The sequence below is a fragment of the Spirosoma flavus genome, from assembly GCF_054778555.1.
In genome coordinates, this window is record NZ_BAAGZL010000002.1 from 1,268,774 (window position 1) to 1,326,444 (window position 57,671).

The following is a 57,671-nucleotide window of genomic DNA, read 5'->3' on the forward strand; positions in this document are numbered from 1 at the left end:
GCATTCCATCTTGAGTTTGGCGGTGTGATACGTTGTCAAACGGGCTTCATAAACCTCAAGTGGTTGCACTTTTACAGTTGTGCATTTCCAAGAAAAGGCGTAGCCAGAAACACCACTCGTGCAACCGCCAAATTTTTAGGGCTAGGGCTGGGGGTGTGCACATAATTGCATTTTTGTGTGTGCGAAAAACCTGAAGATGTGTACGGTCGCAAAAGCAGGCGTTATGTTGTATTATTCCGCTCGTGAAACCGCTATAGCTATTTATTTTTTTGCTACGATTTTTATAAAGAGTTTAACGTCGTCCAAAATTGCATCACCAGACTGATAAAAGAGCTTTTCTGATCCATAATCGATACCCCAATCGGTTCGATCAATGATCAGCGTGCCATTCAACTCGACTGTTCCGTCCATTCCGTCCTTAAAATGCATTCTGGCTGGAAAAGTAACGGCCTTCGTGATCCCTTCAATGGTCAGATTCCCTGTAACTTTTATATTCCCTTCATTAACTCTTATACTTCCATCATTTGGAACTTTTGTATTTCCTGTTTCAACCTTCGTAATGGCGAATGTAGAAACAGGAAATTTTTTGATGTCAAAAAATGGGGGTAATTGATTGAGTGAACGTTGATCAACAAAATTTTCAATTGTAGTCATGTCGACTTCAACTGCACCGCCCACCAGATTACGTTTGTCGATCAACAATTCTCCTTTTACTATATCGACATCCCCTGTATGGGAACCATCACCAAGAAACGTAGTACCTTCCCATCCACCAAGTAGCCTAGCCCCTTTCCAGACGACAACACTTTGCTTCGTATCTATGGTATATTTTTTCTGCCCCTCTTTATTATAAAAGTCCGTGATGGTCTTTCCATCATACCGATACACGCCGGTCGCATCGCCAAACCAAATACTTCCGTCGTTATCTTCCAAAAGCCCCAGAAAAACCTTTCCTGACCTAATTTCGGTTACTGTGGGATTATTGCTATACAGGGTCTTTGCATCATAACGGGAAAGCGCCTGGACCGTCCCATTAGCAGGATTTACCGGGCCAGTAGTCCAGATGTTACCTTTTTTATCTTGTATGATCGCATAAGCACCTTTCTCCGATACTTTAGTAAAGGTACTACCGTCATAACGATAGAGGCCACCGGGTCGACGGTCTCCTTTAAAGCCATTGTAACCGCTGAGCCAAATAGTGCCTTTTCTATCCTCCATTATGGCCCAAACGCCGAGAAAGGGGTCGCCTTTATGGGTTAACGTAGTAAATTTTTTCCCGTCATAAACAAAGGCGTCGCCCCTTGTGCCAACCCACAATTTCCCTATTTTATCTTCAAGGATTGTATTAATTTCATTATTCCAATGCCCTTCTTTATAAAAAAGCGGGGCGTTCGGAGAGGTAAAATTTCGAAACGATTTCCCATCGTAACGGCTCAGACCATTTCCAGTACCGAACCAAATAATACCGGCTTTATCTTCATAAATAGAGCTGACTGTATTATGAGCAAGTCCCTCCGTAGTAGTGAAATGTTGAATGGATTTCCCGTTGTCATAATAAACGCCTGAATCCGTAGAAGCGAACCAACTATTTCCTCGTCGATCTTCCAGAACATCTTGAAATTTGTGCTGACCTAGTTTACTGGTAAGATTAGTAAACGATTTTTCCCCGGCCCTGGAAGGGTCGTATCGAAACACATCACCAAATGATGCGTTGTTGGGGCCAGCGATCAAAATGGTGCCATTTCTGCCTTTTTTTATATTACGAACCATTATGTTAGGCCCTATGTCCTTAACTTCGAACTTGATACTATCTTTTGGTGCGCTTGTTTGGTTTTGCCCACAAGAAGTGCAAAAAACAAACAGTAAGAACAGAGCATATACGCGGAAGTAGTTCATCCTTTTTCTTTTTTTATACCAACGAATTTCAACCACTGCGGTGGTCCGCAAACCTACCCGTCTTTGTGCTGAGATGTGTTGGTGGGCTAGTAAAAGAATGTTAACGACACGTAAAAGTTACGTTTACAGACTGCTGTGAACTTTTGCCTTTAAGCGGGTGGGCATATTAAATGAATATGTTGCCTATACAACGGCCTCACAGAAATGCTTTCCAAGTTGATACGATAGAAGCTAGATATATCTACTTCTTAAATGGGCTGTTGGCCCGTGAATCATGGATTAGTACAAATATCAAGCTCTACCAGCAATAGTAGACCGTCGTCTCGGAATGAACGATGCTCAACCGGTCGAAATACCTTCAATGACCGCGGAGGGCAGCCCTTGCCTTCGTATTTTCAGCGCCTAGAAAGTAATTAAAAGTATCTGTTCGCTTAGTACAGCTACGGCACGACCGCCGTTGCGGACCCGGCCATTTTGCCCACTTTCGGTTAACGATATACACAATCCAAGTCTTCAAATTTAGGCGACCTAATGCGCGTTTCACTTAGTTGTTGTAAAGGGGCATTATTGTTTTATTCGGCTTCGTTAAACTAGCTGGCCTTCGAACGGACAGGAAAATCTCATCGCTTTAAGCCGGAAAATGCCGGTTGATCAATGCATTTGTTACTTTATTGACGAGGAACTGTAGTTTAGCATGCTAGCAATTCTTAAACGACTGCATCATGTTACGCGAAGATCTAATCGAATTCCCCCAACTTTCTCACCACGCCTTTCAACATTCTTTAGACCGCGACGCCGGCAGTATCCTTAAAGGCATTGACAAGTTCAAGTCTATTATTGGCACTATCAATTCCTACTTCGAACACGCCCAGCATTATTATAATAGCTCATCCTGCGCACGCGTTAGCGAAACGCAGTATCCCTCACTCTATCGGGCCTATACCAAAATGGCACGAGTGCTCGACGTGCCCAAATTGCCCGACCTCTACATCGAAACTATCGACGAAATTAATGCCTTCGCCAGCGGGATCGACCGGTATAGTATCAATATCAACTCAGGCCTGCTGGATATTTTGACCGAACGCGAAGCCTTAGCGATTATCGGCCATGAACTGGGACACGTCAAATGCGACCACATGTTTTATAATACGTTTACGTATTTTCTGCGCTACTTCGGCTCCTCGCTCATGAGCATGATTCCAGCGCCCTTCAACAGCGCCCTCGACATCAGCGTGCAACTGGCTCTACTCGAATGGAGCCGCCGGGCCGAGTTCTCCGCCGATCGGGCCGCCCTGCTCACCACTCAGGACGTAGGCGCTGTCAGCGAAGCGTTGAGTAAAATCGCGGGCTATTCGAAAACCTTAAGCGACCCAATCAGTGTAGAAGCCATTAAGCAGCAGGCCGAAACGTTTGAAGAATACGTCGATGACAACTGGATGGCCAAACTGATTAAGGTTCAGTCGATGCTACGTCAAACGCACCCATATACTGTGTTGCGGGTGAAAGAGATTCTGGCCTGGTCGGAGTCGGAGCAGTACAAAGCTATCTTGGCGGGTAATTATCTGAAGCGTGGTGAGCAGCCCGCTCCAACGCTACTGCCCGATTCCTATGCTCCAGCCGAACCGACGGCGGCTCAGAAAGCGGCTTCGGCTGCCTCAGCCCTTGGCTCATCGCTGTCGTCGGGGCTGAAAGGGTTTGGTGGTTTTGGTAAGAAATAAGTCTTATTCGGCCGTTCATCGGCCTGGGCTGGCTAGTTTTTACTGGACAAAAAGCTAGTCAGTCCCTATTTGTTAAGCCTGGACGTACCTCCTGAAGGCATTTGCTCGGTTAAATATTTCCAATAACGTTTGGGCATATGCTGGAGCTGAAGCCGTTTATTTTTTCGGGCCTCAATGGTCACGCTCTTAAAGTAACGACGCCACAACTCCTGATAAAATTCTTCACTCTCATCACTGATTGACACAAGTCCAGAAGCAGGACGGCCAGCCTGAACATCGATGGCTACCGGACTCACCGTCTCTAAATCATAGTAAATACCGTACCGGCGCCTGGCATCGTAGATTAACCAACGTTGATCGGCATACCGACTTTCAAAGTGAGGGCTGATCAAAGGCAACACATCGCAATCCGGTTCAACGACGGCAAAGTACACCTGATCAGTAGTACGCTTAAACCGAACGAAGGCTTCCATTCGATGCGCTTCCCGTTTCACCCGCTTTGCCGCTTGGGTTACGGCCCAAACCGCCGGGTGAGCATAGTCTTCTTCTACATTCTGCGGATTATCGAAGACGTGACGTACAAAACCATACATGAGTTCTTCACACCGGTCGATTTCGGACAGGTAGGTTTTGTATAATCGGTTCATGCCTTCGGCGGACAATCGCTTTTGTAAGCCTACCAGCACCCGCTCGGCTTTTGCTTCATCCGTAGTGACTCGATACGTAGACCCAAACAACAACCCGGTACCTGATTCCTGGTTAGTAAATACTACGTCCGCTAGTTTGTCATTATAGATGTCAAAGATAGCCGTTAACCAACCGGCATACGTACCGTCGTACACTACGTTCGTCATCCGATCAGAACAAGCTTAATTGGGTTGAAAAATTGGCTCTGTATTTGCTCTCTTGCGCATTCAGGATCAACTGCTTAAGCTTTGAAGAGGTATAATCGGGCTGCGAGGTAAATGGCCGACTGAACGCCAGAAAGTAACGGGCCCGGTTATAGGCGATGCCCATTTTTTGGAGATGCTCCGCTTGCAATCGTCTAAACCGGCGAGCCGCCACAATTTTCTGCGCACTTTGAAAGCCAATACCTGGAATACGTTTAATCAGCTCAATGTCAGCTGTATTGATGTCCACAGGAAACTGATCTAAGTTTCGCAAAGCCCAACCCAGTTTAGGGTCCACATCCAGGTCCAGATTGGGTTGAGTAGAGCCGACCAGCTCATTAAATCCGAAGCCATAATAACGTAGCAGCCAGTCGGCCTGGTAGAGCCGGTTTTCCCGGATAATGGGAACGGGTGTACCCAGGGAAGGGAGTCGATTGTCATCGCTGATCGGTACGTAGCCCGAATAGTAAACCCGCTTCAAGGCCAATTGACTATAGAACTGATTGGCCATACCCAGAATGTCCAGATCGGTTTCGTTGGTCGCGCCAATTACCATCTGCGTGCTCTGACCAGCAGGAGCAAAAACAGGTGCTTTGGGATTACTCTTTTTTTCTTCCTTATGGCCAGCAATCTCGGCTTTCAGGTACGTCATGGGACGTATTACATCCTGGTGGTTCTTGTCGGGTGCCAGTAACTTCAGGCTTTGTTCGGTTGGCATTTCCACGTTGACGCTCAAGCGATCAGCATACGTACCGGCTTCCTTAATCAACTCGTCACTGGCTCCCGGAATGGCTTTGAGATGGATATACCCGTTAAAATTCTGCTCTTTGCGCAGCTTTTTAGCGATCCGCACCAGGCGCTCCATGGTGTAATCGGGACTGTCGAAAATTCCCGAACTTAAAAACAAGCCTTCAATGTAGTTCCGGCGGTAGAAATTGATCGTTAGATCGACTACCTCTTCAACCGTAAAAGCGGCCCGCTTTACGTCATTGCTTTTGCGACTCACGCAGTAGGCGCAGTCGAAAATACAATGATTGGTCAGCAGGATTTTAAGGAGCGATACGCACCGCCCATCTTCGGTAAAGGCGTGGCAAATGCCGTACCCTTTCGAATCGCCCAGCCCTTTATCTTTATTGCTTCGTTTGCTCTGTCCAGACGAACAGGACACATCGTATTTTGCTGCATCAGATAGGATTTCCAGCTTCTCCATCACGCGCTCATTCACCATCTGAATCTGTAGTTGATTGGCAATAAAAATACGATGATGCTACGTGCCATCAAAGGCAAAAAAGACAATAAAGACAACTTTATCCTGACGTTATCTCAGTACTACGTTGGTAAGGTACACAAGAAGACAGGTTGAAAAGATTTAAAACCTTTTACGGCAAAAAGCGTACATGAGACAGCTTTTTATTTGTAACTACCATTCACCAATAGATTGCCGTCTTCAGTAACAGAGTAGCTTTCCACATCCTGGAATTCTTTAACATCATAGCTTGCCTCTGGCTCAAGTGTATACTTTTGCTTAAACGTTTCTTCGGCCTGCTGCCGGGTTTGATTCACGAAAACGGCGCAATATTGATAGGGTTCTTTCCGGTAGACGATCAGAATAACCGGACTTGGACTGGGTAAATAGGATGCGATTTGATTTTGCATAATTGAGGTCATCTATAGATTGGTACGTCAGAAAACCCGCTGTTTTTCGCCTTTGTTTACTAGAAATACTGAATTGTTACCCTGTACGCCAGGACCGCAGCAGAACCCGCAAAGACAGCGTTTTGGTGGTCCACTGCCTCAACGTGACTCAATGTAGACCAGCTTACTGTTTTCCGTATAAAGGCGGTTACCCTTCGGCTGAACAAGCATCTTGCGATTGATCACATCTTTATGCGATCGGCTAACATTGCACACCACCTTTGCAAGGCCGTATCTTTGAGGAAACAATACTAAATCTACTTCTATAGTGCTCTGGCGATGGTTATTGTGCTTCATAGCACTCATTCTCATGAGTCCGTTGGGCTTATTAGCCCAACCGTCAGACGTATCGTTTCAGCACTATACTACCCAGGAAGGCTTATCGAATGATCAGGTTACGGCGATTTTGAAAGACCGACGCGGGTTTATGTGGTTTGGTACCTTTAACGGCCTGAACCGCTTCGATGGCGTAAAATTCACGATCTATAAACGTAATGAAGGCAAAGACGGCCTGCCCGGCAACTACATCGTATCCGACGGATTGGCTCAGGATCAGGACGGATTTATCTGGGTTTCTACCAATCGGGGCCTTTGCCGGTACGATCCCCAAACTGACCGACTTCAGGCTATTCCGCTCCCACAACAGCGCGATCAGGTTGCCGACAACGACTTTGTTTCGCCCGTGCGTTTCGATCGGGCGGGTATGGGATGGTTTGCGTCGGTAGATCACATTTATCGTTTGGAGCCCCGGACCCGACAACTCACCGCGTTTCCGGCGCCAACAATTCACCCCGGTACGTTTCCTATACCCTATCCTGACCAGCATGGAAACATATGGGTGTGGCACTGGGGAGTTATCTACCGTCTTGATCCGGCAAATCGTACGTATACTTCGTTCGTAGGGGCGGAAGCGCAGCAACCAGTAGAAAGGCTGACCGAACAGAACGGGCACGTTTATGCCCTTATGAAACAGGGCGAGGTACGTCAGTATAACCCGGCCACCGATCGTTTCAACCTATTTGTTACCCATTCACAAGCCAGTACAGAACTGGTAGAAGACCGCTTACCCGATGGGCGACTCTTACTCTGGCTGGGGGGCTATAATCGACTCACGGCCTACGTGCCAGCCACGAAACAGTTTACCGAATTCACGCACGTAGCCAATGATCCGTTGAGTTATCCGGGCGGGACGGTCGGCATTATGTGGGCTGATCGACAAACCGGCATCATCTGGATAGGCACTTCGGAAGGTATTGCGAAAATAGATCCAGTTGCCCTGAAATTTAGTCGTAAATGGTTACCCAATCCGTCGTCAGGGCCGGCAGAACCTGTGGAAATAGTTCGTCAGGATTATCAAAAGAATGATACGTACTGGGTTTTAGGTCATCAAAGGCTTTATCAGTGGAATCGCTTGTCAGGTTCATTAACCCCGATACCGAAAGAGCCAGATCTGCCTAATAGTCTATACTACGACATGATTCAGGACAAACGAGGACGGCTGTGGCTTGGCATGCAGGGGGGAGTCGCGATTTATGACCCTGCTACGTTGCAATGGCAGGTTCGTCGTGATATTGGCTCTAAAGAACGACAGGCCAACCTAACCGTGCCAACCCTTTGCCTGGGTACCGACGGTCGCATCTGGGTGGGCACTACGTCCCAGGGTCTATTTTGGTATGACCCAGCTACGAATCAGTTTCAACGCTGGTTGGCGACAGGGCCGAATCAATTGCCGACGAGTATTAGCCTACTCCAGACCGACCATCGCGGGTGGGTTTGGGCGCAAACAGGAGTGGGTCTGTTTCGACTGAATCCAGCTACGGGGCAAACGAAACGGATACACTTGCGCGGGGGCGAAAAAAACGTTCAACCGTCTGATCAGATACACAGTACGTTTTATGTCGACAGGCAGGGGCAGCCCTGGATCTCAGGAATTGACTTTCTGGTTCAGACCGATACGAGCGGCCAGATCCAGCAAACCTATACGTTGGCGAACGGTCTGCTCGCCGATCATGTATTCAGTATTGCCGAAGATCAGCGAGGGCATATTTGGCTGGCCAGCGATGAGCAACTGCATGAACTAGACCCCAGAACAAAGCGGTTTCGGTATTACAATGAAGCCAATGGTCTGTTTTCCAATACCCTCTACAAAGCGATCAGCATGGATCGGCAAGGAACACTTTTCGCCGGATTCAAAGGGGCTTTTGCGTACTGGAAACCCGAAAATCTTCGGCAGAATAACGTAGCGCCCCCGGTAGTAATTACCCATATTCGGGTCAATAATCGACCACGAACAGTAGCTTCCTCGATTCAACTTGAGCCGCAGGAAACAACACTGGCCATCGACTTTGCGGCTCTCAATTTTAGTCAGCCCGAAAAAAATCGCTACGCCTACCAACTCGTGGGTTTTGATAGTGACTGGCTCACAACCAACGAGCGCACCACGACGTACACTAACCTTGAACCGGGCAGTTATACGTTTCGGGTAAAGGCGGCCAATAACGACGGCGTCTGGAATGAAACGGGTGCTACGTTGGCGATTCGGGTCGTGACGCCTTATTGGAAGACGACCTGGTTTCGGTTTCTCTTGATTCTGATCGTCTTAGGAATTCTCTATGCCATTTATCAGAATCGCGAAGGGCAGCGGCTGCATCTCGAACGCATCCGTGATCGAATTGCGACCGATCTGCACGACGATATGGGCTCAACGCTCAGCAGCATTCGTATTTTTAGCGACGTAGTACAACAACAGATTGCGCCCACAACGCCCGAGGCCGTGCCCATTCTGCAACGTATCAGCAATAGCGCCACTACGTTGTCGGAGTCGATGCAGGACATTATCTGGACCATTCAGACGAAACATGACCGGCTGGAGGACGTAGTGACCCGAATGCGCGAATTTGGCTTGAAAATGGCTGAGGCAAAAGGCATTACGTTCCGAATGAACGTATCGGATCAGTTCGAAAAAACCCGTTTGAACGTAGAGCAGCGACGTAATCTGTACCTTATTTTCAAGGAAAGTATTAATAACGCGGTGAAGTACGCCGAACCTTCGCGGATTGATGTTAGCCTGAGTATCAACGCGGGAAAGCAATTGCATCTGACGATAAAAGATGACGGACGAGGATTCGATCCGGCCACTGTTCAGCCGGGAAATGGCTTGCCTAATTTACAGAAACGGGCTCGTGAAATCGGGGGAAATCTGGTGCTGACCGCTAAACCGGGGGCCGGAACGGCGATAGAATTGCTTACAAAATTATGACTGACACCATCAAAATAGTCTATTACGAAGATAATCGCGACCTGCGCGAAGGTATATCTTTTCTGCTTCAGGCCACGCCAGGCCTGGAATTACTGGGCGCATTTGCCAACTGCCGGAACCTGACCGACGAGATGCGGTCACTACGTCCTGACGTAGTGCTGATGGACATTGACTTACCCGGTATTACGGGCATTGAGGCCGTGCCCATTGTAAAAGCGACTTCGCCCCAAACGCAGGTGCTGATGTTGACGGTGTTCGACAACGAAGAGAAAATTTTTCAGGCCATTCGGAACGGAGCCAGCGGTTACCTGCTGAAACATACCCCGCCCTCGGAGATTATTGCCGCCATTTTTGATGTTCACCGGGGTGGTTCCCCCATGACCGCGAACGTGGCCCGGCAGGTGCTACGTTTCTTCCAGCAGCAAAACGCCCTGCCGAATGATGTTCCCTCAACCAACGTAGCAACGCCCGCGTCGCGCCCCACCGCTGACGAGTACAAACTCTCGACCCGTGAACTGGATATCGTGAAGGGTTTGGTAGCCGGCTACAGTTATAAACTCATTGCCGATGAACTTCATATCAGCATTGACACCGTTCGGTCGCACATTCGCCACATCTACGACAAATTGCAAGTCAACTCCAAAACCGAAGCCATCCTGAAAGCCATGCGGGAGGGTTTGGTGTGATTTTGCGTGTTGTACCCCAAATTCTTTAAATAGCTAATGCTATAGGGGCTTGTCTTTCGTCGCGTAGCGACCTAATGTTTGTAGAAAAACGGCCACCATACCTTTTTTCTACAAACATTGGGTCGCTATGCGACGGGAATTGGCACCCTTCAATTCATGTAAGATTAGCCTGAGGAGAACCTTGTCTAAGGACAAACAAAGTCCTCTTCAGGACCGGGGTTGCGGGCGAATTAGAGGTTTTGATTTACGTACAATCCATAAAATCACATCTTCTGGGACGCTTTGCAGGCTCTTTTCACATGTTTGTGCGATTGATGGGCGTTCGGTAGACGGCCAACTTTGTAGCCACTAATGAACGCTACAAAATGAAACGTCAACTTTCCTCCAACAACCGCATGGCCAACCTATTTACCCCCTCCGGCGTAGATCTGTTATTGATTGGCTTCCTCTACCTGTTCAGCGTTAGTCTGCTGGCTTCCGCTGCCTTAGCCCAACAATCCAGTCGCACTAAAGTGCTCGGTTCAGTACGTGATGTCGCTGGAAAACCGGTTGAATTTGCCACCATACTTCTGGTAAAAGCAACTACGTCATCACCGGCTACCAGCCAATCGACTGCTACGTCTCCGTTGGTAAAAGGGGCTGTAGCCGATGTCAACGGGCAGTACGTAGTTGATAATATCGCACCGGGAACGTATCAGATTGCCGCCCAACTGGTTGGCTACCAGAAAACAACGTCTGCACCCTTTACGGTAGTGGCCGATCAGCCGGAGGTGAACGTAGCACCCATTACGTTACCCCAATCGGAGCAAACACTCGGCGAAGTAACGGTTGCCGCGAAAAAGCCTTTTATCGAACAGTTGCCGGATAAAACGGTGATCAACGTAGCAAACAGCATCGTTTCGGCAGGGGGCACGGCGCTGGAAGTGTTGGAAAAAGCCCCCGGCGTATTTGTTGATAATCAGAATGATCGCATTACGCTCAAAGGTCGCGAGGGAACGCTGGTCATGATCGACGGAAAGCCGACTTACCTATCGGCGCAGGAAGTTGTGAATCTGCTACGTAACACACCATCAAACGGCATTGAAAGTATTGAGCTCGTAACAAATCCATCGGCTCGGTATGATGCGGCTGGAAATGCGGGCATTATCAACATCCGACTCAAACGAGGGAGCCGGAAAGAGGGCACGAACGGTAGTGCTACGTTGGGCGCGGGTTATGGCCGATTTCCGAAAGCCTCGGCGGGAGTAACGCTTAATCACCGGGCGGGAGGATGGAATTTATTTGGCAATTACAACTACGATTATCGCGAATCGTTCGGTTCAGTCGATGCGCTGCGGACGTTTGGTTCCGGCGATTCGCTGACCACGGTAAATAACCTTGGCTATCGGCCCAGTACGGCTCGAAACCATACGTTTAAAGTCGGTGCTGACTATGCGTTGAGTAAACGCACTACGTTTGGTGTGATGGCGAACGGCCTGTTCAGCAACAGTCAGGCGACGATTGATAATAAAAATCTTGTCTACAATGCGAAAGGTCAGCTGGAACAGACGTTAACCATGATTAATGCGTCATCCCGGGAGACAAAACGGGTGGCAATCAATGCGAATGCCAAACATACATTCGATTCATTGGGGCGCGAGTTGACCGCTGATCTGGATTATTCACGCGTAAACATTCAGCCCCAGGATAACATGCGGACGCGCTATCTGGGAGCTGGTGGCGAAGAAACACAACCCGAACTCGTACAGCGTAATCTGCCGCCATCGACCGTAACGATCCGGGCCGCCAAAGCCGATTATGTGCATCCGCTACGTAGTGGTGGACAACTGGAAGCAGGTGGTAAAGTTTCGTACGTAACGTCGGATAATGACGTTCGCTTCGAGACACGTACCGAAACTGGCTACGTACCCGATCCGCAACGTACCAATCATTTTCTGTACGACGAAACCATCACTGCGGGCTATCTCAACGCAAATCGCGACTGGGGAAAATGGTCGCTACAGGCTGGGTTGCGGGCCGAGCACACGCGTTCGCTAGGCAATTCCGTTACGTTGAGTAAAGTTGTCGATCGCAATTATCTGAACCTGTTTCCAAGCGCATTTTTGACGTACAAAATCAATGAAGATCACCAATGGCGCGCGTCCTACAGCCGACGTATCGACCGGCCAAATTACCAGGATTTGAACCCGTTTGTGTACGTAATGGACCCATACACGTATTATCAAGGGAATCCATTTTTACGTCCGCAGTATACCAATGCGTTTCAGGTGGGCTATACGTATAAGAATGAAACGAACATCAGCCTGAGCTACAACCACACCACCGATGTTATTACGGGTGTTAATGAGCAGCAGGAACGGATCATGCGGGTAACCACCGTAAATCTGGCGGCTCTCGACAACATCAACCTGAGTGTCAGCCTGCCGATTAAGCCAACCAAATGGTGGACGCTTCAGCCCAGCGCCAACGTATTCTGGAATGCCTACAACGCGGAGTTTGCCGGGCAACGACTCGATTATCGGCAGTTATCGGCGAACGTAACGCTGAACCAAAGTTTCATACTCCCCCACGGCCTAACCGCTGAACTATCAGGCTTCTACAATTCGCCGTTGGTCTATGGCATGATGCATATCCGGGGGATGGGCCAGTTGAGCGTGGGCGTTCAGAAAAGTTTGTGGAACAAAGCGGCCAGCCTGCGGCTGAACGTGAGCGACGTACTACACACGATGCGGTCGGGCGGCACGATGAACTTTGCGACAACCAACTTAAGCTTCGTCAATCAGTGGGAGAGCCGGGTGGCGCGGCTCACGTTTACTTACAATTTCGGCAATCGGACTATGAAGTCTTCCCGCCAACGTCGTTCGGGTGTTGAGGAGGAGCAGAACCGTATTGGCGGAGGCTCCAATTAACGCCGACCACAACGCTTTACTGTTCATTCGCATGTTCTGCTCACTTTTATTTACTGACGTAGCATACCTCTTTCTTCTTTTTTAAAATTCTCTAAAACAACAAATTACAATGAAACCATTACTCAAATCAACCTCATACATCGCGTTGTTTGTACTCTTATTTTCGGCCTGTAGCAAACCGGCAGAAGCGGTTGTTGATCCCGACCGGCAATCTCCTCCCGCACCGGGTGTCGGCGGTAAATGGAGTTATGGTACGTTCTCGCCCAGCAGTTTCTGGGGCACCGACGGCAGCTATCACGGAGCCGCTTCTGAGCAGGCCATGGCTTTCCATTTCACAGCCGACGGTACGTACGAACTGTATGTAATGAACGTAGCAACGTACTACGGCTGCCGCACAGGAGCGTATACGTACTGGAAAGGGAAAGCCAAGTTCAACGAAGACGACAAATCGATCCGGCTAACTCCGGCGCAGGGTACTCAACGGGGTGAATACAGTTGCTATCCTGGCAAAAACTTCAAGCGGGATGCGTCGGACAGCGAGCGAACGAAGGCGCATCAAACACTTCACTACGCTATTGAAACCGATTCGAAAGGTCAGCCTGCGCTACGTCTTTACTTCGGTGACACCGATCAACAAGGGGTACGACTGACAACGGCTAGCTGGTAAGTATTTCAACTTACCATCATTTATTAATCGACTATCTCTTAAGGCCTTACCTTACAGGTCCGTAAGAGACAGGCGACTCATATAATTCTTTTTTTATCAAATCTTACGATGAAATACCTGCTTACCATTCTGTTTTTAGCGCCTTTTTTTGTCCATGCTCAGACCGTTAGTAATCTTGTTTTAACCACGCCCAACTCGACAACACCAGGACGGTTTAACGTATTGGTTGGCCTCAGTGCAGGCAGAGACCTCTCCACAGCTGTTGAGAATGTATTCATGGGCAATGCAGCAGGTGAGTTAACGACCTCTGGCTCCCACAATGTGTTTGTTGGCGTGCGGGCTGGCAGTGAGAATACGACCGGACAGGGTAATACGTTGCTGGGTTACTACGCGGGTCGATATAGCACAACAGCCAATGCCAATTGCTACGTCGGCGGTTTCGCGGGTGAGCGAACCACAACTGGGGCTGGTAATACGTACGTTGGTTATTATGCCGGCAATTCCAACACGACGGGTAGCTCAAACTCCTTTTTTGGCTCTAATAGTGGGCAGGGTACTACCAGTGGTGTTTACAATACATTCATTGGCAATTCTGCCGGTCGGCTCAATACTACGGGCGGGGCCAATGTGTTCATGGGCTATTATGCTGGTGGCGAAAATACGACCGGGTATCAGAACGTTTTGATTGGCCAGGGTGCTGGCGAGATCATTACAACGGGTTACCAGAATGTCATGCTCGGCAGTAATTGTAGTCCGACAAGCAGCACGATTCATGATGCAGTAGCTATTGGTACGAATGCGCGGGTGGCCTTGGACAACGCCATCGTACTCGGCGATCCGACCAATACCAGCATCGCGGTGGGTATCGGTACGGATTCACCCCAGTTTCCCCTTGATGTGCGCGGCACGATTAACCTGCGCAACAATGGCCGCATCAAGTTTGCTCACTTATCGAATCCCTTGTTTCAGGGCACGACCGATCAGTTTTTGACCGTAAATGAACAAGGTGAAACCGTACTGGCTAAGCATCGTCTACGGATCGAAGACGTCAATCAGTGGAGTGATAAAGTGTTTTCCAGATCCTACACTTTACGCCCATTGGCTTCTGTTGCTTCGTATATCCGGGAGCACGGCCATTTGCCGGGTGTACCTTCGGCGGATGAAGTGGTGAAGGAAGGCGTTGATTTGGTTAGGATGAACGCTACGTTGCTGGAAAAGGTGGAAGAATTGACCTTGTATAGTATTGAGCAACATAAAGCGAATCAGCAGCAACAAAAAGAGATTGACGAACTAAAGCTATTGGTTAAAAAGCTAATTGAAAACAGGTAATAAGTCCTGTTTAGATTGCTTCTTCTCATAAAAGGCTCCACTAGGACATTTGGCGAAACGGCGAATCTGTGGTTTATCGGGGCAGCAGCGGCTAGCCGTCCGTGCCATAGCTTTTTTTAATGGTATTTCCACAGGAGTTAATTTGGCTACGACAATCACAAATTCGACTACGTCTGAGTAATGGCTAAGGCCGACCTTTGTCTTAACCAAAACACAACAGCATTATGATTTTAGTAACCGGAGCTACCGGCCAACTGGGCACCACAGTTATCAACCAGTTACTGCAAAAAATACCAGTCAGTCAGATTGCTGCCTTCGTGCGGGATGAAACTAAAGCCGTAAATCTGATTAAACAGGGTGTTACCACACACATAGGTACCTACGACGACACCCAGAGCCTTGACCGCGCTATGCAAGGAATAGAAACAGTCCTGTTGATTGCTGGTACAGACGAAGAAAACCGAGTTCGCCAGCACAAGCATGTAGTCGATGCAGCCAAGAAAGCTCGTGTAGAACGAATTGCTTACACGAGCCGGGCACTGAGAGATCCGGCAACGCTGGTCAACCGATTGATGGATGGCCACTTTCAGACCGAGGACTATATCAAAGCCAGTGGACTGCCCTACACGCTGTTTCAGAATATTCTGTATATGGATGCTATTCCTCAGTTTGTGGGCGGTGACGCCGTTTTCGAGCGGGGTATCTACTTGCCAGCTGGACAGGGAAGGGTTGCCCTGGCACTACGTAGCGAGATGGGTGAAGCGATGGCAAATGCCCTGACTACGACCACGGAAGGTAACCTAACGTATCAGCTCACCGGCAGCGAGTCTTATTCGTTTTATGACGTAGCGACTGCCCTAACTACCCTATCAGGTAAGTCGGTAACGTATACGCCAGCAGAACTAGCCCCATTTGAGGCTCAACTTATCGGACGCGGTTTGTCGGATGTCGTAGCCCGGCGAATCACCGGGTTTATAACTGATATTGCCAATGGTCAGGAAGACATTATCAGTCCTGACCTGGAAAAGCTGCTTGGTCGAAAGCCGACGGCACTTAACGAAGGGCTAAACTCGTTATTTAAGCTGTAACATGGGTTATCTGGCTTCACGTAGAAAAATCCAGGTACTGCGCTTATTGACTTATGCCAACTGAACCGATCCTCAGAATAGATAGCATATTCGCTTATCATCAATTGGCTGGCCTTCCTAAACCATGCCACCCGCTCATTAGCGTTGTTCGGTTTGAAGACATCAGGCCACGGGGAATTGATGCCCCAAAAAGCATTGTTAACAACTTCTATTCAATCGCGCTAAAAAGGAATTTTAACGGTCGACTGAAATACGGGCAACAGCCATATGATTTCGACGATGGTGTAATGGTCTTTTTAGCACCCGGTCAAGTGTTAACCGTTACAGCTGACGAGGCCCATGAGCATACAGGTTGGCTGTTAATGATGCACGCTGATTTTTTGTGGCATACACCCCTGGCTAAAACGATTCGGCAGTATGACTATTTTGACTATTCAGTTCATGAAGCTCTCTTTTTGTCTGAAAAGGAGGAGTCAGTGATTGATGGCATCATCCAGCAAATTCAGCAGGAATATCAGGCTCCCATCGATAAGTTCAGTCAGAACATCATCATTGCTCAACTCGATGTGCTGCTCAATTATGCCGAGCGGTTTTACCAGCGGCAGTTTGTTACCCGTAGGCCCATCAACCATGAGTTTATCGACCGATTTGAAGTTCTACTAGAGGCTTATTTTGAGGGTGATCAGTTGATTCAATCGGGCTTGCCAACGGTGGGCTATCTGGCAGAACAACTCCATTTGTCTCCGACCTATCTAAGTAGTTTGCTAAAAACACTGACCGGGCAAAACACCCAGCAACATATTCATGAAAAGCTGATTGGGAAGGCCAAAGAAATGCTGTCTACGACTAGCTTGTCAATTAGTGAAATTGCTTACAAACTGGGTTTTGAGCACCCACAATCGTTCAGCAAGTTATTTAAGTTGAAGACAGATTCCTCTCCAATCGCATTTCGACAATCATTCAATTAAGCTAGCTTTGAGTATGTTGACGAATCAGATATACTATTAGTCAATAGATAACCCTTTATAGACCCTTCAAACATTCAGGTTCTCATAAATCCATCCTACTTGAAACGAACAAGCGTCCATGTGTCTGCTGCATAATTTGGGCGTTTAAAGAGAAAGTATACACGTTATTTTTAATCCCCTTTCCTTCTAAAATCCCTAATGGTTTTTCCATCATAGCGAAACACATCACTGGTAGCCCCCAAAGCGCCAAACCAAATACTTCCATCGTTCGCTTCCATTAGTCCACAAAGCATTCCCGGCCCTTCTATTGACATTATTTCAGTTACAGCTGGCTTTTCATTGTACAGCGATTTTTGATCGTACCGTGAAAGTGTCCAGACATTTCCATTAGGAGGATGTACACTACCCGTAGTCCAGATGTTACCTTTTTTATCTTCGATTATAGCTGAAGCACCTCTCTTCGATACCAATGTATACGTACTGCCGTCATAGCGCTAAAGACCATCATTATCACCGCAGCAAAACTAAATGCTTCTACCCCATCGGCTGTAAATCACCTGTAATAGAAAAGTAACGAAATGTAAATGCAGCCGCTTCGGCGCAGGGCGGCCTGTGCCGTTCGATTTATGGACTGCTATGGATTTTTGCTCCTAAGAAGTAAGATATATTGTACAACTGCCTCACAAAATCGCTCCTATGCTGAAGCGATAAGTGGCCGCTTGATGATTGTCAGATGTAGTTCTAATAAGCCTATCCACTTAAGGCTTATCTTGCTGCCATGAAATCGATTTTTCCCGCCATCTATTCGACGCTTTCCCCGCATGCCCTGGCGGATTTCCTCACTGAGCGCTATTCACTAGACTCTGTTCATTGCACCTTTCTGGTTCGAGGGGTGGGTGATACCTATTTAGTCGACTCCGCCCAGGGGCGCTTTATTCTTCGGATCTACCGCTCCACTCACCGAAGCCTGTCCCACGTCAAGGCGGAAGTAGCCTTGCTGCTGGCTCTCAAGCAAGCAGGCGTATCCGTGTCTTATCCCATTGCGGATCGGATGGGAGAGTCGATTCAACAACTGGACGCAGTGGAAGGCTCACGCTGTGCGGTGCTCTTTAGTTATGCCCCCGGCCAGCCAGCGAGATTACTGAGCAACAGCCAGCTTCGCTCGCTGGGTCATGAAATGGCGCGCTTTCACCAAGTGTCATCCACCATCATATTGCCTGGAGAGCGCTGGACTTTTGATTTAGATACCACCTTGTTCCAGCCACTGGACCGATTAGAATCCGCCTTTGGCGACGATCAGGAAAGTTACCTCTTCTTGCAGCAAGCCGCCCGCCAAGTCGAAACGAAGATAGGTCAGGTAGACACATCAGGATTCTTGAGGGGCTATTGCCATTTTGACCTGCTGCCTAAAAACATGCATTTTGAGGGGGATTCGGTTACCATTTTTGACTTTGATTTTATGGGCTACGGTTGGTTGGTGAATGATCTGGTTTCGTTTTGGCAATACCTGGCCCTGGAGGTTTATGCTGGCAGGATGACGTCGTCAGCCTTTGAGGAGGCCTTCGCTATTTTTCTTGAGAGCTATCAAACCGGCCATCCGATTAGTGAGCAGGAGTTAGCATTGGTTCCTTACCTGAGTCTAGGCTTTTGGCTTTTTTACATGGGCTTTCACACGACCCATGACCAGTTTTACAGTTATGTCCATGGGGCCCAATTGAAGGTCTATACCGGTTTCTTAAGGCATTTGGCGGGAGCTTATTGGGCCTAGCCAACTTAAGAGTACAGGGTAAAACTGGCTGATCCAGTTAGGCTATTGCTAAATTCTCAAAAAAAGCTCCCAGCGTGAGACAATGAGGCCTTCATATACCTGTTCCACAATTGTGGAGAGTGGCTGTAATACACCCCAGATCGCTTCCATAGTCACAGATTAAAAGACACGAATAAGTTGTCTGGATGTAGAACCAGTGCCTAGGTAGTGATTTGGTGCCAATCTTTTTTCACTAACCATTTCTCCAGATTGTAAGCCGTCGCTGGATAGGGATTGATCAACTAAGGTAGTTATTTCCATCTCCTCAGATTGGGGCATATGGTGATAATGGCGAGTCGTCAGCTTTAAGTTTTTTTATTGTCTATTTTCTAGACTTAACTCAATCACCAGTTGTTTGAGGGCCTCGTTTTCTGATTTAATCGACTGCACTTCGGGTGCAGTGGCTCCTAAGTCGTATCCCCCGGTATTCGTTTTTTACAGGCTTCTAAGAACTCTTTACTGCTTCGGCGTTCCGATCCAGCGGTAATAAATAGGGGTATTGAGGGCTTCTCGTCGACAGATTTCGGCTACGAACTACTTACCCTACAAGCCTTCGGAGACAATGCGGATCTTTTCTTCAGTGGTGTACTGCCGTCGAGTTTACCGTTGAATGTTTTTAATGAATATCGCCGGTTTGCGATCAGAGGAAGTTGCTTGAGCCGTTCTGTTATGTTTAGATAGGTTTTTTTAGTTGAATTGGAAATAGCTAAGGTGGCTTGGTGAAACAATTTATTGGATTGTCTCTTCCATTTTTATCCAATTTGATTTGACGACGTACACTAGTCATTAAACGAGAATCTTCCCGTTTTTTGTCCGTTAAAAATCCCGTTACCGGAAAGTTAAACGCAGAGTTACCCGGAACTGAAAGGCGGGGTTTCAGGTGTATAGGGCCTGAAAACAAAAAAACCAGCCGGGTGAGGGCTGGTTTTATGTGTTAGACAGTGGCCTAGTGACCGATACGGGAATCGAACCCGTGTTACCGCCGTGAAAGGGCGATGTCCTAACCGCTAGACGAATCGGCCGTCTTGTGTACAAGACCCAACGTTTTAGCTTGTAAGCCGCTGCGTTGGCGAAACGTGGTGCAAAGGTACTGTTATGTTTTTATAATGCAATATCCCACTGCAAATTTTTAGCAAAAAAAGGGTTGCTACCTGTTTTCCTGCTATTTTTGAGAAGATTAGCTTTTCACCGTTTTCTCCTTCATGAAATCTGTTTTCCTCTGTATGAGTCTCATTGCCGCTACGTTAGCAGCGGCTGCTCAAACAACTCCTTCATCAACCAGCTCTTCATCCGGTTCCGTCGATTCACCTGAAAAATTTCTTGGCTATACCATCGGCGAACGCTTTACGCCCCATTATCGCGTGCTGGCTTATGCCGAACAAGTTGCCCGGCAGCGTTCTAATCGGGTAAAACTTCTGCCCTATGGCACTACTCACGAAGGCCGCCAACTGATGGTGGTTGCTGTAGGCTCGGAAGCTAACATGGCCCGGCTCGAAGAAATTCGAACGAACAATTTGAAACGTATCGGTCTGCTTGATGGAACGCCAACCTCAGCAACCCAACCGCCCATTGCCTGGCTCAGCTACAATGTGCACGGCAATGAAGCTGTTAGCTCAGAGGCTTTTATGGAAGTTTTATATCGACTGCTGAGTCCGACAGATGCCGTATCGCAGAAAATTATTAATTCAACCGTCGTTCTGCTCGACCCCGGATTAAACCCTGATGGCCACGATCGCTACGTGAATTGGTACAATCAGATGGTAGGACGTAGCGCGGACCCAACCCCGTCGGCCCGCGAGCATAACGAACCCTGGCCCGGAGGTCGCTATACGCACTACCTGTTCGACCCTAACCGTGACTGGGCGTGGCAAACGCAGGAAATCACCCAGCAACGAATGACCCTCTATCAGCAATGGATGCCACATCTCCATGGTGATTTTCACGAAATGGGCGTTGAAAGTCCGTATTATTTTGCACCATCGGCCAAGCCTTATCACGAAGATATTACGCCTTTCCAGCGGAAATTTCAACAGACCATCGGTGAGTATTGCAGCCGCTATTTCGACCGCAACGGCTGGCTCTACTACACTCGCGAACGGTTCGATTTATTTTACCCAAGTTACGGCGATACCTATCCAACTTACAACGGTGCCATTGGCATGACCTTCGAGCAGGGCGGCAGCGGACGAGCCGGACTGGCCATCGAGAAAGCCGACGGTGATACGTTAACCCTTCGCCAACGTATCGACCACCATTATGCGGCCAGCATTGCTACGTTAGAATCAGTAGCTGACCGACCAGCTGAAATCGTGAAAGAATTTGGGCAGTTTTTCGATAAAGCACGTAACACGCCTATTGGTACGTATAAGAGCTACGTTATCAAGTGGCCAAAAGACGATAACGGCGGACGAGTGAAAGCGCTTCTTCAGTTGCTGGAACGTAACAAAATTCGCTACGGGTATGCCGGCAAATCTCTGAACGCGCCCGGCTTCAATTACAATACGCAGAAGAATGATAAGAGCGTAGCTGTAGCCGCTGAAGACGTGGTTATCAGCGCCTATCAGCCCAAATCGACGCTTTTAAAAATACTGTTCGAGCAGAATTCTGCCCTCGAAGACTCTGCTACGTATGATATTACGGCCTGGTCATTGCCGTATGCGTTTGGGCTGCAAACCTATGGGCTTACTACCCGACTGGAGCCATCCAGCACGATGTCGGTTCCGACCACACCAACTTCGACAACCACAGCGGCTTCATCCAGAGCGTATGCCTATCTGATTAAATGGAAATCGTTACCAGCCGCTCAGACGCTGGCATCCCTGTTGAAGCAGAAAATCAGAGTGCGGGCTGCCGAAAAACCCTTCGAACTGGATGGTAAAACCTATCCGTCAGGCACGTTAATTGTGCCGCGCGCGGGCAACGAACGACTCGGCGACCGGTTCGATACAATTGTGAAGAAGATCGCTACGATGACCGGTTCCGGTTTCGAACCGGTTCAAACGGGCTTCGTCGCCAAAGGTTCGGATTTCGGGTCTGATTTTGTAACGGGTCTGAAAGCGCCCCGTGTGGCACTGGTTATGGGCGATGGCACCCCTCCCCCATCGGCGGGCGAAGTGTGGCATTTCTTCGATCAGGAATTGAACTACCCCATTACGTTGGTCGATGGCAATGCACTGGGTAACGTAGAATGGAACAAGCTCGACGTACTAATTTTGCCTACGAATTATAACTACGCCCGCTTTCTGAACGACCGGGTTCTGTCGTCGTTACGTGAGTGGATTCGGGCAGGCGGAAAGCTGATTGCGATGGAAAGGGCAGCCGCTTTTTTGGCTGGTCGTGACGGTTTTGAGTTGAAAGAAAAAGCTCCACAGGATGGTGATAAAAAAGAGAAAAAGGGTAATCCTTCCGACTCCGTTAAACTATACGCCGACCGGGAACGTACTGCCATCTCCGATGATATTCCGGGTAGTATTTACCGGGTCAACGTTGATACGTCGCACCCACTGGGCTTCGGGCTAACCGACGGGTATTACACACTGGTGCAAAACGCCTTTAATTTTGATTTCCTAAAGGATGGCTGGAACGTAGGCTATCTGAAAAGCGATAATTACGTCGCTGGTTTTTCGGGACGTAACGCCCGGGAGAAATTAAAAAATACGTTGCTTATGGGAGTACAAAATGTGGGCCGGGGCAGCATCGTGTATCTGGCCGACGACCCGCTGTTCCGGGGCTTCTGGTACAATGGCAAACTGTTGTTCAGCAATGCCGTTTTTATGGTTGGAAATTGATACGTTAACGTAGTGAATTATACTCATTTAGGTCAGTAAAAACATAAAGACGCAACGTTTATAAATACGTTGTGTCTTTATGTTTTATTGGCTGTCTGAGTAAAAGGTAATGGGAGAATTACTTAATGTAGTAAGCAACTCCTTCGTCAATACTTGTCTTTCTTAAACTTATTGGTTTGGTGAAAATTTTCCTGCCACTTGCTTTTATTATTCTATTAGTTAGTCCTTCGCTGGTGCGGGCGCAGAAGAAAAATGAACAGTACCAGTTACACATCAGTCGTGCTCAATCGCCTGTCGTAATCGATGGAATTGTGGACGAACCTGCCTGGCAGGCTGCCGAAGTCGCCACCGATTTTTGGATGGTGCTTCCAATGGATACCAGCAAGGCGCGCGTGCGGACCGAAGTACGCATGACGTACGACGATCACAACGTTTACCTGAGTGCCGTTTGTTTTCATGGTTACGTAGAAGGCCCATACATGGTCGAATCGCTCCGGCGCGACTGGGCATTTACCAAGAATGATAATTTCATCTTCTTTATGGACCCCTTCGACGACCAGACTAATGGGTTTACGTTTGGAGCGAATGCCGCGGGTGCTCAGTGGGATGGCTTGCTGTACGAAGGTGGTAAAGCGAACCTTAGCTGGGATAATAAATGGACATCGGTTGTCAAAAATTACGCCGACCGCTACGTTCTTGAACTGGCGATTCCGTTCAAAACCATTCGGTATAAAAAAGGTATTAGCCGATGGGGCATCAATTTCAGTCGATTGGATTTAAAAACCACCGAAAAATCATCCTGGACGCCCATTCAGCGACAATTTCCAACCGCTTCGTTGGCCTTGACTGGTGTATTGATCTGGGATCAACCACCCCCACAACCGGGTCCTAATATCTCCATAATTCCGTATACGCTAGCTGCTTTAACGCGTGATTATCAGAACAATGTACCCAATCAGTACCGTTTCGATGCTGGTCTTGATGCAAAGGTGGCCGTTACGTCATCGCTGAATCTAGACCTGACCGTGAATCCGGATTTCTCGCAGGTTGATGTTGACCAACAGGTAACCAACCTCGACCGTTTCGAGCTTTTCTTCCCGGAACGCCGGCAATTCTTTCTCGAAAATGGCGACCAGTTCACTAATTTCGGCTACGACCGTATCCGTCCTTTTTTCAGTCGACGTATCGGCTTGGGTGGGGTTCCGATCCGCTTCGGAGCGCGGCTCAGTGGTAAGCTAAACAAGGACTGGCGCATGGGTCTCATGGATATGCAGACAGGCCAAGTTGACGAAACAGGACTGCCCGCGCAAAACTTCGCTGTATTTGCTCTGCAACGACGCGTTTTTGCCCGCTCGAACATCGGAATGATGTTCGTCAATAAAGAATCTCTTTCATATACGCCAACACCTGACAAACCGACTTATTCGCGCTACAACCGCAATCTCGGGTTTGAATACAATCTGGCTTCAGCTAATAATCTGTGGACGGGTAAGGCATTGTATGTTAAATCATTCCGCCCCGATCAGCCCGGCGACGATGCTGTCTATGCGGGTAATCTACAATACACCAGCCGCAAATGGCTGATTGGTGGTCAGGTCGAAGCGGTTGGCAAAAACTACACAGCCGAAGCGGGTTACGTTCCGCGCCTGGGCTACGAACGCGGCATGGCTACGTTAGGGTACACGTTTCTGCCATCGGGAGGTAACGTACTGAACCACGGACCCGTGCTTACCTCTACGTATTTTTTCGACCCAAACTGGAAACAAAGCGACAACGAAAGTATTCTGAGTTATGCGTTTACGTTCCGCAGCCGCAGTACGTTCACAGGCTGGATCGCAACCGATTACGTCCGACTTTTACAACCCTTCGACCCTACGAACACGGGTCGTGAAACGTTGGCCACCAACACGGAGCATAACTGGACAGCCTGGGGTACCGAGTTTATTTCCAAACCGCAAAGTGTTTTTACGTACGGATTTACAACGCGATACGGTGGGTATTACGAAAACGGAACGCGCCTGAACCTCACTGCTACGTTAGGATATCGTATTCAGCCTTACGTAAGTCTGGCGGCCACAGCGAGTTACAATGACATTCGGTTACGCCAGCCCTGGGGACGTACTACGTTCTGGTTAATTAGCCCCCGTTTCGACTTTACGGTGACTAATACGTTGTATCTCACTACGTTTGTTCAGTATAATGAGCAGCAGAAAAACATGAATGTGAACGCCCGAATTCAGTGGCGTTACAAACCAGCCTCCGACTTTTTCTTGGTTTATACCGACAATTATCTACCCAATTCAGGCCAGATTGGCCAGGACGTACCGGGCTTCTTCTCCGTTAAAAACCGGGCTCTAGTCCTGAAATGGACATATTGGTGGAATCTTTAATGTGTTGGGCTTAAAACAAACGGAGATTGTACTAGTTAATTGTGCATCCTGCCATCTAAAGGCAGTACATATCCTACACAAAACCAGTCAACGTTTATGAAAGCGCTAGTTAAGTTTCTCCCAATGGCCTTTGTTGCCTTCTTTCTTACATTCTTTCTGACCAGTTGCGAAGCAATCGGCGATATTTTTAAAGCGGGCGCCTGGACGGGTGCTATCCTGGTTATCCTGGGAATTGGTATTGTTATCTGGCTCATATCCAAGCTATTTGGTGGCGGCAACTCCTGATAATTTTTCTGTTGAATGCAAAAAGGTTGCTTCCACTAGTTGAGAAGCAACCTTTTTTGTAGTGTCGATAGTGCTACGTTATGCCACTAATTCCAGCAGCCCATCGCGTTGAAGCACAGCCCGTTGGCGTTCACTGAGGTCGTCGGATGCCCGCATAAGCGGTAAGCGTACCTCTGCAGAAATCAGGTTGAGGATTTCCATAATATTCTTAACTCCTACCGGATTCCCTTCTTCGTAAAGGAGAGGATCGATACGTAGGAAATGGCCCAACTCCTTCTGAGCAAAGGCAAAATCGCCTTTCAGCGCAGCGTCTATCATGCCGGAGAATTTGGCCGGGAACGCGTTGGCAATCACGGACATAACACCTACTCCACCGATACTGATGAGTGGAACCGCCTGCACATCATCACCGGAGATGAGCAGAAAATCATCGGGTTTATCACGCACAATTTCCATGCATTGCTCAATGACGCAGGAAGCTTCCTTTACACCGATAATGTTCGGGTGTTGTGCTAGTTCGCAAATGGTTTCAGCAGACATGTTGATACCCGTCCGAAACGGAATGTTGTACAGAATTACCGGTACGGGGCAGGCATCGGCAATGCGCGTAAAGTGCTCAATGACACCGCGTTTACCAGGTTTATTATAGTAAGGGCAAACCGACAGAATAGCGTCGACACCCTCAAAGTCAATATCTTTCATACCTGACACTACGTCGGATGTTACGTTACCACCAACACCAAACACTATAGGCAGGTTACTCGGGTTGTTTTCCTTTAGGTATTGTAGCAATTGTTTCTTCTCCTGCTTCGTCACCGTTGGCGATTCGCCGGTAGTACCCTGCAGAACAACGTAACGGACACCTCCCTCGGAGATGTGTCGGATAATGCGACCAAAGCCGTCGAAATCAATTGACTGGTCGGCATTGAAGGGCGTCACAATGGCGACGCCGACGCCGTGAAATTTGGTTTCCATTTGCGGAGACAAAAATGTATGTTACCACAAAGTTACGGGAATTTCATGTGGAGTTCCGCGTTCATGCCATGACTTCCGTAGAGAAATCTTTCGGAACAAAATAAGCAGGCGTTTTCAACTCAAATACTTCGTCATGAATGGAAGCCACAAAAAGCCCTGCTCGCTGCGCTTCTTCGCGCTGTTCCATTGCTCCACTGACGCAGGCAATAATGCCGAATATTTTCTTACCAGCATGTTCGGGGTGCAGGCGTCGGAAGCGGTCAATTGTCTTCAGCGTTTGTTCGATATCCCGTTTTCGGAGATGACTTTTTACTTCAACAATTATGGCTATGTTAACCTCTCCATTCGCTAATCCTAATACGTCAATTTCTAACGTATCGGCCCCGGCGTGAGTGGTGTAGTTTGCTGCAACGGTGGTTATGCCAAACTGTTTCCGCAGTACATTTTGCATCGACGGGAAGGCCATCCCTTCGGTAAACGTACCGAATTTATTACCGATATCGCCCACAATTTTAGCGACACGACTTATTTCTTTATCGTTTTCACGCTGTTGTTCAGCATTTTCGCGTTGCTTCTCAGAAATTTCCTTCAGAATAGCCCGAATATCATCAAAACCAGAATTGGCCTCCATTTCAACTCAGATTGTTTAGTGTACTGAAGACGAAGAAATGCGAAAAAGTAACGTAGCGGGATGGTCGGCCGCGCTACGTTATGGTAATAGCTTACACCTCCAGCATCGCCATGAACTCGTCTTCACTAATCATTGGTACGTTGAGTTTCTGCGCTTTATCGACTTTTGAGGGCCCCGCGTTTTCGCCGACAATCAGGTAGTTCAGTTTTTTGGAGATACCACTCAGCAGTTTACCACCATTAGCCACGATCCGGGTTTCAAGTTCTTCGCGTGTGAAATTGGCGAATGTTCCCGAGTAAAGAAAAGTCTTGCCTGCCAACGTATCACCTTCTTGTTCAACTACTTTCTTCTCCCCCACAAACTGCAATCCGGCTGATCGAAGCCGTTCCACATAGGCCCGGTTATCGACATCGGAAAACCATGCGACGATGCTCTCCGCGATACGGGGCCCTGTATCTGGAACGCCCAGTAATTCATCCAACGTAGCATTCATAATGGCATCCATCGAACCAAAATAGTCGACCAGTTTTTCGGCGGTTGTGTTACCAACGTAGCGAATACCCAACGCAAATAATACGTTAGCCAGGGACTGTGCTTTCGAGCGTTCAATGGCCGTTAGAATATTTTCGACTGTTTTCTCCCGGAAACTAACCACTCGTTTTTTACCTGGAACAGCTTCGCCAGTTGCGGTGTCAATGGTCTCTTCTTCGATATATGTCTTTTCAAGCCCCAGCAGTTTGTCGTGTGTGAGGTCATATAGATCGGCGGGCGTTTCGACTAAGCCCCGGTCAATGAGTAATTCTATTTTGCCTTCACCCAAGCTCTCGATGTTCATGGCCCGGCGTTGAATAAAATGTTCAAAACGGCTCTGTCGCTGTGGTGGACAGCCTCGTTCGTTGGGGCAATAAAAATGTGCTTCGCCCTCTTTCCGAACCAGGGGAGTTCCACAGGCCGGGCAGGTTGTTGGATAAATAATCGGCTGGCTTTTGTCGGTACGTCGGTTCAGATCTACGCCGGTTATTTTCGGGATAATTTCACCGCCTTTTTCAACGAACACTGTATCATATAATTGGACGCCCAACCGCTCAATTTCATTGGCGTTATGCAGCGAAGCCCGCTTTACGGTCGTACCAGCCAACAACACGGGCGTTAGTAAAGCCACCGGCGTAACGGCCCCCGTCCGTCCAACCTGGTACCGGATGCCTTGTAAAATCGTACTGGCGGCCAACGCTTTATATTTAAAGGCAATGGCCCATCGCGGACTTTTGGCCGTATAACCCAGTTCGCGTTGCTGGTCGTAGCGGTTTACTTTGATAACGATTCCGTCCGTCCCCAGTGGCAGGTCAAAACGTTTGGTTTCCCACTCGTTAATATAATCCATTACGCCCCGAATGTCGGCGCATTTCCGCCAGGTGGGCGATACGTTAAATCCCCACTCTTTCATGGCAATCAGGCTTTCTTCGTGGGTTTGGAAGATGTCCTGTTCCGACAGAAAGGAATAGATATAACAATCGAGCCGCCGACGCGCCACAGCCGCCGAATCCTGCTGTTTAAACGTACCGGAAGCCGCATTACGTGGATTAGCGAGCAATGGTTCGCCAATATCTTCCCGTTCTTTATTAATGCGATTAAACTCTGCCAACGGCAAAAAGCCTTCACCCCGAACTTCAAAAAGGTCGGGGATGGCAGAGGTTGGTGGACTTGGGACTGAGGGCGTTACGTTGCTGTTTGAGAAGAGAGCTAATTGTCCAGAACCTTCGTCCCCTCCTTCCTTTGCCCCGTGCCCTTTGCCCGCTGCCCTTTGCCTTTCCACACGTAGTGGCACCGTGCGGATGGTACGTATGTTGTTTGTGATATCGTCACCATGCACGCCATCGCCACGGGTAGCGCCTTGAATCAATACGCCATTTTCGTAGGTCATGCTGAGGGCGACGCCATCAAATTTTAGTTCGCAGACGTATTCATAAGGTTGTCCGTTCAGACCCTTTCGGACGCGGTTGTCGAATTCGATCAGATCATTTTCGGAATACGTATTACCCAGCGAGAGCATCGGAAATCGGTGGTAGACCGTCGCAAATTCTTTGCTAATGGTCCCTCCAACGCGCACCGTCGGCGAATCGGACCGGCGCAATTCCGGATATTGTTTTTCCAGTTCAGTCAGTTCGGTCAACAGCTGATCGAACGTGAAATCATCGACTTCCGAAATACTGTTCTGGTAATACTGATGATTATAATAATTCAGACGGTCTGAAAGTTCAGCGATACGTTCCTGGGGATTCATATAATAAGTTGTTAATCACGGGTCAATAGTGGTTAGTCGATAGGTACTAGTCAATTGTTGCTGACGACTGCAACTTCAATGCGTCAGTCATAACCACTGATGACGATCGACTAATGACGATCAACTGCTCTGGCAATATTGGGTTTGTTTCCTCGTTCAAGCAAAAAAATAGTAGTTTTACGGAACAAAAAAATCAGCAAGTTTTACAAAGGGCATTGTAATTGCTTGATAAATAATTAATTGATGCCCAGACATAACATACCCATGACGCTGCCTCTCATTGCTCCATCGCTGCTTGCCGCCGACTTTGCCAATCTACAGCGCGAACTGGAACGGGTGAATCAAAGCGAGGCCGACTATCTTCATTTCGATGTCATGGATGGCGTATTTGTTCCTAACATTTCCTTCGGGTTTCCTGTTCTGGAAGTCGCCCGTCGATACTGCCAGAAACCGCTCGACGTACACCTGATGATTACCGATCCGGACCGCTACGTTGACGCGTTTGCAGAAGGGGGCGCATCGGTGATTCACGTTCATTACGAGGCCTGTACACACCTGCATCGGACACTTACGCACATTCGTCAGCTAGGTTGCCGTGCCGGTGTTGCACTGAATCCGCACACACCCATTTCTGGCCTCGAAGACGTACTGGAACAGATCGACGTTATTCTGATCATGTCGGTTAATCCGGGATTTGGTGGTCAGTCATTCATTCCTCACACACTCCAGAAAGTAGCAAAACTAAAACAGTTACTGGAAGCCAATCAATCCTCGGCGCTCATTGAAATTGATGGTGGAGTAGGGCAAAACAATGCACAGTCGTTACTCAGCGCCGGAGCCGATGTTCTGGTAGCTGGAAGTTCGGTGTTTGGGGCTAAAGATCCAGTAGAAGCCATTCGAATACTGAAAAACAGTGGCCAACCTTTGATTGCCTGATAACCTTAAACCAACCTACTTTATCCAATTGAATCGCAGGAAAAACTTTATGAAGAAACACCACCTGGCTGTCGTACTTGGTTTGCTGTTCCTGACGGCAGCCTGTCGTCATAAAGAAAAGACCAAACCTGATGTCAGTTCTGCCGACTCCGCCACTGTGGCTCCTCCTGCTCCCGAATGGGCGAAAAGCGCAACGATCTACGAAGTAAATCCGCGCCAGTTTTCGCCACAGGGTACGTTTAAAGCCATTGAAACCCAACTTCCCCGACTAAAAGAGTTAGGCATTGATATTATCTGGCTCATGCCTATCTATCCTGTGAGTCAGCAGAATAAGCAGGGAACACTAGGAAATCCATATGCTGTAGCTGACTACAAAACGGTCAATCCCGATTTCGGTACGTTGGTCGATCTTAAATCGCTGGTGAACCGGGCCCACGCGCTGGGGTTACGTGTCATTCTGGACTGGGTACCCAGTCACACGGGCTGGGACCACACATGGGTGAAGGAACATCCTGACTGGTACCTTAAAGTAAACGGTAAAATGATTGCCCCGATCGACCCTCGAACGGGAAAACCGGCCAAACAAAACGACGTTGTTGCACTGGATTATAAAAATCCGGCGTTACGTAAAGGCATGATTGAGGCCATGCAGTATTGGGTAAAAGAATGCGACGTGGATGGTTACCGTTGTAGCATAGCTGGACTGGTACCCAATGATTTCTGGGCCTCGCTACGTCCTGAACTGGATAAAATCAAAACGGTTTTTATGCTGTCGGAGTGGGAAGATGATCCGAATCAGTTGAAAAGTTGTTTCAATATGAACTATGGCTGGAGTATGCACAACATGCTGAAAGCTGTAGCGAAAGGCGCCCGAACAGCGGATAAGATCGACTCGCTTCGGGAAGCCAATCAGGAACGTTTTCCGGCCTGGTACTATCAGATGATGTTTACGCAGAATCACGACGAAAACACCAATAATGGTACGTTGGCAGAATTGTTTGGACCAGCCGCCGATGCAATTATTGTCTTGAGCAGTACGTTGGAAGGCATGCCTTTGGTATACAACGGTATGGAATCTAACTTAACGAAACGATTAGCCGTTTTCGAAAAAGATACGATTGTTTGGGGCAATTACGCGAAAAGTAATTTTTTCAAAACGCTTCTTACATTAAAGCATCGGAACAAAGCCCTCTGGAACGGTCTTGATGGTGGGCCTGTCACGAAAATCAATACGGACCACGATAATAAACTGTATGCCTTTTACAGACAGCGTGATAACGATAAGGTTGTGGTAATGATTAACCTAAGCAACCAGCCCATGACCGGGCATTTATTGGGTGATTCGTATTCGGGTATGTATACCGACGTATTTAGCCACGAAGGGGTCGAATTACGATCGGAGATGACGGTTACGCTCAAACCCTGGGAGTATCGCGTACTGACCAATTAAGATTTTTCTTAACTTACCTAACATATTAACGTAGCGTTTACCACAGAACCTACTACGTTATTGTGGACGAACCTTAAACATAGTTTACGGAAACAACAACTGCTCATTAGTTGACGAGTTATGCGTGTTTGGAGCATCTTGACGGGTTTTCTGGTTCTAATAGAAATTTTGGTTTGTGGGGCACAGCCGTCCGCTTCTCAACCTAAAACCTCACAAAGTTCGGTGCAATGGGCCAGTCGCGTGGTTGGCGTTTCATCCGAGAAAAAGGGCGAACCGACCGGCGAACAATACCGGGCATCGCAGGCTCTGGGGCATCCCAGCAAATTGCCCGAAATGGGAGAAAGTCCGTGCGCCTGGGCACCTTTCTACATCGACGGCACGGCTGACGAATGGATTCACGTAGCGTTTGCCAATCCGGTACGTGCCCGGCAGATTGTTATCGCCGAAAATGTGAATCCGGGCTCTGTAGTGAAGGTGGTTGTGTTCGACGAGAAAGGAACCGAACATACTGTGTTCCAGTCGACAGGTATTCAGGCGCAAAATGACCCGATGACGCGGATTTTCCCAAAAGATTCTGCTGTTTTTTTGTGTCAACAAGTCAAGGTTTTCATCAACGGTGCCGCCCTCAAAGGTTTGAATCAGATTGATGCGATTGGAATTTCGGAAGATACAAATCCCATCACCGTTAGCCTCAACATATCAAAAGATACGCCAAAAGACCTAAAAAAAGAAAATCTAGGAAAAACGGTTAATTCGAACGGACAGGAAGTAGCTCCCGTTATTTCGCCTGATGGTCGCACGCTTTATTTCACCCGGAATTTCAATAAAGCCAACACAGGTTCGCCCAATCGCCAGGATGTTTGGTATTCTACGTTAGAATCAGGTGGCAGCGGTAGCCAGCCAAGCTGGAGCGAAGCCGTCAACATCGGTTCACCCATCAACAACGCGGGTGATAATGCCATCAGCGGATTAACCTCCGACGGACGTACTGCCTACTTGATTAATGTGTATAAACCCGATGGGGGCATGACATTTGGCATTTCCAGTTCGATACGTACCAAAGCAGGCTGGTCGCAGCCGGTTGAGTGTAAAATCGCGAACAATTATAACCTGCACGAAAAGAACCAGTTAGAGTTTTGCGTAGCGCCCAACGGTCAGGCGATTATTCTGGCCGTGCAGCGAAAAGACACGCGTGGCGACCGCGACCTCTACGTATCACTCCTCAAACCCGATCAAACCTGGACTGAACCGGTATCACTGGGGGGTGTTATTAATACAGCCGACTCCGAAAGCTCACCATTTCTGGCAGCCGATGGCCGAACGCTTTACTTTACGTCGGCTGGCCATCCTGGCTTCGGTAACGGTGATATTTTCGTGAGCCGCCGACTCGATGAATCCTGGGGCAACTGGAGCGAACCCGAAAATCTGGGCCCGTCTATCAATACAGCGGAATGGGATGGCTATTTTACCATTCCTGCCGCTGGCGATTTTGCGTATCTGAGTTCGCGGGCGGGTTCGTTGGGCGAAGACGACATCTTTCGGTTAAAATTGTACCCCGCCATCAAACCCGATCCTGTTGCGATTATATCGGGACAGGTACTGGATGCGAAGAGCAAAAAGCCGGTTGCCTCGGAAGTCGTTTCTGGAATCCTTGGCGATCAAAAAGAGGTTTCCAAAGTTGAATACAATCCCGAAACGGGCGAATACAAATTGATTCTGCCCACGCAGAAAACGTATAATCTGGTCGCTAATAAAGACGGCTATTTCCCGACCACTGAAACGCTGGATTTAAGTAAAGACAAACGTTTTCGTGACATTAAAAAGAATCTATACCTGGTCAAAATTGAGCCGGGCCAAAAAATTGTGATGCGCGAGGTCCTGTTTCAGCAGAGCCAATTCGAACTGCTACCGGGAGCCAATACAGAGCTGGATCGAGTAGTGACCATGATGGAAAAATACCCAACTATGGAACTACTGATAGAAGGGCATACTGATAATCAGGGCGAATGGGAGCCGAACATGAAGCTTTCTGAAGACCGCGTTCGCGTGGTGAAAGAATACCTGACTGGCAAAGGAATTTCGGAATCTCGCATACAGACGAAAGCCTGGGGGCCCAGCAAACCCATTGCCAGCAACGAAACCGAAGAAAAGCGCAAACAGAACCGGAGAGTAGAATTCACCATTCTGAAACTATGAGAACCGGGATTTTGCGCGTAGTTTTGGCCCGATGTTTTCCCAATTATCCCGTAACACGCTCGTTTTATTAGGCATCATTCTGGTGCTGGCTCTAGGGCTTCGCCTGTACCGAATTGGTACGTATGGCATCTATTTCGACGAAAAATCGACGTTGCTTATCAGCCAAAGTGTCGTTCTGGAAGGCTATAATCAGAAAGACGTATTTAGCAAAACGTACTTCACGCCGGCCGAATTCTGGAAGCCTAAAACCTTCAATGACTTCATGGAGGCTAATATCCGGGGAGATATCGGTAACAGTCCTGTATACTACGGTGTACTTTGGGCCTGGCTTAAGATTTTCGGTCTGAGTGATACGTCGTTACGGATGCCATCGGTCATTTTTGGTACGTTGGTTGTGTGGCTCTTATTTGCATTTGTCCGGCGGCATTTTCGGAAAATAGTACGTACAGAAAGATTCGATGAGATTTCCTTTTTAGGCATCAGCCAGCTTGATACACTGGCACTTGCGAGTGCTGGCATCGCTGCAGTAGAACCTTTTTTTGTGGCATCGAGCCACATTGCAAGGAACTATCAAATGACGATTTTTCTGACGCTACTGTCAACGCATGTCTTTCTGATCATTATGGAGCGAGTTCAGTCCCCTAAAACCGCTTTAGACGCATCCAATGCGGGACAGCGCTATAACGAAGGAGGTCTGTTACCACTTTACATTGCTTACGGACTATTGTTTATTCTTTCAACGCTATCACACTATCTGGCAGTCGTTGTTTTTGCGTGCCATGGTTTGTATGCTGCTTTGTTTCTACGTAAGCCTCGTGCCTGGGTGGCGCTGGCTGTAACGGGTGTAGTTGGATTAGTACCAATTGTCTTATGGTTTGTATACGGTGGAGGCAGGTACACGTTTTTTACCCTGAACCATCAAGCCGAATTATACAAAAAAATTGCCCTGACCAATCCAACCGGAAGCGAATTTGGGACGATTTTACCGGCAACTATACCTAATATTATCAAACGAGCAATTCCAATTTTTTCAGATCTGTTTATTTTTATCAACGGTCTGGGACCAGCGTTGGGTGGTTTAAAAAACTCACTGGTTGCGTTCGCTATCGGCTCCATTGCTACGTTCGTCATCCATAAGTACCGGAACGTAGCGAATCCACCGACCTGGCTCTACGTAGCGTTGCCAGTGCTGTTTCTGATCGGAATTCCTATTTATAGTGTAGTACCACTACGTCTGCTAGTACTGTCGGCGGCTATTCCGTTTGTGTATCTCATTGGTTGTTACGTTGTTGAGAAAATCAAAACCAACCAGAAACAACTTCTCATTCTATTGCTATTGCTTGCGTTTCTCCCGACGCTTTTTCTGCTTTTTATGGCTTGGCGTTCTGGTCATACGTTCGGAATTACGCAACGGTATTCGAGCGTATCGTTTGCCTATGTCAGTATTTTTGTAGCGATGGGATTGATCCAGCTATCTCGAATCCGGTGGTGGTTTAGTGCGCCGATTGCGATTATTTTGTTGATTCAGGCCAGTTTTCTCGTTCAGCTTCTGAGTGATATTTACGCCGACCAGGCTCCCAAATACACGTTTTTCGATAAACCACGTATGGCTAATCCGTACTGGTCATCGGCACAGAAATTGAAAGAGTTATATGCACCAGGCGATACAATTCTGTATCCAAATAAGGAACGTAAGATTTATTCGGAAGCAATCGACAAAACCTATTCACCTGTTACGCTGATTGATGCCCAATTGGTGAACGTTTATTTGCCAAAAGACGCACAATATATACAGCGCGTCGACCCGAACGAACCTGACCGGATTGTACTGGTGAAAGGAAATTCGGGCCAAAAAATTACTATTTTTGATTTTAAAGGCACTACGTATCGCTACGGTGGGTAGCCCATTCACAATATGACTTCGACAACAGAACTAACTGACTACCAATCATTACAAGGTCAATTACGGCTCAAAATATTGGGTCTATATCATCAGGCGCACGCCGGCCATATCGGCTGCTCGCTGAGTTGCGTTGATTTGATGATTGCTACGTTACTGCTCCGTAAGCGTGAAAATGATACGTTCCTGCTATCGAAAGGGCACGCAGCAGCTTCGCTCTACGTTTGCCTGAATCATCTGGGCGATGTGTCTGATGCCGAACTGGCAACGTACTACCATAACGGCACTACGTTACCGGCTCACCCAGCCCCAAATAAGCATAAAGGGATTCCGTTTGCAACAGGCTCATTGGGGCACGGCTTGCCCATCGGAACGGGCATTGCGCAGGCCAGTAAAATGCTTGGCGATGGCGGACGGGTGTTTGTACTCATGTCGGATGGCGAAACCAACGAAGGCACGACTTGGGAAGCCGCCCATTTCGCCATGCAGCACCAACTCGATAACCTCATTATTCTGGTCGATAAAAATGGCTTGCAGGGTTTCGACAACACCGCTAACGTATTAGGCGACACAGCCGACGTTCGTACCTGGAAAGCGATTGGTTTTGAAACAGTTGAAGCCGATGGGCACAATGTTGACGAACTATTGTCGACTATTGATCAATTAACAGCTTCGTCCAACGGCAAACCTAAAGTGTTGATTGCCAATACGGTTAAAGGGAAAGGCGTTTCGTACATGGAAAATAAGCTCGAATGGCATTACCTGCCCATGACAGAGGCTCAGTACGAACAAGCCTGCGCTGACGTAAACGAGCGTTATTTGCTAGCTCAACCCACGCAGGCATAGGTAATTTCCCGCTGCCGTTGGCTATAAAACTGGACTTCTTGAAATCATATCCGGGCTTTTGCCGTAATATTGCGGTCTGAATGAATCAGCCTGCTGCTAATTTGCTACCTTCTACCATTGCCCAACTCAACGGGCCTATTGTTGTTTTCGGAGCCAGTGGCTTTATTGGTGCCAATCTGTATGAGCAACTTTTCCGCGTTCGCAAGGACGTATATGCGCTCACTCACGACGCTACTAAAGCCTGGCGACTTAAGTTATTAGACGTTCCCGCCGAGAATATTATTCACTGCGATATTTTGTCCAATACGTCGGTTCAGGACGTTTTTGGCCGTCTGAAACCACGTACCATTTTCAATCTGGCGGCTTACGGCGCGTACAGTAAACAGAAAAATGTTGGCCTAACCTACGAAACCAACGTATTGGGCACGGTCAATATCCTCGAAAACACTACGTCTGAGATGGTGTACATCCATGCCGGTAGTAGTTCGGAATATGGTTTTAACTGTACGGCTCCCAAAGAAACCGACCGCGTAGAACCCAACAGTCACTACGCGGTGTCGAAAGTTTCGGGGGCATATACGCTAGAATTCTATGCCAAAGTACACGGCCTCAATACGTTAAATCTTCGCCTTTATTCCATTTACGGTGGTTGGGAAGAACCTGACCGGCTCATTCCGCGCTTAGTGGAAGAGAATTTGAAAGGGAAATTACCTCCTTTGGTTTCGCCCGACATCAGCCGCGATTTTGTGTATATCGATGACTGCGTTTCGGCGTTCGTTCAAGCGGCACTACGTGTAAATTCCACCATTCGTGGGCGTTCGTATAACATCGCAACGGGTAAGAAAACGACCATGCGCGAGTTGGTCGACGTAGCGCGGCAAACGTTTGGATTGGAACAGGAACCCATTTGGGGAAGCATGACGAACCGTAACTGGGACCTTTCGGACTGGTACGGCGACCCAGCTGCGGCCGAAGCTGACTTGGGCTGGAAAGCTACTACGTCACTAAGCGATGGTCTGCGCATGACGGCCGATTGGCAGAAATCGCATGACTACGAGGGACGGGTGATTCCGGCATTCCAGACGCCCACGTTGAATCCGGTTATTTCACCGATTATTGCCTGTTACAGAGACGCTCAGGCCATTCCATTTATGTATGAGCGGTTGGTGAAGACTTTCAATGAAATGAAGGTACGTTACGAAATCATTTTCGTAAACGACAACTCACCCGATAATACCGACGAGGTACTGAACGAGATTTGCGCCAAAGATCCGAACGTGATCGCCATTAAACATTCGCGGAATTTCGGGTCGCAGTCGGCTTTTTTGAGTGGGATGGAAATTGCAACGGGCGATGCTGTAGTACTGATGGATGGCGATTTACAGGACCCGCCCGAAATCATTCCGAAGTTTTACGAGAAGTGGCAGCAGGGCTTCGACGTTACGTATGGCGTTCGCGTTCAACGCGAAATGGCCCCACACGTTCACTTTTTCTACAAGCAGTTCTACCGCCTGTTCAAGCGGACGGCCTATATCAATATCCCGGTCGATGCAGGTGATTTCTCCTTGATCGACCGGAAAGTGGTTCGCGAACTAGTCAATCTCCCCGAAACCGAACAGTTCTTACGCGGACTGCGGGCCTGGGTAGGTTTCCGACAAACGGGCGTCGACTACGTTCGGCCGGAACGCATGTTTGGTGTTTCGACTAACAACTGGACCAAGAACATCTGGTGGGCGAAAAAGGCCATTTTCTCGTTTAGCTTTGCGCCACTGGAAGCAATGACTTATGCCGGTTTTGTGCTTACGGGTTTGTCGATGCTGGGGATAGTCTGGCAAATTCTCTCGCGGCTGCTCAACTTCGATCCCCATACGCCATACGGTTTATCGACCGTTATTGTTCTGGTTACGTTTTTTGGGGGAATCAACCTGCTGGGCATTTCGTTTCTAGGCGAGTACATCAGCAAGATTTTTGAAGAGACTAAAAAACGTCCGAAATTTATTCGAACGATGGTCCGCAAAGGCCAGCGTGTGTACAAAACCGCAGCCGAAATCAGTACGTTGGTCGAGCAGCGAAAAAGTAAATAACTTTGTTGATTGCATTGGAGGCTATGACACTATTAAATCGAATCACCATTGATCCGGCTATCTGTCACGGAAAACCTTGTATAAGAGGGATGCGGTGGCCTGTTGAGGTTGTGCTCGATTTATTAGGTTCGGGCATGACCATTTCAGACATTTTGGCAGATCATCCTGAATTAGAACAGGAAGATATTGTTGCCTGTCTAAATTATGCCCGAATTCTGATGTCAGGCCAATTACCAGCCGCTGCATAATGAAGTTTATTTGTGATGTTCACATGCCGGTGCGCTTATCTAAGTTTCTGGCTAAACATGCTGAAGAATCCATTCATGTCAATCAGATACTAACAGGTTCTTCAACGCCTGATTCCGCGATTTGCCACTATGCTGACCAACACAATTACATTGTTATTACTAAAGACGCCGACTTTCGTAACACGTATTTTTTGAAGAAAACGCCCCGAAAGCTGATTCGAATTTGCCTGGGTAACCTCACCAACGATAGCTTGGTAAGCCTATTCGAGAGCCAGTTAGCGTTGATTGAAAAGCTAAATCTGGAAGAGTCGTTTTACTTAGAAATTGGTCCAAGTTCCGTACTTATTTATTGAGTAATTGGGCGGACCACAAATGATAAAATGCGAAAAGAATTTTCAGCCGCCATTGAACGTATTGCGCGGGAAGACGATAAAATTATATTTATTACGGGCGATCTGGGCTACAATGCGCTGGAGAACGTAGTGGATGCACTTGGTCCACGGTTCATCAATGCTGGTGTGGCCGAGCAAAACATGGTTGGCGTAGCCGCTGGCTTGGCCTACAAGGGTTACAAAGTGTTTTGTTACAGCATTGCTCCGTTTGTGGTTTACCGCTGTCTCGAGCAATTCCGAAACGACGTTTGCCTGCACAATATGCCCGTGTTTCTGGTTGGAAATGGGGGTGGATATGGGTATGGCATCATGGGCAGCACACACCATGCCATTGAGGATTTGGCTTGTTTGAGCAGCCTGCAAAACGTCAATACGTATATCCCCGCTTTTGCTGATGAAGTAGAGCCGATGCTTGAACAGATTGTTGCCGAAGGCCGGCCAACATACCTACGGTTGGGAGCCGGCCCGAACACGCCCGATGGTGCTCAAACGCATGGATCGTTTAAGCACATTGTACGTAGCACAGCCTCAATAGGGAACGTAGTAGCGCTTGGTCCGGTGGCAGCCAACGTATTAACCGCGCTGAAAGACGAGTTACTTGCTAATCAATTCGACGTATTCACGGCTACAAATCTTCCGTTGGATCTTCCAAATGAACTGGCTCATCGTTTGGCGGGTAAACCGTTACTGGTGGTAGAGGAGCACGTATCGGTGGGTGGTCTGGCCCAGCAGTTGTCGGTAAAATTGCTGGCTGATGGAGCCGCACCGAGTCATTTCGTGAGTTTGTCGGCGCAGGGATATCCGAACGGTTTATATGGCGATCAGAAATATCACCAGCAATTGTCCGGGCTTGATCCAGCCAATATCGCCCGACATCTGGCTTCGTTCACCAATTAGTTTTGTCTGTGCTGACCCCAACCACCGATACGTCACAACCGGCTCATCGACATGGCCCTAACCAGTCTGCGCTGAAGTCCACGGCTTCTGTCTGGACCTGGCTTGGCTATTTGCTCGTTGCCATGCCGATTGTGCTTTTCGCGCTGGTCTGGAACGTGTATGCCATCAACATTCCAAAATGGGACGACCACGCGCTACGTGCCTTTCTGTACTATTCCGATCAGGAAACAACGTTTACGGGCAAAATTCATCAGCTTTTCAAGCAACACAACGAACACCGAATTGTCTACGACCGTATTGTTACGTTGCTCGACTATTGGCTGTTCGGCAAGCTCAATTTCGTCCATCTAATGGTGGTAGGAAATCTGAGTCTAGTCGGATTACTGGCCGTGTTCATCGCCGTTCTGAATCGGGCGGGGAAGTCGGTGTTGTATGCGATTCCAGTTGCTTTTCTGATTTTCAACCTATCGCACTGGGAAAATATGTACTGGGGAATGGCAGCCCTGCAAAATTTCTCGGTGGTACTCTGGATCATTGCTGCTTTCTATTTTCTGAGTTTTACAAACCATTGGCTGCTCGCTTTTATAGCCGCTACGTTAGCTACGATTACTAGTGGTAACGGATTGGTTGTCTGGCCAATTGGGTTCCTTATTATTCTGTTACGTAGCACTACGCATCAAAGCCGGTCACTACGTTCGCTAATTGGCTGGATTGTGGGTGGAGGTATCGTAGTTGGCTTATATTTTACCGGATTCGAAAAGCCGGGGGATATTACCTACGTCCGGCCTGGAGTAGTTGATTTGCTAAAAGGCTGGTTCGCGTTTACGGGCGCTGCCGCCGAAGTCGTTCCGGTTGGTTCTCCACTCCGTTCCAGCATTGCGCTTGGTGGCCTAATGACTATTACGACAATTGGTTTATTGGGATGGTCTGCGTTCCGGTATCGCTTTACTATTCTTCAGGCTGTTCAAAACCTGCTACGTTTAAAATCATCTGGAAAAGCAACCCAAGGGTTTATTCCATCTGTTACGTTGTTTTTCTGGGCTTGTGCCGCTTTTCTGCTCGGTACGGCGGCAATTGTAGCGTGGGCGCGAACGGGTTTCGGCGCTGAAATTCTGATAACCAGCCGCTACAAAATGTACTCGCTTACGCTGCTGGCCCTATTGTACGTTTATCTGATTTCTACGTCGGGAGAACGTATCGGGCGTTGGTTGCTGATTGGTGGTAGCTTAGGAGCCATCGCATTTGCAGGCATTTCGTACCTCTCATTTCTGGATGAGACGATCTGGTGGCGGCACTGGTTCACGACCAGCCAATTCAATTGGACATACACAACTAATAGCCCAACCGCTACGTCTGATTCAGTATCCGAACACTACACGGATGCGGCTCCGGCTTTCTACGATGCGCATTTGCAAACGCTTTTTGCGCCAGTGCAGAAGCCCGTTACTGATTTGCAGGTTTCCAAGGTTTCAAATGCCTTTGTGGTACAAAACTCAACAATACCAGCAGGTGGTCTGGGCGATAATGGTACGTATCTGATGGCGCGGTCGGATGAACGTACATATCTATTTCCGGTCTGGCAGAACGTGCGTTCGATACGTAGTACGAAATTTATACCCTCGAATCTATTCACGGATGGATTTAAGGGGCGCTTCCTGTCAATCGATTTGGCCCGTGGTACGTATCAACTGTCTGTTCTGAGAATTTCAGACAATAACCGTAAGGCCGAAATCTACCCGACCAACCAAACTATTTTCACCGAAGGGCCGCCCGCCCAGTCAACGACTAAGAACTGGTAATCAGCAACGTAGTACGTATTGATTACGCAATTCCTTTTTTATGCAAACGAACACCCCAGTAGCTGCTCCTTCTCGTCCGGTCCTGAATCACCTTCGGCAGTTGGATGGCATTCGGTTTCTTGCCGTGGGTCTGGTTCTGTTCGACCATTGGATGGCCGAGCATTGGCCCTCAGGAAATTTTGAGTTGCCCCTTGGTGCTCTGGGCGTGACTATTTTTTTTGTACTGAGTGGATTTCTCATCACCCGGATTCTTTTATCAAGCAAAGACAAACTTCAGAATCGGCCTTCGGGTGGTTTGGGGAGTTATCTCAAAACGTTCTACATCCGCCGGACGTTACGTATTTTCCCGGTTTATTACCTTACACTTTTTGTACTCTACCTTATTGACGAGCCGCCCGTTCGTCGAACGATTGGTTGGTTAGCCCTGTATGCCAGTAACATTTATATGGCGTATTACGGCACCTGGATGGGTACCGTCGATCATCTCTGGTCGCTGGCGGTTGAGGAGCAGGTGTATTTATTTTTTCCGCTGCTGCTTTTCTTTGTGCCCCGCCGTTGGGTACCGCTGACGGCTACGTTGATGGTCGTGGGCGGTGTTACATTACGTTACGTGTTGTTTCGCGCCCGGATGCCCTGGTTTATCGGCTACGTATCGATGCCCGCCTGTCTGGATTCGTTTGGCCTGGGGGCCATCATGGCATACTGGTGGTTGTATCAGCGTGAGCGTTTTGAGGAGGTTTTCCGGCCAACGTACCGACTCGTACTCAGCATATTGCTGTTCATTGGTATTATGGTGATGACCAAAGTATTACCAGCCGTTCCTGATTTACACGGCTGGACGGGGCACCATAACATCATGTCCGACGTATGGGAGCGTCTGGGGGCATCGTTGGTCGGTTTTTTCCTGATTGGTCGAGGTGTACTGGGCTTTAATGGGGTCATGCAGTGGGTACTTGAAAATCCCGTCAGCCAATACATGGGACGTATCAGTTATGGACTGTATCTGTACCATAATTTCGTTTTTAACGTGTACCATACACAGCCCACTCATTTTACGGTACGTGCCTGGCGACGGATTACCGATATATTACCTTTTCTGAACAGCTCTTATTTTTTTCAATTCTCCTTCTATTTGTTTTTAACCGTCGCGTTGGCAACAATCTCCTGGTTTTTGATTGAAAAGCCGATTAATAGCCTGAAAGACCGGTATTCATATTGAGCTCTCAAACTAACCATAAATTTATTTTGCCAAGTCCGCACAATAAGTCCTTTTCGAATAGGGAAATCAACCGGAGAGAATTCTCTATATTTGTGGCGTTTTATCCGTATAATTCACCTGCATAAACAATTAAGTTGTTCTTTGCATTGGCGGACCGGCCCAATCGGACCACCTTTTATTCCCTAAATACGCTGCATGAGCATTCTGCTATCCATTGTAATGCCTGCCTACAACGAAGAAGAAGTTATTGAAGCCGTTGTAAAGCAGTGGACCGATTTGCTGACCCGTCAGTTTCCTACCGAAAATACCCGTTTAATTGTCGTTAACGATGGTTCGCGCGATAATACGGGCGCTATTCTGGATCAAATTAAAGAGCGTTATCCTAAGCTGATGGTCGTGCATCAGCCCAATGGTGGTCACGGAAATGCGGTCGTTAATGGGTACCGGCAGGCAGTGGCCCTGGACTCTGAATACGTGTTTCAGACGGATAGTGACGACCAGTTCATCACCGACGATTTTGCGAAACTATGGGCGAAACGGGATGAATCGCCATTTATTCTTGGCTACCGGGAAGAACGTTACGATGCGCCCGCTCGCCTGGTCATCACCCGGATTCTGCGGTTTAGCATTGCCCTGATCTATGGTACGTATATCATGGACAGCAACATTCCGTTCCGGCTGATTAAAGGTTCGTTCCTGCGGAAACTGCTGGCCCAACTACCCGAGCCTACTCCATTTGCTCCCAATATTTTTCTGGCTGTTATGGCCAAAAAAGCCGGCGGTACCACCTTCGATATACCCATTACGCATAAGGAACGCCAAACAGGTACCGTTTCAATTCTGAAATGGAAGCTGCTGAAAGTTTGCATGCAAAGCTTTAAAGAACTGGCGCAGTTCCGGTTCGAGCTAGGTGACAAAGTAAAAGCCATTAAAAAACCAGAACCTGTAGGTGTCGCATAGTTATAAAGTAGTAGAGTTACAGGGTTGTAAAGTTCGGCTCACAAACCACCCACTTTACAACCCTGTAACTTTACTACTTTATAATCACTTGACTCTACATCTTTACAAACTGGATTCAACTCAACCATGAAATATAAATATGTCATTATTGGCTCCGGGCCCACCGGACTTGGAGCAGCGTATCGCCTAAAAGAATTAGGCATTACCGACTTCATCGTTCTCGAAAAAGAAAACCGAATTGGTGGTCTGTCGAAAAGCTTCGTTGATGAACAAGGCTTTACTTGGGACGTAGGGGGCCACGTACAGTTTTCTCACTACAAATACTTCGACGACCTGATGCGTAAGGCGTTAGGTCAGGATGGCTGGCTCAGTCACCAGCGCGAATCGTGGGTGTGGATCGAGAAACGCTTTGTGCCGTATCCGTTCCAAAACAACATTAAATACCTGACGCCCGAAACGATGTGGAAATGCCTCGAAGGTATTATCCACAACTATAAATTCCCTACGAATCAGAAGCCAGCCAACTTCCGCGAGTGGATTCTCGCTACGTTCGGGCCGGGGCTGGCCGAAACGTTCATGTTTCCCTACAACTTCAAAGTCTGGGCTTTCCCGCCAGAAGACATGAATGCAGTATGGGTCGGTGAGCGGGTGGCCGTTACTGATCTACAGCGCGTTACTAAGAATATCATTTTCGACCAGGACGATTTTTCGTGGGGGCCGAATAGTACGTTCCAATTTCCTAAAAATGGAGGTACAGGTGGCATCTGGGAAGCCGTCGGTAATCTGGTTGGTCGCGAGAATATTAAACTGAACGCAACCGTTGATAAAGTCATTGGTCCTTCGAAAAAAATCGTGCTGACCGACGGCGAAGAAATTGAATACGAATACCTGATGAGTACCATGCCGCTCGACCTGTTCACGCAGCGGGTTGAAGGGTTGGATTCGGAAATTGTTCAGACCGCGCAGGGGCTGAAGCACTCGTCTACCAACGTAGTAGGTATCGGTCTGAAAGGCAAGCCGAAAGAAAGCCTGAAAACGATGTGCTGGATGTATTTCCCGGAATACAACAGCCCGTATTACCGCGTTACGGTATTCTCTAACTATAGCCCGAACAACGTACCGGATATCAATCAACACTGGTCGTTAATGACCGAAACGAGCGAATCGGCCGCGAAACCGGTTAACCGTGAAACACTGATTGATGATACGATTCGTGCCCTGATTGAAGATCAGCTTATTGAGTCGGCCGATGACGTAATCTCGACATTCCATATGGCGTTCGATTATGGTTATCCAACGCCTTCTGTTGAACGCGACGGCATCCTGAAAGCTGTTTTGCCGAAACTGGAACCGTTTGGTATCTATTCACGCGGTCGGTTTGGCGCCTGGAAATACGAAGTCAGTAATCAGGATCACTCGCTGATGCAGGGCGTTGAATGGGCCAACCGTGTGGCAACCAACGTACCCGAATTAACAATGCCTTTCCCCGAAACGGCCAACGCCATGTGGGGGAAATAAGGGAGCTGTACAGTTATAGGGTTGTAAAGTTGTAGGGTTATAGAGTTGACGGTCTGACAAACGTAACTTTACAACTTTATAACCTTACAACCCTCTAACTTTACAACCCTACAACTTTATAACTTATAAATGTCAAAACGTCTCTGGCTTGGTATTGGGGCAATCGTGCTGGTAATTGGCGGCTGGTTTGGCTATCGTCAGCTCGTTCCGGCAACGCAAACCGTTGGCTCCCTGATACCGCCCGGTGCCCTGATGGTACTTGCCAGCGACCGATTGCAGGACACCATTCCGGCTCGTATTTTACGGACGCAGATGTCGATACGTCAGGTGCCCGTTTTTGATGAAGCCCGCCAGCGACTCAATCGCTTTCTCTACGCCACCGCCGATTCGGCAACCGTTCTGAAGTTTATTACCGGACGTAACGTTCGATACTCGCTGCATTCAATTTCGAAATCGACGCTTGATTACATTTTCTACGTACCAATCACTAACAACGATCAGGAATTTTTGAGTCGGGTGACGGCCCCAAATCCTCGTCAGTTCCGGGTACTCAGCCATACGTTTTCTGGTGAAAAGATTCGGGACCTGGTTTCCCGCGACGGCGAACCGATTGGCTCATTCATTCTTACTGACAACTTTCTGATTGGCAGCGTTTCGGGCATTCTTATCGAGAACGTAGCGAAACGCATGCACCAGTCTCTGAAACTTGATCAGGACGACCCGGTCATAAATGGCCCCGCCTTTCGCACTGACGCTCAATTACAGGCTGGTGTGTCGGTACGTCCTGAAGTGCTTCAGTCGTTGTTCAGCAACGTTGGGTCGTTGGTACGTCTGTTTCTGCCCGAACAATTGACTTTACAATTTCGTCAGTCGGCGGCTCACTCGCACCTGATTGGTTATTCCGTTGATGAAATCGGTGAACGGCGGGACGTAGCGGCCCTGTTCGCCAGTCAGAATCCCCAACGTATTCAGCACCCGCATTTAATTCCGCAGACGACCGCTACGTTGTATCACATCAGTGTGAGTGATGCCAAGCGTTTTGGCCAATCCTTAAGTGATCTGTTAAGCTCGGCTTCCAGCGATTTTCTACGTGACCGATTTACGCTGCTCGAACCGGTTACACCCGCGTTATATGCATCGTTGGGCAGCGATTTGCTCCTATGCCGGCTCGAATCGCCCGATGGTACGTTGCGTCAGGTGTTAATTCTGACGGCCGAAAACGGAAAACAACTGGCGAATTCATTTCAACAGGCAGGGTATCGGGCCGGTGCGCGAAATGCAGGGCAACCTAAAACGTATCTGGGTCATAAAATCCTGCAACTCAACGTACCCGAACTGCCCGCTTCGCTCTTCAGCAGCCTGTTCTCAGGATTCTCGCAAAGCTGGATTACGCAGCACGGCACCTCGCTGATTGTTGCTAACAGCGAAGAAGCGCTACAGGATTATCTGCAACAGGTGCAACGCGGAGCCATCTGGACAACCGACCAGCGGCAGGCCGAGTTTTTGAAGGCAACACTACGTCCTGCCAATTTCACGGCGCTTGTGCGACTAAACCGGGCCGCAACAACGGTTCCACCAACCTGGCCGCTGGCCTGGCAAAATCTACTCGACCGTATCGATCCGGCCACCGGAACAACGGCCTTGTCGAACCTGGAAAATATGGCGTATCAGGCCAGCTACGGCAACGAAAATATCCAGTCGACTGTCGTGTTGGGACGTACCACTCGCCGGGCTAGTAAGATGGTACTCAATAAGTTGCTATTACAGAAGAAAACAGAATTTAACGCTCCACTGATTTCGGCTCCGATTGTAACTGGTAACTTAAGTGATAGTTCTGCCCAGTTTTACGCACAGAATAATGCCGGACAGTTTGTGCTCGTTACACCCCAGGGCGATAAAATCGTTCAAAGCAATATCGACGGGCCAATACGTAGTAACGCATTAGGAGTTGATTTTCTGAACAATGGCCGGCTTCAGTATCTGTTCATGACCGACCGGACGCTATATATTGCGGATCCGGTACGTATTTCGAAAGAAGTTACCTTACAATCGATTCCACTTCCGCAGGGTATCGATACGTCGTACCTCGCCCGACCACGGGGCAGTCAGCAACGTAACTTTGTGGCTCTAGCAGCGCATAAAGAAGGGCACATTTACGCCCTTGATCGCCAGCGTCGGGCATTTGTACGGATCATGACGGCTCCGCGCAAAAGTTTACCGCAGCTTCCATTTCAGGTCATACCGACCGAAAAAGGCATGGACGTACTGATGATTCAGAAAGATGGCACGTTGAATTACTGGCGCGAAAACGGGACTCAGTACCCGCATTTCCCGAGTCGGATTGAGCGAAAAAACGAAGATGAAGCTATATTAGGCTTTAGTGGGCCAGCTTTGTTACCTCCTAATCAATCGCTCATCCAAACCATTGCCGACGAAGGGCAATTATTTGCGCTAAATCTCAACGGTCTGATTGCCAAACGAACACAGTTATATCGACCCGTTCGCAGTGATAAATTCCGGCTTTTCCCAGACGAAGATCAAACCAACTGGTTGTTACTACGTACTACGGATACCGAGCTAACCGTGCTGGATCAACAAGGGCAGCGCCGATTCGATGTGCGAGCGCTTCAGTCGGGACGTAACAACATACGGTATCACCGGCTTGGCGCTGGTGTGGAGTTGATTAGCGTAAAATCGGGAGGTTTCACTACGTTATATGACCTGAACGGCCGGATTATTGGCGACAGGCCCATTCCAAGCGATTTTCCGGTAGCGTTACAGTTTGATGAACGTACCAATGAAGTATATATTCTGAGTGGTGCACAGCAGGCCGTTCAGTTATTTCGAATACGAATAAGGTAGCATGGAGCAGGGATAGTGGGGATCGCATGGATTGGGTATCAATTTCAGCTCTTTCCATACACCTCTGCAATCCCTGCGATCCCTGCTTCTCGCAAAAAAATGCCCATACTACGTTACTTTGTTTTAGCTATTGTCTTGATACTCTGGGCTGGAGGTCTGTCTAGTACAGTTTCACACTGGCTTTATGAGACGGGTATTATTGCCGACGATTATCGATTCGGCGATCTGTACCGACTGTCGCCTTTACCTCAGTTTAAGGAGCCAGCATTCGAATGTCCATCAGCGAATCGGGCTAGCGACACGGCTTCGACGCATTTGTATATCATTGGTGATAGCTTCACCGAACCGCAACGACTTAGTGAAGCCGATTTTCGGGTAAGTCATTTTCAGCGGGTAGCCTGGGATTTTCGGCAACGGGCGCAGCTCGATACGACCAAACGTAACGTACTGATCATTGAAACTGTAGAGCGTCATTTTCGGGAACATTTTGCCCACCCCATCAGCGAACTGGTTGTCCAGACCGATACGAGTCAAAGTCCCACGGTACGGCCACCGCTACGACAACGTATCAGTAACGAATTTCACCGAAGCGACGTAGAAGAACGACTGGAATCGGCTCTGTTTAGCCACGATTGGGCTTTCTGGTTTAAAGAGCTGAAAGCCCGTCTGACGCTGAATTGGTTTGATCGCGATAACGGGAGCGTTACGTTATCGGAAAATCGCCAGCACATTTTTCTCAATCTGGATATCGACACGACCAAACGCCTAAACTCGTCTTTTTCGCCTTTAACTGATCGGGAAGTTAATGCGCTGGTCGATACGGCGAATGCAACAGCTGAGCGATATCGTCGGCTCGGTTTCGATGAGGTTTATATTTCTTTGATTCCTAACAAAACCAGTATTCTGGAACCCAGCAGAGGGGATTACAATCATCTCATCGAACGAATACAGGCTAATCCCCGACTAAACGTTCCGTTCATTGATACGTATAATCGGTTTAAAAATTCGCCTTCTTCGCCTTATCTGAAAAGCGATACGCATTGGAATTGCGAAGGGCGAAAGATGTGGTTAGAAGGTGTTTGGCAAAAAGTCAGGATATAATTATTCACCGTCGTTGAAGCACTTCGTCGAGTTTGGCTTTGTAGATACGCCCTACGGGAATTTCTTCATTATTGACCCGAATGTACGTAGCGCTGATGGCCTGAATGTGATCCAGCGCGACAATAAAGGATTTGTGAATTCGGGCAAACCGATTTGGGGGCAGCTTTTCTTCAAGATAGCTGATGCGCAGATACGATACCAACGGTCCCGATAACGTATGAATTCGGACGTAGTCTTTTAGACTCTCAATCCAAAGAATATCGTCCAGATCAAGCTTCACCATTTCCTTATCGACCTTGAAATACTGATAGTCTTTCGCAGAACGTATCGGTTCAGATGGCTCCGGCTGAGCGTATGTTGTTGGTATGAAGCGATAAATTTTACCCACTGATTGCAGGAACCGTTCGAACGAAATGGGCTTTACCAAAAAATCCACTACGTCGAATTCGTAGCTATCCAGCGCGTACTCCCGAAAAGCCGTGGTGAAAATAACTTTGGGTCGGTAGCCCAGCGGACGTAGCAGATCGAAACCCGTGAGCCGGGGCATCTGAATGTCCAGAAACAATACGTCGATTGGGTTTTGCTGGAGAAACAAAAGGGCTTGCGTCGGGCTGTTCGACAAGCCGACCAATTGCAAATCCGGCAACCGACCAATGTAGTCTTTCAACAGGTCAGTTGCCGGTGGTTCATCGTCCAGGACAAAACAACGTATCGCCATTGGATTAATAAGCCAAGCGTCGGTACTATGTTGATCTACAACGTAGTACCGACTAACAAACACTATTTTTTGTCGATGCGATACAGTCTGCCCTGGTCAGTAACTGCGTACAGCGCGCCGTCGTTACCCTGCGTTACGTCCCGGAAACGCTGGTATTGATCCGAAAGAAGTCGCTCTTCGCCCACAACTTTATTGTTTTCAATCACCAGTCGGGCAATGTGCATTCCGCTCAGGGTACCAACAAAAAGGTTGTTTTTCCATTCAGGGATGGCATTACCGCTGTAAAACGTCATACCGCTTGGCGAAACGCTGGGGTCCCAGTAATACACGGGTTGCTCCATACCGTCTTTCTGCTGAATTCCCTCCCCCACTTTCGGACCGGCATATTCGATTCCGTAGGTAATTGTGGGCCAGCCATAATTCTTGCCGGCCTGGATACGGTTGATTTCATCGCCACCGCGCGGACCAAATTCGCCTTCCCATACATCGCCCGTAACCGGATGAAACGCCAGACTCTGTACGTTCCGGTGGCCATAGGAATAGAGCTCAGGACGCGCATCATCTTTACCTGCAAACGGATTTCCTGCGGCCGGTTTGCCTTCTTTGGTGATACGTATCACTTTGCCCAACCCCGAATTCAGCGACTGTGCCTGCGGCCGGGTTACCAGGTCAGAGCGTTCGCCGGTACTGATAATCAGATTACCAGATTTATCGATCAGGATACGACCCCCGTAGTGCAAATTACCTTTATAGGCTGGCGTAGCGCGGTAAATGACTGTTGCGCCCTCAATTTTCTTCTCATCGCTCGCTAATTTTCCTTTGGCAACAGCCGTCAGATTTCCCTCATCACTGGCTTCGGAAAACACCCAGTAGATCATCCGATTAGATGCAAAATCAGGATCGGTACGCAGACCCAATAGTCCGCCCTGGCCGGCTGGATTCACCTTCGGCAGCCCCGTGATAGCTTCACTTACTTTGCCATCTTTCGTAACGATCCGCATGGTACCTGCCTTCTCAGTAACAAGCAGCCGTCCGTCGGGCAGGCTCGTGATACCCCACGGGCTTTTAAGCGATTCGGTCAGGACTTTTGCTTCGTAAGGAGTGGCGGTTTTCACACCAGCAATCCGGGTCTGTCCAGCAAAAGCTGATTTGTAAGCAGAATTAGGATCTTTAGTTTCGACGGGAGTTCCACCGCTGGCTTGACCGGCTCCGGTTCGGTTATCAGCTGTATTCTGACCGCAGGCAGTAAAACCAGCCAGAAGTACACATAGGCCAGTTGTCGTAAGCAGAGTTTTGTTAATCATAATTGTTTGGTTGTAAGATTTTTGTTCACGTTTTATCATTGGTTGAATCTAAAAAAGAGAATTTAAAATAGACTCTACCTTAATAAGCAGTTTAGATTAATGATCCACCACGTAGCAACACCAAAGAGTTTTTCATCCTCAAGAATCATTACGTAGAAATCAGTTCATATTAAATTTCAAAACGGCCAGAAACTGACTGTCTTCAGGCAATGTAACCAGTTCGTGTTGACCAGGAAACAGAATATCCAGTCGTTTTTTTAAGTTCGTCAGCCCCAGCCCCGATGCTTCGGGGTACGTTACGTCATCTGGCACCGAATTCTCCACCGAAAACACCAGTCGGTTGCTATTCTGCGACAAATGTAATTGAATCCAGCAATCGGTTTCGGTTTGAGCAGCTCCGTGTTTAAATGCGTTCTCGACAAAAGGTAACAGAAGCATTGGTGGAATCATTAACTCGTTTAGATTTTTCAATTCGTCGAAGTTGGTTTGCACGTCCAGACGGTCACCGTAACGAATTTTTTCCAGTGCAATGTAATCGTTCAGGTAGCCGATTTCTTTTTTTATGGGCACTTGTGGGCGGTGGCTTTCGTGGAGTTGGTAGCTGAGCAGGCCAGCCAATCGTTGCAAAAGACGTGGCATCTGGGCCGGTTGGTGCAGCGAAACCGACATCAGATTATTTAACGTATTAAATAGAAAATGAGGGTGCACCTGCGATTGCAGCAGACGATACTCGGCCGCCAGTTTTTCCCGTCGATACGTTTCGCTTAATTGCTGCTGACGTAGTGCATGACGCACCAGTTCGACGGCCACAAAGAGCCCAACAACCAGATGCAGCTGCATGGATTCGGCCAGGATTTTAGGCCAGTATAGCAAGGGCTTATGCAGCCCATCCGGATAATAGACTGGATAGAGAAATGAATAATTGATAAACCGGCGGATAATGCCAAAAACGGCAATTCCGCCCATCAGACTTAGCCAGAAACCCGTTAGGCGGTCTTTCAATAAAAAACGGATGGTTATGAGCAGATGCCAATATCCAGCCACAACCAGTAAGGGTAGGTTCAGGGCGATTTGAAACAGGCTTTGCTCAAAATTATCCAGGTAAGCCCCCGTATTGAGCCACTCGAACAAAAAATAACCTACCCAGAAGAGTCCCTGTGCCCAAACTTCCCGCTGAGGCTTGAAATTACCGAAACGAGCCATTTTTACGGTCTTCTATCCATTAAAGACACAAATTTACTACGTCTGCGACTCATTATCCTGGCTATTTTGCCCAACAGCGCCTATACCCTCCTCAATCGACTCTTCTTTCGACAAACGACCGATTTTCTCGTCCAACTGCGCTACGTAGCCAAATCTGGTTATGTGGGCCGGCAAATACGTCGTTAGGCTAAAATAAAATTTCCATATCCGAATAGGCGGTTGCTTTGACACCGGAATACAACCTTGAATTGAAACGCTAAAACAAATTTCAGCCATGTTAACCAATCAACACACTCTCCTACCGTCTGTTAGCCGAATGACATTAGGCTTAGTTGCTACGTTCGTTTTATTAGCCCATGCGGGTCGGGCGCAGGTCAGCAACGTAGCAGCGCAAAACGTAACGCCTGCCAAAGTTCTCGTCCGGTCTGGTAGTGATCCTGATTACGCCCTGGCTCCGGCTTCCTATCAGGTTCATGCGTATGTAAGCCAGACGGGTAAGGTGCATTTGATGATCAATAATCCAGCGCATTTACGCTATAAAATTGAAGTTATTGATCAGCAAAACCGATCTCTTTATGAGGAATTTACCAACCATAATCAATACAACCGCCGACTCGATTTATCCTCTCTGCCCGAAAACTCCTGCCAGGTTATCGTAAAAATTGACAACAAACAGTATCAATACAAGGTCAAACGGCAGCAAACGCAGTTCGCTTTTACGTTGCAACCCAACATCAACCAAACCCCATCCGATGAGCCGCGTCAGGGCGAATCAGAACGTCCATCGGTTCCCGTTACGCTCGACTAATCATAACTTAAACGATTAGCAACTATGTTGAACGATCAGTCAACGGCTACTAAACTAGCCGACATGCTCAAAGCGATGGGGCATCCGTTGCGCATTCAGATTATGGCGGTCATTGTTGCCGAACGATTTGTCAGTATTCCAACTCTTCAGCGGGAATTAGCCGATACCGATCCGTTTTTCCTGTATCGAAATTTACGCTATATGGACAAAAAGATGCTCCTTCGAAAACGTCGGAAAGGCCGGGAAATCTATTACGGCTTATCGGATATGGCGATTGCTGCGGGTTTTGAGTCGTTCTTCCGAAACCGAACCGACGTAATACGTATTGAAGATCAAACGGTACGTTATCGGCAAAGAATTAAAGAAAAAATGCCTGCTTTTTCGTAACCAACAGACGAAAGCTAATGAACACGTCAACTACTGCCAGTACTACGTAGTACTGGCAGTAGTCATTTGTGGGCAACGTAGTAACAACCGCTACGTTGCAGGATTCTTACAGTTGGCGGTTTATTTAATTATTTACGCTATTTTTCGCCCGCACTTAGAAACCTTTACTCAATGAAAACGTATTTCATTCCTGCTTTACTAAGCCTATTAGGGAGCACACTAACTCCAATCTACGCCCAGAACGTTACGTTAAAACCTCTCTGGGAATCTGATACAACGCTACGTACCCCCGAATCGGTTTTATATGATCCCGCCCAAAAAATCCTTTACGTTGCCTGCATTAACGGTAACCCAACGATGGAGAATAAAAACAGCTTCATCGCCAAAGTAAGCCCGGACGGAAAAGTCATTAAGCTCAAGTTTACCGAAGGCCTCAATTCCACAAAAGGGATGGGTACTTTGGGTGATAAGTTATACGTAACGGAAATGACGCAGGTTGCCGAAATCTCGAAAGCGACCGGTCAGATTGTAAACCGTTATCCGATCCCGGAAGCTAAATTTCTCAATGACATTGCCGTTGATACGCAGAAGAAAACGATCTACGTAACGGACATGCGGAGCAATCGAATCTGGGCAATAACGGACGGCAAAGCCAGTATGGTTTCGGAAGGTGGTTCCCTTAATAATCCCAATGGTCTGCTTGTAGATAACGGTATGTTATTGATTGGTAATGGCGACGGTTCGCTGATGGCCATCGACCCAGCCACGAAACAGATGAAAACACTGGCGAAGGTTTCGGGCGGTATTGATGGTATTGCTCCGTTAGGTAAGCAGGCTTATATCGTTACGGAGTGGGGCGGAAAAATCTGGCACGTCGGAGCAGATGGCAAAACCGAGTTAAAACAGGACACTTCTGCCGAAAAAATAAATTCTGCCGATGTCGATTATAATGCCAGCGCCCAAGTGCTGTACGTACCGACTTTTAATCACCACACGGTTAAGGCGTATTCGCTGAAATAGGCGGGAAAGTGTTATTGAATACGGATTTGAGGGGTGAACATAAATAATGTTGACCCCTCAAATTTTATAGAAAAGCGATCACATAAGCATCCTCTAAAAGTCCCATTTTCGGTAATGATTCTAAAAATGAGCGACCTTCTTCACGTGGCTTAACAACCTTTCCACTGCCTTCTAACTGAAATACAATAGGAAGTACGTAGGTCCCCGCGTACGTTTGATTCTGAGCTGGGAGCTGAGCCATCAAGCGATTGACTTCTTCTTTAAAGGTATTGTCCACATTAGCTTGATTCAATACCTGAACATCATTTATCTTACCCTGTCCATCTACTTTAAATTCGACGTACGCTTTGGCTACTTTTTCCGCTTGCCGAGCCGCTGCCGGGTAACGTATCGATTTTCCTACAGCCTGACGAAAAGCCGGATCACTGCCTAATGTCTGTTCAGTGACTTGTGCCTGTGCCAGAAAAGGAATCAGTAAAAGAAGTCCTAAATAAGCGAACAACGTTTTCATAGTGACTAGATTTTTGAAGTTGAAGAAATCTTTCCACTAGAGATGCATACTTCTAACAGAATCCATAATTATTATCTGATTTGCTACCTGAATTTATGCTTGGCTAACTGTATCACTTATTTAGAAGCTGGTAGCCATTCAGGACTTTGTCGAGAAGAATCCCTACTATCCCATGGCTCCGGTTTTAGTTGAATACGTACCCAGCCTTTGGTCGCTTTGTAAGGGTGATAAATGTAGGTTTCAGCACCAGAGTCGTCCCCATACAAATACGTTGAAAACTTGCCTTTGGGTAATCTCAACGTATCAGAGTACGTAATGATAGTATCTCTCTCCCTGGTTGTATGTGAGGTGTATTTTGGATACGGGTACATGGAGTATTGACCTGCGTAGGGACCTGCTGCCGTGAATGTTGTATCTTGGTGTTTAAATCGTATATGATGAATCTGGTATTGCCTCTCAAGTCTCGCTTCCTGATCTAAATCCCCATCGATCAAAACGTGGTACATCCGCTCACCCAATATCGGAGTGAACATGTCATAGGTCCACGTTGCAGGTTGATTAACAGGTTCAATTCGGATATCCCGGTACTCTAGGTAACAACCTCGCAGGAAGTAGGCAATCCACCAATATAGGAAGACTGTAAAAACTGTCGTTATGATACGTCCCCACATTTGTTTCGTGACAGTCAGGAAAAACGTAATAAAAACGATATATCACACTATGCCAGTACAGAGTCTGATTTGCGAACGGGAATAGCCTGAAAATTGAAGACTGACTGGTACGTTAATTAACCAGATAGGGCAGGTAAGGCTCCAACATGTCTGTATCGCGGAAAGCCGTTACCTGATGCAGCTCATTTTTATAGGCATCGTACCGAAGCTCTACGTAGAAATCGCGGAGGTTGTAGAGCAGAAAAATGTTTTCGCCTTCGTACCGATTCGCGAGAATATCGCCGGTGAAGTAAAGGGTATCGAGTTGCTGGTCGGCGGAGAGTCGGGCGAAGTCGGCGGGTTGCATGGGCGGCTGGGGTTGACAGGCGAAATAAGCAAAAGTCGGGCGGCTCACCAAACGAGCCGCCCGACTTTATATAATACAACTAAAACAATGTAGCGTATAGATAAAACAGCACTATATATAAAACTCCAACTCTCAACGTATTAAGTTCAATATCTAAACGATAAATTTTTAGACTTGAAACAGAGTACATCAAACTATTTTTATCTCCTTACCTGATTTGGCGGCTGCATAAATCGCTTCAACTACTTTAATATCGCGTAGCCCTTCTTCGCCCGGAGCAATCAACGGTTTTTTATTCATAATGGCCAGCGCATCGTCGTCCATCTGTTTGGTTTGTTGCCAGGGTACTTCATAGGGGTGCTCAATGGTTCCACCGTTGCCCCAGGTCCCCTTCTGTCCATTATAACCCGAGTAAGGTTCCATCCGCCATGATCCTTTTAAGCCCGTTACGTGCAGATAATTCATATTCATCCCGTAACTAGTCTGCAAGGAAGCTCGGGCACCGCTCGGAAAAACCAGTTGAACCATCGACGTCTCATCAAGGCCATTTTTGTAGACATCAGGTCGGGTCGTATACTGCTGCGCCGTTACCGAAATGGGTTCTTCGCCAGTTGCCAACCGGGCTCCCTGGATGACGTAGACGCCCATATCGTACATGACGCCCCCGCCCATTTCTTTTTTCTGCTTCCAGTGTGTTGTACGATTGTCATAATACGCAGCCGCGCAATCTACCATCTGAATTTTACCAATTTTCCCCTCGCGTAGTCCTTTCATCCACTCCTGCGTATTAGGCTCATGCTGAAGCCGATAGCCTATAGCCAGCGTAACTTTATTCTTGGTGCAGGCATCGATCATATTCTGACATTCTTTTGCCGTTACCGCCATCGGTTTCTCACACCAAACATGCTTGCCCGCTTTGGCGGCCCGCACTACGTATTCTTCGTGCATCGACGGAGGCAGCACTACGTATACTACGTCGATATCAGGGTTATTGGCAATCTGATCGAAGGTTTGGTAGGAGTAAATATTCTTA

45 protein-coding genes and 1 tRNA gene (2 of these 46 running past the window's edge) are annotated in these 57,671 nt (G+C 48.0%); 30 read left to right on the plus strand and 16 right to left on the minus strand.

Annotated elements, in window-relative coordinates:
* Positions 1-69, minus strand: partial view of a hypothetical protein gene (locus tag ACYVF1_RS14125; protein WP_461079764.1) — the 5' end (the start) only. It extends 129 nt beyond the left edge of the window; the window shows 69 of its 198 coding nt (coding positions 1-69); it begins with the start codon at positions 67-69; the stop codon falls past the left edge of the window.
* A gap of 192 nt (positions 70-261) precedes the next feature.
* On the minus strand, positions 262-1,896 hold the full coding sequence (locus ACYVF1_RS14130) for a YceI family protein (RefSeq protein ID WP_461079766.1): 1,635 nt from the start codon (positions 1,894-1,896) through the stop codon (positions 262-264).
* A 722-nt stretch (positions 1,897-2,618) separates the two neighbouring features.
* Between ACYVF1_RS14130 and ACYVF1_RS14135 the strand changes: the two genes are divergently transcribed.
* Positions 2,619-3,614, plus strand: coding sequence for a M48 family metallopeptidase (locus ACYVF1_RS14135; protein WP_461079768.1), 996 nt, complete (start codon positions 2,619-2,621; stop codon positions 3,612-3,614).
* A gap of 65 nt (positions 3,615-3,679) precedes the next feature.
* Here ACYVF1_RS14135 and ACYVF1_RS14140 read toward each other — a convergent pair whose 3' ends face one another.
* The 3 genes from ACYVF1_RS14140 to ACYVF1_RS14150 all read right to left on the minus strand — a co-directional run bounded on the left by ACYVF1_RS14140 (position 3,680) and on the right by ACYVF1_RS14150 (position 6,160).
* Positions 3,680-4,468, minus strand: coding sequence for a TIGR03915 family putative DNA repair protein (locus ACYVF1_RS14140; protein WP_461079770.1), 789 nt, complete (start codon positions 4,466-4,468; stop codon positions 3,680-3,682).
* A 4-nt stretch (positions 4,469-4,472) separates the two neighbouring features.
* The gene (locus ACYVF1_RS14145; protein WP_461080758.1) at positions 4,473-5,729 is read right to left on the minus strand and encodes a putative DNA modification/repair radical SAM protein; all 1,257 of its coding nucleotides are present in this window, start codon (positions 5,727-5,729) and stop codon (positions 4,473-4,475) included.
* Positions 5,730-5,914: 185 nt separating this feature from the next.
* A complete protein-coding gene (locus ACYVF1_RS14150) occupies positions 5,915-6,160 on the minus strand; it encodes a hypothetical protein (protein ID WP_461079772.1) in 246 nt (81 codons plus the stop codon).
* Between the two features lie 349 nt (positions 6,161-6,509).
* Between ACYVF1_RS14150 and ACYVF1_RS14155 the strand changes: the two genes are divergently transcribed.
* The 8 genes from ACYVF1_RS14155 (at position 6,510) to ACYVF1_RS14190 (ending at position 18,873) form a co-directional block, all read left to right on the plus strand.
* Positions 6,510-9,458: a ligand-binding sensor domain-containing protein gene (locus ACYVF1_RS14155; protein ID WP_461079774.1), complete on the plus strand. Its 2,949-nt coding sequence runs from the start codon at positions 6,510-6,512 to the stop codon at positions 9,456-9,458.
* Positions 9,455-10,144 carry a response regulator gene (locus ACYVF1_RS14160; RefSeq protein WP_461079776.1) on the plus strand — a complete coding sequence of 230 codons (690 nt, stop codon included), beginning with the start codon at positions 9,455-9,457 and terminating at the stop codon, positions 10,142-10,144. Before ACYVF1_RS14155 ends, ACYVF1_RS14160 begins: the two co-directional genes overlap by 4 nt.
* Before the next feature lie 365 nt (positions 10,145-10,509).
* Positions 10,510-13,053 carry a TonB-dependent receptor domain-containing protein gene (locus tag ACYVF1_RS14165; RefSeq protein ID WP_461079778.1) on the plus strand — a complete coding sequence of 848 codons (2,544 nt, stop codon included), beginning with the start codon at positions 10,510-10,512 and terminating at the stop codon, positions 13,051-13,053.
* A 109-nt stretch (positions 13,054-13,162) separates the two neighbouring features.
* The gene (locus tag ACYVF1_RS14170) at positions 13,163-13,720 is read left to right on the plus strand and encodes a hypothetical protein (RefSeq protein WP_461079780.1); all 558 of its coding nucleotides are present in this window, start codon (positions 13,163-13,165) and stop codon (positions 13,718-13,720) included.
* Positions 13,721-13,828: 108 nt separating this feature from the next.
* On the plus strand, positions 13,829-15,049 hold the full coding sequence (locus ACYVF1_RS14175; RefSeq protein ID WP_461079782.1) for a hypothetical protein: 1,221 nt from the start codon (positions 13,829-13,831) through the stop codon (positions 15,047-15,049).
* Between the two features lie 224 nt (positions 15,050-15,273).
* Positions 15,274-16,137, plus strand: a complete 864-nt coding sequence (locus ACYVF1_RS14180) for an SDR family oxidoreductase (RefSeq protein ID WP_461079784.1) — start codon at positions 15,274-15,276, stop codon at positions 16,135-16,137.
* A gap of 53 nt (positions 16,138-16,190) precedes the next feature.
* Complete coding sequence (locus tag ACYVF1_RS14185) at positions 16,191-17,105, plus strand: helix-turn-helix domain-containing protein (protein WP_461079786.1); 915 nt, start codon at positions 16,191-16,193, stop codon at positions 17,103-17,105.
* Positions 17,106-17,883: 778 nt separating this feature from the next.
* On the plus strand, positions 17,884-18,873 hold the full coding sequence (locus ACYVF1_RS14190) for a phosphotransferase enzyme family protein (protein ID WP_461079788.1): 990 nt from the start codon (positions 17,884-17,886) through the stop codon (positions 18,871-18,873).
* Positions 18,874-19,862: 989 nt separating this feature from the next.
* Here ACYVF1_RS14190 and ACYVF1_RS14195 read toward each other — a convergent pair.
* A tRNA-Glu gene (locus tag ACYVF1_RS14195) sits at positions 19,863-19,934 on the minus strand.
* 180 nt (positions 19,935-20,114) lie between these two features.
* Between ACYVF1_RS14195 and ACYVF1_RS14200 the strand changes: the two genes are divergently transcribed.
* The 3 genes from ACYVF1_RS14200 (at position 20,115) to ACYVF1_RS14210 (ending at position 25,375) form a co-directional block, all read left to right on the plus strand.
* Positions 20,115-22,700, plus strand: coding sequence for a M14 family metallopeptidase (locus ACYVF1_RS14200; protein ID WP_461079790.1), 2,586 nt, complete (start codon positions 20,115-20,117; stop codon positions 22,698-22,700).
* Positions 22,701-22,879: 179 nt separating this feature from the next.
* Positions 22,880-25,090 carry a carbohydrate binding family 9 domain-containing protein gene (locus ACYVF1_RS14205; RefSeq protein ID WP_461079792.1) on the plus strand — a complete coding sequence of 737 codons (2,211 nt, stop codon included), beginning with the start codon at positions 22,880-22,882 and terminating at the stop codon, positions 25,088-25,090.
* Between the two features lie 96 nt (positions 25,091-25,186).
* Positions 25,187-25,375, plus strand: a complete 189-nt coding sequence (locus ACYVF1_RS14210) for a hypothetical protein (RefSeq protein WP_461079794.1) — start codon at positions 25,187-25,189, stop codon at positions 25,373-25,375.
* Positions 25,376-25,453: 78 nt separating this feature from the next.
* Here ACYVF1_RS14210 and dapA read toward each other — a convergent pair whose 3' ends face one another.
* From dapA to ligA, 3 genes are all read right to left on the minus strand, one after another.
* Entirely contained in the window at positions 25,454-26,350 is an 897-nt protein-coding gene (gene dapA / locus ACYVF1_RS14215; protein WP_461079796.1) for a 4-hydroxy-tetrahydrodipicolinate synthase, read from the minus strand.
* Between the two features lie 61 nt (positions 26,351-26,411).
* Positions 26,412-26,981, minus strand: coding sequence for a DUF3782 domain-containing protein (locus ACYVF1_RS14220; RefSeq protein WP_461079798.1), 570 nt, complete (start codon positions 26,979-26,981; stop codon positions 26,412-26,414).
* A gap of 91 nt (positions 26,982-27,072) precedes the next feature.
* Positions 27,073-29,262 (minus strand): NAD-dependent DNA ligase LigA, encoded by a 2,190-nt coding sequence (gene ligA, locus ACYVF1_RS14225; protein WP_461079800.1) that lies wholly within the window; start codon positions 29,260-29,262, stop codon positions 27,073-27,075.
* 264 nt (positions 29,263-29,526) lie between these two features.
* Between ligA and rpe the strand changes: the two genes are divergently transcribed.
* The 15 genes from rpe (at position 29,527) to ACYVF1_RS14300 (ending at position 49,670) form a co-directional block, all read left to right on the plus strand.
* Positions 29,527-30,198, plus strand: coding sequence for a ribulose-phosphate 3-epimerase (gene rpe / locus ACYVF1_RS14230; RefSeq protein ID WP_461079802.1), 672 nt, complete (start codon positions 29,527-29,529; stop codon positions 30,196-30,198).
* A gap of 49 nt (positions 30,199-30,247) precedes the next feature.
* Entirely contained in the window at positions 30,248-31,648 is a 1,401-nt protein-coding gene (locus ACYVF1_RS14235) for an alpha-amylase family glycosyl hydrolase (protein WP_461079804.1), read from the plus strand.
* 120 nt (positions 31,649-31,768) lie between these two features.
* Positions 31,769-33,844: an OmpA family protein gene (locus ACYVF1_RS14240; protein WP_461079806.1), complete on the plus strand. Its 2,076-nt coding sequence runs from the start codon at positions 31,769-31,771 to the stop codon at positions 33,842-33,844.
* Positions 33,845-33,875: 31 nt separating this feature from the next.
* Positions 33,876-35,747 (plus strand): glycosyltransferase family 39 protein, encoded by a 1,872-nt coding sequence (locus tag ACYVF1_RS14245; RefSeq protein WP_461079808.1) that lies wholly within the window; start codon positions 33,876-33,878, stop codon positions 35,745-35,747.
* A gap of 12 nt (positions 35,748-35,759) precedes the next feature.
* A complete protein-coding gene (locus ACYVF1_RS14250; RefSeq protein WP_461079810.1) occupies positions 35,760-36,590 on the plus strand; it encodes a transketolase in 831 nt (276 codons plus the stop codon).
* Between the two features lie 80 nt (positions 36,591-36,670).
* A complete protein-coding gene (locus tag ACYVF1_RS14255) occupies positions 36,671-38,674 on the plus strand; it encodes an NAD-dependent epimerase/dehydratase family protein (protein WP_461079812.1) in 2,004 nt (667 codons plus the stop codon).
* A 23-nt stretch (positions 38,675-38,697) separates the two neighbouring features.
* On the plus strand, positions 38,698-38,922 hold the full coding sequence (locus tag ACYVF1_RS14260; protein WP_461079814.1) for a DUF433 domain-containing protein: 225 nt from the start codon (positions 38,698-38,700) through the stop codon (positions 38,920-38,922).
* The gene (locus ACYVF1_RS14265; RefSeq protein WP_461079816.1) at positions 38,922-39,275 is read left to right on the plus strand and encodes a DUF5615 family PIN-like protein; all 354 of its coding nucleotides are present in this window, start codon (positions 38,922-38,924) and stop codon (positions 39,273-39,275) included. The genes ACYVF1_RS14260 and ACYVF1_RS14265 overlap by 1 nt, the downstream gene beginning before the upstream one ends.
* 27 nt (positions 39,276-39,302) lie before the next feature.
* Positions 39,303-40,211, plus strand: a complete 909-nt coding sequence (locus ACYVF1_RS14270; RefSeq protein ID WP_461079818.1) for a transketolase family protein — start codon at positions 39,303-39,305, stop codon at positions 40,209-40,211.
* Positions 40,212-40,219: 8 nt separating this feature from the next.
* On the plus strand, positions 40,220-42,010 hold the full coding sequence (locus ACYVF1_RS14275) for a hypothetical protein (RefSeq protein ID WP_461080760.1): 1,791 nt from the start codon (positions 40,220-40,222) through the stop codon (positions 42,008-42,010).
* A 40-nt stretch (positions 42,011-42,050) separates the two neighbouring features.
* On the plus strand, positions 42,051-43,229 hold the full coding sequence (locus ACYVF1_RS14280; protein WP_461079820.1) for an acyltransferase family protein: 1,179 nt from the start codon (positions 42,051-42,053) through the stop codon (positions 43,227-43,229).
* A 195-nt stretch (positions 43,230-43,424) separates the two neighbouring features.
* Entirely contained in the window at positions 43,425-44,189 is a 765-nt protein-coding gene (locus ACYVF1_RS14285) for a glycosyltransferase family 2 protein (protein WP_461079822.1), read from the plus strand.
* 126 nt (positions 44,190-44,315) lie between these two features.
* Positions 44,316-45,707 carry a protoporphyrinogen/coproporphyrinogen oxidase gene (locus tag ACYVF1_RS14290; protein WP_461079824.1) on the plus strand — a complete coding sequence of 464 codons (1,392 nt, stop codon included), beginning with the start codon at positions 44,316-44,318 and terminating at the stop codon, positions 45,705-45,707.
* 129 nt (positions 45,708-45,836) lie between these two features.
* Complete coding sequence (locus tag ACYVF1_RS14295) at positions 45,837-48,569, plus strand: hypothetical protein (protein WP_461079825.1); 2,733 nt, start codon at positions 45,837-45,839, stop codon at positions 48,567-48,569.
* Positions 48,570-48,668: 99 nt separating this feature from the next.
* Positions 48,669-49,670, plus strand: coding sequence for a hypothetical protein (locus ACYVF1_RS14300; RefSeq protein ID WP_461079827.1), 1,002 nt, complete (start codon positions 48,669-48,671; stop codon positions 49,668-49,670).
* Positions 49,671-49,674: 4 nt separating this feature from the next.
* On the opposite strand, the gene ACYVF1_RS14305 is transcribed toward ACYVF1_RS14300, so the two are convergent.
* The 4 genes from ACYVF1_RS14305 to ACYVF1_RS14320 form a co-directional block, all read right to left on the minus strand.
* Positions 49,675-50,388, minus strand: coding sequence for a LytR/AlgR family response regulator transcription factor (locus ACYVF1_RS14305; RefSeq protein WP_461079829.1), 714 nt, complete (start codon positions 50,386-50,388; stop codon positions 49,675-49,677).
* A 62-nt stretch (positions 50,389-50,450) separates the two neighbouring features.
* On the minus strand, positions 50,451-51,692 hold the full coding sequence (locus tag ACYVF1_RS14310) for a PQQ-dependent sugar dehydrogenase (RefSeq protein ID WP_461079831.1): 1,242 nt from the start codon (positions 51,690-51,692) through the stop codon (positions 50,451-50,453).
* A gap of 159 nt (positions 51,693-51,851) precedes the next feature.
* A complete protein-coding gene (locus ACYVF1_RS14315; protein WP_461079833.1) occupies positions 51,852-52,895 on the minus strand; it encodes a sensor histidine kinase in 1,044 nt (347 codons plus the stop codon).
* Positions 52,896-52,931: 36 nt separating this feature from the next.
* Complete coding sequence (locus ACYVF1_RS14320; protein ID WP_461079835.1) at positions 52,932-53,069, minus strand: hypothetical protein; 138 nt, start codon at positions 53,067-53,069, stop codon at positions 52,932-52,934.
* Positions 53,070-53,211: 142 nt separating this feature from the next.
* On the opposite strand from ACYVF1_RS14320, the gene ACYVF1_RS14325 reads away from it, so the two are divergent.
* The 3 genes from ACYVF1_RS14325 to ACYVF1_RS14335 all read left to right on the plus strand — a co-directional run bounded on the left by ACYVF1_RS14325 (position 53,212) and on the right by ACYVF1_RS14335 (position 55,110).
* Positions 53,212-53,703 (plus strand): hypothetical protein, encoded by a 492-nt coding sequence (locus ACYVF1_RS14325; RefSeq protein WP_461079837.1) that lies wholly within the window; start codon positions 53,212-53,214, stop codon positions 53,701-53,703.
* 24 nt (positions 53,704-53,727) lie between these two features.
* Positions 53,728-54,090, plus strand: coding sequence for a hypothetical protein (locus ACYVF1_RS14330; protein ID WP_461079839.1), 363 nt, complete (start codon positions 53,728-53,730; stop codon positions 54,088-54,090).
* A 171-nt stretch (positions 54,091-54,261) separates the two neighbouring features.
* Positions 54,262-55,110, plus strand: a complete 849-nt coding sequence (locus ACYVF1_RS14335; protein WP_461079841.1) for an SMP-30/gluconolactonase/LRE family protein — start codon at positions 54,262-54,264, stop codon at positions 55,108-55,110.
* 64 nt (positions 55,111-55,174) lie between these two features.
* Here the strand turns inward: ACYVF1_RS14335 and ACYVF1_RS14340 are convergent, their stop codons facing one another.
* The 3 genes from ACYVF1_RS14340 to ACYVF1_RS14350 all read right to left on the minus strand — a co-directional run.
* Positions 55,175-55,621 carry a TonB family protein gene (locus ACYVF1_RS14340; RefSeq protein ID WP_461079843.1) on the minus strand — a complete coding sequence of 149 codons (447 nt, stop codon included), beginning with the start codon at positions 55,619-55,621 and terminating at the stop codon, positions 55,175-55,177.
* Between the two features lie 783 nt (positions 55,622-56,404).
* On the minus strand, positions 56,405-56,638 hold the full coding sequence (locus ACYVF1_RS14345) for a hypothetical protein (protein ID WP_461079845.1): 234 nt from the start codon (positions 56,636-56,638) through the stop codon (positions 56,405-56,407).
* A gap of 189 nt (positions 56,639-56,827) precedes the next feature.
* Positions 56,828-57,671 carry the 3' portion of a Gfo/Idh/MocA family protein gene (locus ACYVF1_RS14350; protein WP_461079847.1) on the minus strand. The gene runs 254 nt beyond the window's last position, so 844 of the gene's 1,098 nt are visible here — the last part of the coding sequence; its start codon lies off the right edge, out of view; its stop codon occupies positions 56,828-56,830.

Bases quoted from the DNA above. Each gene is read 5' to 3' on its own strand.
- ACYVF1_RS14130 (WP_461079766.1), bottom strand. From the start codon at position 1,896: ATGAACTACTTCCGCGTATATGCTCTGTTCTTACTGTTTGTTTTTTGC.
- ACYVF1_RS14135 (WP_461079768.1), top strand. From the start codon at position 2,619: ATGTTACGCGAAGATCTAATCGAATTCCCCCAACTTTCTCACCACGCC.
- ACYVF1_RS14140 (WP_461079770.1), bottom strand. From the start codon at position 4,468: ATGACGAACGTAGTGTACGACGGTACGTATGCCGGTTGGTTAACGGCT.
- ACYVF1_RS14150 (WP_461079772.1), bottom strand. From the start codon at position 6,160: ATGCAAAATCAAATCGCATCCTATTTACCCAGTCCAAGTCCGGTTATT.
- ACYVF1_RS14155 (WP_461079774.1), top strand. From the start codon at position 6,510: ATGAGTCCGTTGGGCTTATTAGCCCAACCGTCAGACGTATCGTTTCAG.
- ACYVF1_RS14160 (WP_461079776.1), top strand. From the start codon at position 9,455: ATGACTGACACCATCAAAATAGTCTATTACGAAGATAATCGCGACCTG.
- ACYVF1_RS14165 (WP_461079778.1), top strand. From the start codon at position 10,510: ATGAAACGTCAACTTTCCTCCAACAACCGCATGGCCAACCTATTTACC.
- ACYVF1_RS14170 (WP_461079780.1), top strand. From the start codon at position 13,163: ATGAAACCATTACTCAAATCAACCTCATACATCGCGTTGTTTGTACTC.
- ACYVF1_RS14175 (WP_461079782.1), top strand. From the start codon at position 13,829: ATGAAATACCTGCTTACCATTCTGTTTTTAGCGCCTTTTTTTGTCCAT.
- ACYVF1_RS14180 (WP_461079784.1), top strand. From the start codon at position 15,274: ATGATTTTAGTAACCGGAGCTACCGGCCAACTGGGCACCACAGTTATC.
- ACYVF1_RS14185 (WP_461079786.1), top strand. From the start codon at position 16,191: ATGCCAACTGAACCGATCCTCAGAATAGATAGCATATTCGCTTATCAT.
- ACYVF1_RS14190 (WP_461079788.1), top strand. From the start codon at position 17,884: ATGAAATCGATTTTTCCCGCCATCTATTCGACGCTTTCCCCGCATGCC.
- ACYVF1_RS14200 (WP_461079790.1), top strand. From the start codon at position 20,115: ATGAAATCTGTTTTCCTCTGTATGAGTCTCATTGCCGCTACGTTAGCA.
- ACYVF1_RS14210 (WP_461079794.1), top strand. From the start codon at position 25,187: ATGAAAGCGCTAGTTAAGTTTCTCCCAATGGCCTTTGTTGCCTTCTTT.
- dapA (WP_461079796.1), bottom strand. From the start codon at position 26,350: ATGGAAACCAAATTTCACGGCGTCGGCGTCGCCATTGTGACGCCCTTC.
- ACYVF1_RS14220 (WP_461079798.1), bottom strand. From the start codon at position 26,981: ATGGAGGCCAATTCTGGTTTTGATGATATTCGGGCTATTCTGAAGGAA.
- ligA (WP_461079800.1), bottom strand. From the start codon at position 29,262: ATGAATCCCCAGGAACGTATCGCTGAACTTTCAGACCGTCTGAATTAT.
- rpe (WP_461079802.1), top strand. From the start codon at position 29,527: ATGACGCTGCCTCTCATTGCTCCATCGCTGCTTGCCGCCGACTTTGCC.
- ACYVF1_RS14235 (WP_461079804.1), top strand. From the start codon at position 30,248: ATGAAGAAACACCACCTGGCTGTCGTACTTGGTTTGCTGTTCCTGACG.
- ACYVF1_RS14240 (WP_461079806.1), top strand. From the start codon at position 31,769: ATGCGTGTTTGGAGCATCTTGACGGGTTTTCTGGTTCTAATAGAAATT.
- ACYVF1_RS14245 (WP_461079808.1), top strand. From the start codon at position 33,876: ATGTTTTCCCAATTATCCCGTAACACGCTCGTTTTATTAGGCATCATT.
- ACYVF1_RS14250 (WP_461079810.1), top strand. From the start codon at position 35,760: ATGACTTCGACAACAGAACTAACTGACTACCAATCATTACAAGGTCAA.
- ACYVF1_RS14255 (WP_461079812.1), top strand. From the start codon at position 36,671: ATGAATCAGCCTGCTGCTAATTTGCTACCTTCTACCATTGCCCAACTC.
- ACYVF1_RS14260 (WP_461079814.1), top strand. From the start codon at position 38,698: ATGACACTATTAAATCGAATCACCATTGATCCGGCTATCTGTCACGGA.
- ACYVF1_RS14265 (WP_461079816.1), top strand. From the start codon at position 38,922: ATGAAGTTTATTTGTGATGTTCACATGCCGGTGCGCTTATCTAAGTTT.
- ACYVF1_RS14270 (WP_461079818.1), top strand. From the start codon at position 39,303: ATGCGAAAAGAATTTTCAGCCGCCATTGAACGTATTGCGCGGGAAGAC.
- ACYVF1_RS14280 (WP_461079820.1), top strand. From the start codon at position 42,051: ATGCAAACGAACACCCCAGTAGCTGCTCCTTCTCGTCCGGTCCTGAAT.
- ACYVF1_RS14285 (WP_461079822.1), top strand. From the start codon at position 43,425: ATGAGCATTCTGCTATCCATTGTAATGCCTGCCTACAACGAAGAAGAA.
- ACYVF1_RS14290 (WP_461079824.1), top strand. From the start codon at position 44,316: ATGAAATATAAATATGTCATTATTGGCTCCGGGCCCACCGGACTTGGA.
- ACYVF1_RS14295 (WP_461079825.1), top strand. From the start codon at position 45,837: ATGTCAAAACGTCTCTGGCTTGGTATTGGGGCAATCGTGCTGGTAATT.
- ACYVF1_RS14300 (WP_461079827.1), top strand. From the start codon at position 48,669: ATGCCCATACTACGTTACTTTGTTTTAGCTATTGTCTTGATACTCTGG.
- ACYVF1_RS14305 (WP_461079829.1), bottom strand. From the start codon at position 50,388: ATGGCGATACGTTGTTTTGTCCTGGACGATGAACCACCGGCAACTGAC.
- ACYVF1_RS14310 (WP_461079831.1), bottom strand. From the start codon at position 51,692: ATGATTAACAAAACTCTGCTTACGACAACTGGCCTATGTGTACTTCTG.
- ACYVF1_RS14315 (WP_461079833.1), bottom strand. From the start codon at position 52,895: ATGGCTCGTTTCGGTAATTTCAAGCCTCAGCGGGAAGTTTGGGCACAG.
- ACYVF1_RS14325 (WP_461079837.1), top strand. From the start codon at position 53,212: ATGACATTAGGCTTAGTTGCTACGTTCGTTTTATTAGCCCATGCGGGT.
- ACYVF1_RS14330 (WP_461079839.1), top strand. From the start codon at position 53,728: ATGTTGAACGATCAGTCAACGGCTACTAAACTAGCCGACATGCTCAAA.
- ACYVF1_RS14335 (WP_461079841.1), top strand. From the start codon at position 54,262: ATGAAAACGTATTTCATTCCTGCTTTACTAAGCCTATTAGGGAGCACA.
- ACYVF1_RS14340 (WP_461079843.1), bottom strand. From the start codon at position 55,621: ATGAAAACGTTGTTCGCTTATTTAGGACTTCTTTTACTGATTCCTTTT.
- ACYVF1_RS14345 (WP_461079845.1), bottom strand. From the start codon at position 56,638: ATGCAACCCGCCGACTTCGCCCGACTCTCCGCCGACCAGCAACTCGAT.